52 protein-coding genes, 5 pseudogenes and 1 riboswitch (1 of these 58 only partly in view) are annotated in these 56,040 nt (G+C 68.4%); of the genes and pseudogenes, 24 read left to right on the top strand and 33 right to left on the bottom strand.

All coding sequences use genetic code 11. The annotated features are described in order from the left end of the window. The 3 genes in view from uca to ACFY8U_RS06745 are tightly spaced (each overlapping or abutting the next) and all read right to left on the bottom strand, a layout consistent with a single transcriptional unit that may run on beyond the window. Positions 1-1,128, bottom strand: the beginning of a protein-coding gene (gene uca / locus ACFY8U_RS06755; RefSeq protein ID WP_389566597.1) for an urea carboxylase. The gene continues 2,460 nt to the left of window position 1, outside the view; 1,128 of the gene's 3,588 nt are visible here — the first part of the coding sequence; it begins with the start codon at positions 1,126-1,128; its stop codon lies off the left edge, out of view. Then, positions 1,125-1,793, bottom strand: a complete 669-nt coding sequence (locus ACFY8U_RS06750; protein WP_389566594.1) for an urea amidolyase associated protein UAAP2 — start codon at positions 1,791-1,793, stop codon at positions 1,125-1,127. Before ACFY8U_RS06750 ends, uca begins: the two co-directional genes overlap by 4 nt. Continuing rightward, the gene (locus ACFY8U_RS06745) at positions 1,790-2,638 is read right to left on the bottom strand and encodes an urea amidolyase associated protein UAAP1 (RefSeq protein ID WP_389566591.1); all 849 of its coding nucleotides are present in this window, start codon (positions 2,636-2,638) and stop codon (positions 1,790-1,792) included. The genes ACFY8U_RS06750 and ACFY8U_RS06745 overlap by 4 nt, the downstream gene beginning before the upstream one ends. Positions 2,639-2,797: 159 nt before the next feature. Between ACFY8U_RS06745 and ACFY8U_RS06740 the strand changes: the two genes are divergently transcribed. Next, positions 2,798-3,484, top strand: coding sequence for a TetR/AcrR family transcriptional regulator (locus tag ACFY8U_RS06740; protein WP_389566589.1), 687 nt, complete (start codon positions 2,798-2,800; stop codon positions 3,482-3,484). A gap of 26 nt (positions 3,485-3,510) precedes the next feature. Here ACFY8U_RS06740 and ACFY8U_RS06735 read toward each other — a convergent pair whose 3' ends face one another. The 3 genes from ACFY8U_RS06735 to ACFY8U_RS06725 all read right to left on the bottom strand — a co-directional run bounded on the left by ACFY8U_RS06735 (position 3,511) and on the right by ACFY8U_RS06725 (position 7,338). After that, entirely contained in the window at positions 3,511-5,151 is a 1,641-nt protein-coding gene (locus ACFY8U_RS06735) for an amino acid permease (protein WP_389566587.1), read from the bottom strand. Positions 5,152-5,661: 510 nt separating this feature from the next. Further along, positions 5,662-5,850, bottom strand: a complete 189-nt coding sequence (locus ACFY8U_RS06730; RefSeq protein ID WP_389566584.1) for a hypothetical protein — start codon at positions 5,848-5,850, stop codon at positions 5,662-5,664. A gap of 264 nt (positions 5,851-6,114) precedes the next feature. Beyond that, the gene (locus ACFY8U_RS06725) at positions 6,115-7,338 is read right to left on the bottom strand and encodes a phosphatidylserine/phosphatidylglycerophosphate/cardiolipin synthase family protein (protein WP_389566582.1); all 1,224 of its coding nucleotides are present in this window, start codon (positions 7,336-7,338) and stop codon (positions 6,115-6,117) included. Between the two features lie 168 nt (positions 7,339-7,506). Here ACFY8U_RS06725 and ACFY8U_RS06720 point away from each other — a divergent pair, with 168 nt between their 5' ends. Further along, complete coding sequence (locus ACFY8U_RS06720; RefSeq protein WP_361443796.1) at positions 7,507-7,749, top strand: DUF6411 family protein; 243 nt, start codon at positions 7,507-7,509, stop codon at positions 7,747-7,749. Between the two features lie 87 nt (positions 7,750-7,836). Further along, positions 7,837-8,160: a hypothetical protein gene (locus ACFY8U_RS06715; RefSeq protein WP_389566578.1), complete on the top strand. Its 324-nt coding sequence runs from the start codon at positions 7,837-7,839 to the stop codon at positions 8,158-8,160. A 6-nt stretch (positions 8,161-8,166) separates the two neighbouring features. On the opposite strand, the gene ACFY8U_RS06710 is transcribed toward ACFY8U_RS06715, so the two are convergent. Beyond that, entirely contained in the window at positions 8,167-10,758 is a 2,592-nt protein-coding gene (locus tag ACFY8U_RS06710) for an AMP-binding protein (protein ID WP_389566575.1), read from the bottom strand. Between the two features lie 224 nt (positions 10,759-10,982). On the opposite strand from ACFY8U_RS06710, the gene ACFY8U_RS06705 reads away from it, so the two are divergent. The 5 genes from ACFY8U_RS06705 (at position 10,983) to ACFY8U_RS06685 (ending at position 15,548) form a co-directional block, all read left to right on the top strand. Continuing rightward, on the top strand, positions 10,983-12,002 hold the full coding sequence (locus tag ACFY8U_RS06705; RefSeq protein WP_389566572.1) for an iron ABC transporter substrate-binding protein: 1,020 nt from the start codon (positions 10,983-10,985) through the stop codon (positions 12,000-12,002). Position 12,003: 1 nt separating this feature from the next. Continuing rightward, positions 12,004-13,611, top strand: a complete 1,608-nt coding sequence (locus ACFY8U_RS06700) for an ABC transporter permease (RefSeq protein WP_389566569.1) — start codon at positions 12,004-12,006, stop codon at positions 13,609-13,611. After that, complete coding sequence (locus ACFY8U_RS06695) at positions 13,608-14,654, top strand: ABC transporter ATP-binding protein (protein WP_389566566.1); 1,047 nt, start codon at positions 13,608-13,610, stop codon at positions 14,652-14,654. The genes ACFY8U_RS06700 and ACFY8U_RS06695 overlap by 4 nt, the downstream gene beginning before the upstream one ends. A 97-nt stretch (positions 14,655-14,751) precedes the next feature. Continuing rightward, positions 14,752-14,883, top strand: a complete 132-nt coding sequence (locus tag ACFY8U_RS06690; RefSeq protein WP_389566564.1) for a hypothetical protein — start codon at positions 14,752-14,754, stop codon at positions 14,881-14,883. A gap of 200 nt (positions 14,884-15,083) precedes the next feature. Beyond that, positions 15,084-15,548: a suppressor of fused domain protein gene (locus ACFY8U_RS06685; protein WP_389566562.1), complete on the top strand. Its 465-nt coding sequence runs from the start codon at positions 15,084-15,086 to the stop codon at positions 15,546-15,548. Between the two features lie 234 nt (positions 15,549-15,782). Here the strand turns inward: ACFY8U_RS06685 and ACFY8U_RS06680 are convergent, their stop codons facing one another. From ACFY8U_RS06680 to ACFY8U_RS06670, 3 genes are all read right to left on the bottom strand, one after another. Further along, a complete protein-coding gene (locus tag ACFY8U_RS06680; RefSeq protein WP_389566559.1) occupies positions 15,783-16,313 on the bottom strand; it encodes a barstar family protein in 531 nt (176 codons plus the stop codon). 446 nt (positions 16,314-16,759) lie between these two features. Next, positions 16,760-17,200 (bottom strand): hypothetical protein, encoded by a 441-nt coding sequence (locus ACFY8U_RS06675; protein ID WP_389566556.1) that lies wholly within the window; start codon positions 17,198-17,200, stop codon positions 16,760-16,762. A 180-nt stretch (positions 17,201-17,380) separates the two neighbouring features. Beyond that, positions 17,381-17,752, bottom strand: coding sequence for a DUF6349 family protein (locus ACFY8U_RS06670; protein WP_389566553.1), 372 nt, complete (start codon positions 17,750-17,752; stop codon positions 17,381-17,383). 1,023 nt (positions 17,753-18,775) lie between these two features. Between ACFY8U_RS06670 and ACFY8U_RS06665 the strand changes: the two genes are divergently transcribed. Continuing rightward, positions 18,776-19,630: an alpha/beta fold hydrolase gene (locus tag ACFY8U_RS06665; RefSeq protein WP_389566550.1), complete on the top strand. Its 855-nt coding sequence runs from the start codon at positions 18,776-18,778 to the stop codon at positions 19,628-19,630. A 1,479-nt stretch (positions 19,631-21,109) separates the two neighbouring features. Here the strand turns inward: ACFY8U_RS06665 and ACFY8U_RS06660 are convergent. The 9 genes from ACFY8U_RS06660 to ACFY8U_RS06620 form a co-directional block, all read right to left on the bottom strand. Beyond that, the gene (locus ACFY8U_RS06660; RefSeq protein ID WP_389566547.1) at positions 21,110-21,781 is read right to left on the bottom strand and encodes a hypothetical protein; all 672 of its coding nucleotides are present in this window, start codon (positions 21,779-21,781) and stop codon (positions 21,110-21,112) included. Between the two features lie 11 nt (positions 21,782-21,792). Further along, positions 21,793-22,545: a hypothetical protein gene (locus ACFY8U_RS06655; protein WP_389566545.1), complete on the bottom strand. Its 753-nt coding sequence runs from the start codon at positions 22,543-22,545 to the stop codon at positions 21,793-21,795. A 53-nt stretch (positions 22,546-22,598) separates the two neighbouring features. Further along, complete coding sequence (locus ACFY8U_RS06650) at positions 22,599-23,474, bottom strand: NAD(P)-binding domain-containing protein (RefSeq protein WP_389568230.1); 876 nt, start codon at positions 23,472-23,474, stop codon at positions 22,599-22,601. Continuing rightward, positions 23,467-24,639 carry a MalY/PatB family protein gene (locus tag ACFY8U_RS06645; protein WP_389566543.1) on the bottom strand — a complete coding sequence of 391 codons (1,173 nt, stop codon included), beginning with the start codon at positions 24,637-24,639 and terminating at the stop codon, positions 23,467-23,469. Before ACFY8U_RS06645 ends, ACFY8U_RS06650 begins: the two co-directional genes overlap by 8 nt. A 66-nt stretch (positions 24,640-24,705) precedes the next feature. Next, positions 24,706-25,719, bottom strand: coding sequence for a UDP-glucose 4-epimerase GalE (gene galE / locus ACFY8U_RS06640; RefSeq protein ID WP_389566540.1), 1,014 nt, complete (start codon positions 25,717-25,719; stop codon positions 24,706-24,708). A gap of 87 nt (positions 25,720-25,806) precedes the next feature. Next, positions 25,807-26,412 (bottom strand): hypothetical protein, encoded by a 606-nt coding sequence (locus ACFY8U_RS06635; protein WP_389566538.1) that lies wholly within the window; start codon positions 26,410-26,412, stop codon positions 25,807-25,809. Positions 26,413-26,494: 82 nt separating this feature from the next. Next, positions 26,495-27,325 (bottom strand): hypothetical protein, encoded by an 831-nt coding sequence (locus ACFY8U_RS06630; protein ID WP_389566536.1) that lies wholly within the window; start codon positions 27,323-27,325, stop codon positions 26,495-26,497. Positions 27,326-27,368: 43 nt separating this feature from the next. After that, positions 27,369-29,087 carry a condensation domain-containing protein gene (locus ACFY8U_RS06625; protein ID WP_389566533.1) on the bottom strand — a complete coding sequence of 573 codons (1,719 nt, stop codon included), beginning with the start codon at positions 29,085-29,087 and terminating at the stop codon, positions 27,369-27,371. 8 nt (positions 29,088-29,095) lie between these two features. Continuing rightward, a complete protein-coding gene (locus ACFY8U_RS06620; protein WP_389566531.1) occupies positions 29,096-30,343 on the bottom strand; it encodes an MFS transporter in 1,248 nt (415 codons plus the stop codon). Between the two features lie 411 nt (positions 30,344-30,754). Then, a riboswitch (adenosylcobalamin (AdoCbl) riboswitch) is annotated at positions 30,755-30,904 on the bottom strand. Between the two features lie 712 nt (positions 30,905-31,616). Here ACFY8U_RS06620 and ACFY8U_RS06615 point away from each other — a divergent pair. Continuing rightward, the gene (locus ACFY8U_RS06615) at positions 31,617-34,328 is read left to right on the top strand and encodes an amino acid adenylation domain-containing protein (protein WP_389566528.1); all 2,712 of its coding nucleotides are present in this window, start codon (positions 31,617-31,619) and stop codon (positions 34,326-34,328) included. Positions 34,329-35,736: 1,408 nt separating this feature from the next. On the opposite strand, the gene ACFY8U_RS06610 is transcribed toward ACFY8U_RS06615, so the two are convergent. The 3 genes and pseudogenes from ACFY8U_RS06610 to ACFY8U_RS06600 all read right to left on the bottom strand — a co-directional run bounded on the left by ACFY8U_RS06610 (position 35,737) and on the right by ACFY8U_RS06600 (position 37,350). Beyond that, a complete protein-coding gene (locus tag ACFY8U_RS06610) occupies positions 35,737-36,522 on the bottom strand; it encodes a hypothetical protein (protein WP_389566526.1) in 786 nt (261 codons plus the stop codon). Between the two features lie 257 nt (positions 36,523-36,779). Next, positions 36,780-36,872 (bottom strand): annotated as a pseudogene (locus tag ACFY8U_RS06605) (hydrophobic protein); the annotation flags it as partial. A gap of 124 nt (positions 36,873-36,996) precedes the next feature. Continuing rightward, positions 36,997-37,350, bottom strand: coding sequence for a PRC-barrel domain containing protein (locus tag ACFY8U_RS06600; RefSeq protein ID WP_389566524.1), 354 nt, complete (start codon positions 37,348-37,350; stop codon positions 36,997-36,999). A 77-nt stretch (positions 37,351-37,427) separates the two neighbouring features. Here ACFY8U_RS06600 and ACFY8U_RS06595 point away from each other — a divergent pair. Beyond that, positions 37,428-37,692, top strand: a pseudogene (locus ACFY8U_RS06595) (TetR family transcriptional regulator); the annotation flags it as partial. A 50-nt stretch (positions 37,693-37,742) separates the two neighbouring features. On the opposite strand, the gene ACFY8U_RS06590 reads toward ACFY8U_RS06595, so the two are convergent. Beyond that, on the bottom strand, positions 37,743-38,327 hold the full coding sequence (locus ACFY8U_RS06590; protein WP_389566521.1) for a hypothetical protein: 585 nt from the start codon (positions 38,325-38,327) through the stop codon (positions 37,743-37,745). Between the two features lie 508 nt (positions 38,328-38,835). Continuing rightward, a complete protein-coding gene (locus ACFY8U_RS06585) occupies positions 38,836-39,819 on the bottom strand; it encodes a GlxA family transcriptional regulator (RefSeq protein ID WP_389566518.1) in 984 nt (327 codons plus the stop codon). 129 nt (positions 39,820-39,948) lie between these two features. Between ACFY8U_RS06585 and ACFY8U_RS06580 the strand changes: the two genes are divergently transcribed. The 3 genes and pseudogenes from ACFY8U_RS06580 to ACFY8U_RS06570 all read left to right on the top strand — a co-directional run bounded on the left by ACFY8U_RS06580 (position 39,949) and on the right by ACFY8U_RS06570 (position 40,890). After that, on the top strand, positions 39,949-40,383 hold the full coding sequence (locus ACFY8U_RS06580; RefSeq protein WP_389566516.1) for a hypothetical protein: 435 nt from the start codon (positions 39,949-39,951) through the stop codon (positions 40,381-40,383). Positions 40,384-40,430: 47 nt separating this feature from the next. After that, positions 40,431-40,548: pseudogene (locus ACFY8U_RS06575) on the top strand (HNH endonuclease); the annotation flags it as partial. 210 nt (positions 40,549-40,758) lie between these two features. Next, positions 40,759-40,890: a hypothetical protein gene (locus ACFY8U_RS06570; protein ID WP_389566513.1), complete on the top strand. Its 132-nt coding sequence runs from the start codon at positions 40,759-40,761 to the stop codon at positions 40,888-40,890. Here ACFY8U_RS06570 and ACFY8U_RS06565 read toward each other — a convergent pair. Beyond that, complete coding sequence (locus tag ACFY8U_RS06565) at positions 40,883-41,092, bottom strand: hypothetical protein (RefSeq protein WP_389566511.1); 210 nt, start codon at positions 41,090-41,092, stop codon at positions 40,883-40,885. The two genes, ACFY8U_RS06570 and ACFY8U_RS06565, sit on opposite strands and share 8 nt — an antisense overlap. Before the next feature lie 15 nt (positions 41,093-41,107). Here ACFY8U_RS06565 and ACFY8U_RS06560 point away from each other — a divergent pair, with 15 nt between their 5' ends. Further along, positions 41,108-41,542, top strand: a complete 435-nt coding sequence (locus tag ACFY8U_RS06560; protein WP_389566508.1) for an SRPBCC family protein — start codon at positions 41,108-41,110, stop codon at positions 41,540-41,542. A 291-nt stretch (positions 41,543-41,833) separates the two neighbouring features. Here the strand turns inward: ACFY8U_RS06560 and ACFY8U_RS06555 are convergent, their stop codons facing one another. Continuing rightward, on the bottom strand, positions 41,834-42,358 hold the full coding sequence (locus ACFY8U_RS06555) for a hypothetical protein (protein ID WP_389566506.1): 525 nt from the start codon (positions 42,356-42,358) through the stop codon (positions 41,834-41,836). A 659-nt stretch (positions 42,359-43,017) separates the two neighbouring features. After that, positions 43,018-43,344: a hypothetical protein gene (locus ACFY8U_RS06550; protein WP_389566503.1), complete on the bottom strand. Its 327-nt coding sequence runs from the start codon at positions 43,342-43,344 to the stop codon at positions 43,018-43,020. A 336-nt stretch (positions 43,345-43,680) separates the two neighbouring features. Between ACFY8U_RS06550 and ACFY8U_RS06545 the strand changes: the two genes are divergently transcribed. From ACFY8U_RS06545 to ACFY8U_RS06530, 4 genes are read left to right on the top strand one after another with little or no spacing between them, the layout of a single operon-like run. Next, a complete protein-coding gene (locus ACFY8U_RS06545) occupies positions 43,681-44,181 on the top strand; it encodes a hypothetical protein (protein ID WP_389568227.1) in 501 nt (166 codons plus the stop codon). Next, positions 44,178-44,522, top strand: coding sequence for a transcriptional regulator (locus ACFY8U_RS06540; protein ID WP_389566501.1), 345 nt, complete (start codon positions 44,178-44,180; stop codon positions 44,520-44,522). The genes ACFY8U_RS06545 and ACFY8U_RS06540 overlap by 4 nt, the downstream gene beginning before the upstream one ends. Beyond that, positions 44,519-45,469 carry an ABC transporter ATP-binding protein gene (locus ACFY8U_RS06535; RefSeq protein WP_389566498.1) on the top strand — a complete coding sequence of 317 codons (951 nt, stop codon included), beginning with the start codon at positions 44,519-44,521 and terminating at the stop codon, positions 45,467-45,469. The genes ACFY8U_RS06540 and ACFY8U_RS06535 overlap by 4 nt, the downstream gene beginning before the upstream one ends. Positions 45,470-45,480: 11 nt before the next feature. Then, positions 45,481-46,341: an ABC transporter permease gene (locus ACFY8U_RS06530; protein ID WP_389566495.1), complete on the top strand. Its 861-nt coding sequence runs from the start codon at positions 45,481-45,483 to the stop codon at positions 46,339-46,341. Between the two features lie 489 nt (positions 46,342-46,830). On the opposite strand, the gene ACFY8U_RS06525 is transcribed toward ACFY8U_RS06530, so the two are convergent. Then, complete coding sequence (locus ACFY8U_RS06525; protein WP_389566494.1) at positions 46,831-47,214, bottom strand: hypothetical protein; 384 nt, start codon at positions 47,212-47,214, stop codon at positions 46,831-46,833. A gap of 961 nt (positions 47,215-48,175) precedes the next feature. Between ACFY8U_RS06525 and ACFY8U_RS06520 the strand changes: the two genes are divergently transcribed. Continuing rightward, positions 48,176-49,032, top strand: a protein-coding gene (locus tag ACFY8U_RS06520; protein WP_389566492.1) for an IS5 family transposase whose coding sequence is annotated in 2 segments (ribosomal slippage) — positions 48,176-48,524 and positions 48,524-49,032 — 858 coding nt in all. Because the reading frame shifts where the segments join, the coding sequence is not laid out codon by codon here. A gap of 12 nt (positions 49,033-49,044) precedes the next feature. Here ACFY8U_RS06520 and ACFY8U_RS06515 read toward each other — a convergent pair. Next, positions 49,045-49,350: a hypothetical protein gene (locus tag ACFY8U_RS06515; protein ID WP_389566489.1), complete on the bottom strand. Its 306-nt coding sequence runs from the start codon at positions 49,348-49,350 to the stop codon at positions 49,045-49,047. Between the two features lie 12 nt (positions 49,351-49,362). After that, the gene (locus tag ACFY8U_RS06510) at positions 49,363-49,575 is read right to left on the bottom strand and encodes a hypothetical protein (protein ID WP_389566487.1); all 213 of its coding nucleotides are present in this window, start codon (positions 49,573-49,575) and stop codon (positions 49,363-49,365) included. A gap of 230 nt (positions 49,576-49,805) precedes the next feature. On the opposite strand from ACFY8U_RS06510, the gene ACFY8U_RS06505 reads away from it, so the two are divergent. Next, positions 49,806-50,237, top strand: a complete 432-nt coding sequence (locus ACFY8U_RS06505) for a VOC family protein (RefSeq protein WP_389566484.1) — start codon at positions 49,806-49,808, stop codon at positions 50,235-50,237. Positions 50,238-50,305: 68 nt separating this feature from the next. Here the strand turns inward: ACFY8U_RS06505 and ACFY8U_RS06500 are convergent. Both ACFY8U_RS06500 and ACFY8U_RS06495 read right to left on the bottom strand, forming a co-directional pair. Next, a pseudogene (locus ACFY8U_RS06500) lies at positions 50,306-51,020 on the bottom strand (transposase). A gap of 355 nt (positions 51,021-51,375) precedes the next feature. Next, a complete protein-coding gene (locus ACFY8U_RS06495; protein ID WP_389566481.1) occupies positions 51,376-51,696 on the bottom strand; it encodes a hypothetical protein in 321 nt (106 codons plus the stop codon). 727 nt (positions 51,697-52,423) lie between these two features. Between ACFY8U_RS06495 and ACFY8U_RS06490 the strand changes: the two genes are divergently transcribed. From ACFY8U_RS06490 to ACFY8U_RS06480, 3 genes and pseudogenes are all read left to right on the top strand, one after another. Beyond that, positions 52,424-52,810, top strand: a complete 387-nt coding sequence (locus tag ACFY8U_RS06490; protein WP_389566478.1) for a hypothetical protein — start codon at positions 52,424-52,426, stop codon at positions 52,808-52,810. Between the two features lie 422 nt (positions 52,811-53,232). Further along, positions 53,233-53,898 carry an alpha/beta fold hydrolase gene (locus ACFY8U_RS06485; RefSeq protein WP_389566475.1) on the top strand — a complete coding sequence of 222 codons (666 nt, stop codon included), beginning with the start codon at positions 53,233-53,235 and terminating at the stop codon, positions 53,896-53,898. Between the two features lie 677 nt (positions 53,899-54,575). Next, positions 54,576-54,659 (top strand): annotated as a pseudogene (locus ACFY8U_RS06480) (AAA family ATPase); the annotation flags it as partial. Between the two features lie 676 nt (positions 54,660-55,335). Here the strand turns inward: ACFY8U_RS06480 and ACFY8U_RS06475 are convergent. After that, a complete protein-coding gene (locus ACFY8U_RS06475; RefSeq protein ID WP_389566472.1) occupies positions 55,336-55,725 on the bottom strand; it encodes a hypothetical protein in 390 nt (129 codons plus the stop codon). Between the last annotated feature and the right edge of the window lie 315 nt (positions 55,726-56,040).

Below are 56,040 nucleotides of genomic sequence, written 5' to 3'. Positions count from 1 at the left end.
GACCTCCGTACCGGTCTCGACCCAGGCGTCTACGCGGACGCCCTCGGGAAAGGCGACGCGGGTCAGCAGGCCCGCGCTCGGGCGGTGGTCGCGGGACGGGTCCTCCGCGTAGAGGCGGGCTTCGACGGCGTGGCCCCGTGGAGACGGGGGCTCGGTGACGACCTCGGTGTCGCCCTGGGCGAGCCGCAGCATCCAGGCGACGAGGTCGACGCCGTAGATCGCCTCGGTGACCGGGTGCTCGACCTGGAGGCGGGTGTTGACCTCCAGGAAGTACGCCTCCTCGCGGACGGCGTCGTAGACGAACTCCACCGTGCCGGCGGAGCGGTAGTCCACCGAGGCGCACAAATTCCTTGCTGCTCCGGCGAGTTCATGGCGGACACGGTCAGGCAGGCCGGGTGCCGGGGCCTCCTCCAGGACCTTCTGGTGACGGCGCTGGAGCGAGCAGTCGCGGTCGCCGAACGTGACGACCTTGCCCTGCCCGTCTCCGAAGACCTGCACCTCGACGTGGCGGGCTCGCTCGACCAGCCGCTCCAGGAAGACTCCCGCGGAGGAGAAGGAGGCGGCGGCCACGCGCTGCACGCGGTCCCAGGCGTTGGCGAGTTCGGCGGGGCCGTGACAGGCCCGCATGCCGATGCCTCCGCCGCCGCCGGTCGCCTTGAGCATCACCGGATAGCCGATCCGCTCGGCCGCCGCGAGGGCCGCGTCGACGTCGGGGAGGAGCCCGGTGCCGGGGGCGAGCGGCACGCCCGCCGCCTGCGCGGCGGCGCGCGCGGTGTGCTTGGCCCCGAACAGCTCCAGCTGTTCGGGCGTCGGGCCCACGAAGGCGATGCCGGCGTCGGCGCAGTGCCGGGCGAACCCGGCGTCCTCGGAGAGGAATCCGTACCCGGGGTGGATGGCGCCCGCGCCGGTGTCCTCGGCCGCCTTGAGGACCAGGCCCGCGTCGAGGTAGGACTCCTTGGCGGGCGCCGGGCCCAGCCGGACGGCCTCGTCGGCCAGCCGGACGTGTTCGGCACCGCGGTCGGGGTCGGAGTAGACCGCGACGGTGCGCAGGCCGAGCTTCCGGGCGGTGCGGATGATCCGGGCCGCGATCTCGCCCCGGTTGGCGACCAGCAGGGTGTCGAACGTCATCGGGTTCCGTCCTCGTCGCTGTCGCTGTCGTGGCTCTCGACCGGCTCGGTGATCGTCATGCGCACGGCGGTCGGGTCGAATCCGTTGCAGGGGTTGTTGATCTGCGGGCAGTTGGACAGCAGCGCGAGCACGTCCGTATCGGCGCGGAGCACCACCTTCAGGCCCGGGGCCGAGATGCCGTCGACGATGCCGAGCGTGCCGTCCTTCTCGACCGGCACGTTCATGAACCAGTTGATGTTGGAGACGAGGTCGCGCTTGCCGAGTCCGTGCCGGGCGCCCTCGGCGAGAAAGTTCTCCACGCAGGCATGCTGCGACCAGGTGTGGTGGCCGTAGCGGAGGGTGTTGGACTCCTTGGAGCAGGCGCCGCCGAGAGTGTCGTGCCGTCCGCAGGTGTCCTCGACGACGGTCATCAGGGGAGTGTGCTCGTTCGAGAGCAGCACCGAGCCGGTGGTCAGGAAGACGTTGCCCTGGGCCTGGACGGTGTCGGGGGCGCTGTAGCGGACGGCGGTGTCGTGCGCGTCGTAGAGCAGGAAGTCCGCGGCCTGGTTGCCGTGCAGGTCGGTGACGGTCAGCAGCTGGCCCCTGCGGACGACCGCGGACCAGGCGGCGCGGGCGGGGACGGTGTCGTCGGAGACGGCACGGCCGGGACGGGCGGTGGCGGTCATGCGATCCCCCGGGCGGTGAGGTGGTCGGCGGTGTTCAGGAAGGCGCGGCGGCCCTCCGGGGTGGCGTTCCAGAAGGGAGTGCCGGGGGCGGTCGGCCGTGCCCGGTACGCGAGGACTTCGAGACGCCCACAGGTGTAGGCGGGGCGCGGGTCCAGCGGGTGAGGGACGTTGACGAGGAGGACGGTGACGTCCTGCTCGGCGCGGAGCGTGACGCTCCCGCCGGGACCGGCGGAGCCGGTGAACTCGGCCGTGCCGGCCTCCGCGATCCGTACGCCCTGGAAGAACGAGACGGACGGGGGGAGGTCGCGGGGGGTGAGGCCGTTCTTGAGAGCGGCGAGCTTGAACAGCTCACGCCCCGCCGGCGAGGCGGACTGCGGGGTCCCGTCCCCGTACCGCTCGGTGTTACGTACGAGGGTGGAGGTACCGGTGAGGGCGTCGTGCCGACCAGAGGTGTCCTCGACGACGGAGGCGAGCACCCGGCCCTGGTCGGAAAGGAGGAGGTGGCCCTCGCCGAGGTAGGCGTTCCAGAGCACCTTGACGGTGTCGGCCACGTTCAGCCGCTCCCAGGGGCGGTCGGCGCTGTACAGCAAGAGGTGTGCGCAGGCGTCACCGGTGAGGTCGGTCAGCCGCAGCTCGGTGCCCCGGGCGAGGACCTTGTGGGTGTAGGAGCCGCCCGCCACCGTCTCGGCCCAGACGACGTCCGCGGTGGAGACGCCCTCGGGAGGCGCGGGCCAGCTGCTCGCGGGTAGGACCGGCATGGCGTCGACCGTCGTGCCCTCCTGGGCGCGGGCATGGTCCCGCGCGCTGTACGTCGTCGCTGTGGCGGTGACTGACGGTGTCGCCATGGACCAACCTCCGGTGGGGATCCCTAATTTCTGTCGCCCGACAGAAATTAGGGAGAGGGCGCTTCGCCGCCATTGCCCGCGCGTTTCGGGTCGGTTACCGGAAACTCACCCCGCGGCTCGGCCCCGAGGCGACCCGAGGCCCTGTGCGAGGATCACGGGGTGAGCACGCCCACCAGCAGAAGAGTCGGCCGCCCGCGGGCCCAGGAGCGCCCCGCCGACGGCCTGGAGCCGCGCGACGAGGTCCTGGCCGCGGCGGCCGAGCTGTTCACCACCCGTGGCTACACCGCGACCTCCACCCGTACGATCGCCGAGCGGGCCGGTCTGCGGCAGGCGTCCCTGTACCACTACTTCGACGGCAAGGAAGCGATCCTCGCGGAGCTGCTCGAAGGAACCGTCCGGCCCTCACGCGAGGTGGCACGCGCTCTCGTGTCCCGTACGGAGGCGGCCCCGGAGGCGCGGCTGTGGGCGCTGTGCCACTCCGACGCGGCGCTGTTGTGCGGCGGCCCGCACAACCTCGGGGCGCTCTACCTGCTGCCCGAGGTGCAGACGGGGCGCTTCGCCGCCTTCCATCGGATCCGGTCGGAACTCAAGTCGTGCTACGCGGAGTTGCTCGCGGCCACGGAGCCAGGGGCGGCGCTCGGTGCGGACGACCTGGTGCTGCGCGCGGACCTGCTCTTCGGGCTCACCGAGAGCGTGATCCTCATCCGGCGGGCGGACCCCGCCCGCGAGCCGAGCACGCTCGCGGTGGCGACGGCCGACGCGGCGCTGCGCGTGGCGGGCGTGCCGCAGCGGTCGCTGACACGGCTGCGCCGCGAGGGACAAGGTCTCCTCGCGGCGCAGGCCTGACCGGGCCGGCGAAAGCGCCCGACGCCTCAGGCGCGTACGGCCCCGGCCCCGTGGTCCGTCAGGGCCCGGCGGTCCGCTTCCCCGGCCGCCGGACCGGTGCCCCCGCGACGGCGGTACCAGCGGTACGCCGCACCTGCCGCGACCGTGGCGCCGAGGACCAGGACGGTGAACCACCGGAAGTACCAGTGGCCGCCCTCCGGGTCGTACACCTCCGCGCGCGGCCAGGCGAGGTTGACCGTCATGAAGAGCCCGTATCCGACCGCGAGCGCGTTGACGGGCAGGCCCCAGCGTCCGAGGGAGAACAGGGGCTTGCCGGACTCGTCGCGCACGTCACCGTCGGCCGGCGGCGGCCACTCGCCCCTCAGCCTCCGGACCAGCATCGGGCCGGTGACCATCGCGTACGCCAGGTACACCATGGCGATGCAGGTGGTGCCGATGGCCAGGAACGCCTGCGGGGACGCGAGGTTGAGCAGGAGCAGCAGACCCGCGCCGATGCCGACCACCACGGCGGCCGTGCCGGGCATCCCGGTCCGCCGCGGGACCCGCGCGAGCTGCGCCGATCGCGGGAGGACGCCGTCGCGGGCCATGGAGTAGAGCATGCGGGTCGCCGAGGTCTGGATCGCCAGGGTTGCCGCGCAGACGGCCACGGCGACGTCGGCGAGCAGGACCCTGCCGACGCCGTCGCCGAGGGTGCTGGTGAGCACGTACCCCAGGCCCTCCGTCGCCAGGCGTCCGTCGGTGAGACTGGGCGCGGCGAGCAGCCCGCCGAGCAGTAGCAGCCCACCGCAGACGCCGGAGGTGGTCAGGGCGCTCAGCGTCGTACGGGGCGCGGTGCGGCGGGGGTTGACGGTCTCCTCGCTCATCTCGCTCGCGCTCTCGAAGCCGATGAGGACGTACGCGGCGGTGAACGAGCCCACGAGCAGCGCCGTGATCAGGCCGCCCTCGCCGCCGGTGTGCAGGGTGATGCCGGGGTCCCGCTCCGCGTGGGTGGCGAGGAGGGCGACGATCAGGGCGACGCCGGCGATCTCGGCGGTGACGCCGATCGTGTTGACGGCCGACAGTGCGCGGTTGTCGAGGACGTTGAGCAGCGTGGTGAGCGCGAGCAGGACAAGGCCGAGGAGGGCGGCGTTCGCCGCGCCGCTGGTCGTCGTGGGGGACGGGTCGCCGCCGACGATCTGGAAGCCGGGCCAGACGGCGGGCAGGACGACCTGGAGCGCGAGAGCGGCGGCCGCGACGACCACGATCCGCCCGGTCACCATGATCCATCCCGCGTACCAGCCGAAGGACGGGGAGCCGAGCCTGGTCGCCCACTGGTAGATCGCCCCCGCGATGGGCATCCGGGCGGCGAGTTCGGCGAAGCATGCGGCGACGAGGAGTTGACCGGCCAGGACGGCGGGCCAGGTCCAGAAGAAGAGCGGCCCGCCGAAGGAGTACCCCAGGGAGAAGAACTGGAACACCGTGGTCAGGACGGAGATGAAGGAGAAGCCGGCGGCGAAGGACGCGTAACGCCCCATCCGGCGCCGCAGCTCCTGCGGATAGCCGAACGGGGCGAGCGAGCTGTCGGGCGAGCCGTCGGATGAGCCGTCGGGGGAGCCGTTGGGCGGTTCTTCGCCCGGTGCACCGGGCGGGGGAGGTGCCGGGGGAGTGGGATCGGCGGTCACGGTCATGGCGGTCCCCTGTCGCGGAGGCGAGTTCCTGCAATTCCTGTCGGTTGACAGAAATTAGAGAGGGCCCGTTTCCGCCGCGTGTCACGCCCGTGTCCCGACCGTAAGTGACTCCTCTCCGGACGGCCCGTTCGGAGAGCGGAGGTCACGCTCGCCGGCCGTGCGGGTGCGTTCCGGCGTCGCCCGCGAGTTCCCGGGGCGGCAGCCAGCTCCACGGCACGGGGGGCGGCTTCCACCCTGGCGACAGGATCCCTTGCACCTTCGAACCAGGAGCTGATCGCACGGGCGGACGGGCTGCGCGAGTCGACCGGCCGTGGGCAGACCTGCCGTGAGACTGCCGCCGTCGCGGCATGTGCGAGCTCAGGCCGTGGGCGCGCGAACCCTGGAGCCCACCTGGTCGCACTGGTCCGCGCGGGCGCGACGTTCGAGAACGGTTAACGGTGTCCTGACCGAGCGCGAGCAGGCCACCGCTGCCAGAGAACCCGCATGGCCGGGCTCAAGGCCCGTCAACGGTCAGGATTCCGCGGCCAGGTATTCCAGAGCCGTCGCGATGTTCTGGGACATGTCGATCACGCTGTCCAGCACCAGCCGGTCGTCGGCCCACGGAGCGAACTCTTCCCGCCGCCGCTCCACCGCCTCCCACGTCGGCTCGTGGAAACCCTCGATCTCCCGCGACCGGCCCTCGAGCCGTCGGCGGTGCACCGCCCGATCCGAAAATCGGATCCACCGACGCGACCGGCGCGGCCAACCTCTGTCCCAGCTCCTCGGCGACCGAACGATTCCCCGCACCGGGCAGCCCGGCCATCGCGATCAGCATGAGCCCAGGCTCGCATGCCCGGTCAGCCGCGGACCGCCACCGCTGGCCGACGGGCCAGGAAGCTCGGAACGCTCATCCAGCCACGTCGTCATCCGCAGAATTCGACCATTGCTCTCGGGCGCGGACGGGCCCTCGAACAGCCCGCCCGGTCACAGGAATCGGCGGATCGGCTGGACGGCCACCTCCCGGGCCCGCTGGACGACCGAGCGTCTCTTCCACCGGCCCGCCCGGATCAGTTCGCTGACCGCCACATCCGCCTCGAAGTGCTCGTCCAGCGTCGCGGTGAACCCCTGATCCAGGACGGCGAGCATCACCTCCTCGTCGTGATCGAGGGAACGGCGGTTGAAGTTCGTCGAGCCGATCAAAGCGGCCACGCCGTCGACCGTGATGACCTTCGCGTGCATCATCGTCGGCTGATACTGGTAGATCTTCACCCCGCAGGCGGTGAGGTCCTCGTAGAAGTACTGGCCGGACAGTTGGCATACCCGCTTGTCCGTGTGCGGCCCGGGGAGCACGATCTCCACCTCGACCCCGCGGCGTGCGGTGGCACAGAGAAGCTCGATGAAGTACGCGTCCGGTGAGAAGTAGGCGGTGGCCAGGCGGAAGCGCTCCTCCGCGGACTCCAGCATCACGCGGATCAGAGTCTGCATGTCCTGCCAACCGAAGCTGGCGGAGCCGCGCACCACCTGCACGATGGCATCGCCCTGAGGCCGGTGCCCGATGAACCGGTCTCGCTCGTCGAAGAGTTCGTCGTGGCACTCGGCCCAGTTCTGCGCGAACGCGGCGGCGATACCGTCCACCGCAGGTCCGCGGACCTCGACGTGCGTGTCGCGCCACTCGTTCTCGTTCCGTGCATCACCGCACCACTCCTGAGCGATCCCCACTCCGCCGGTGAACGCGGTCTCCTCGTCGACGACGAGGACCTTGCGATGGCAGCGGTGGTTCTGCTTGAGCGGCGAGAGATACAGCGGCTTACGGAACCAGGCCACCTGCACCCCGGCCTGCTCCATCGCGTCGAGCTGCTCGGTCTCGATCAGACGGCTTCCGAACCCGTCGAGCAACAGCCGCACCCGCACACCGGCGCGGGCCCTCTCGGCCAGGGCCTGGGCGAACTGGCGGGCTATGTCGCCCTTCCAGTACACGAACGTCATCATGTCCACCGTGTGCTCGGCGCGGCGGATCCCGGCCAGCATCGCGGCGAAGATCTCGTCCCCGTTGCGCAGGGGAACGAGCTTGTTGCCCTCGGTCGCCGCGATCCCGATCAGCCGCTCCAGACGCCGGCGTATCCGCGCGACCCGGTCTTCGTCGGACGGCGCGCCCAGGGCCTGGGCGGTCTGCCGGGTGTGCTCGGGCGGCTCTTGCGTACTGGTCATGGCGTCCCCCGGCCGGAGCACGACGAAGACCATTGGGCCGCGGTGCCCGGTCCGGCGCGGGCTGAGCGGCCAGCCGACTGTACCCCCGGGGCAGGTGCGGGACGCACGGCGCATGTGTCGGCGTCGGCGGGGCAGGCGGCAGACACACCTCGACCTAGGGAGTTCTTCATGATGGTTGTCGGCATCGTGGCCGTTTGTATCGTTCTGGCGATCCTCGCCTTCTTCGTCCCTCGTCTGTCCCGTCACCCAGAACGCGGCACCCAGCGCACCCTCGGAGCCGGATCGCGCGCCGGCGGCAAGGCCCCCGGCTTCCTGGGCCGGATCTTCAGCAAGCCCTTCAGGAGCAGCTCCAAGGCCGTGGGCCGCAGCGGCTCCGCCGGTCGCCGCGCGCGAGGCCGCATGCCGTTCTGACGTCCCTGCGGACTGCCCCTTCACGGCGAGCACCACGTCACCGACGCGCTCGCCGCGTCCGCCGTCGCGATCGGGCTCGGCGTCGACGTGGAGAAGACTGCCGACGCCCTCTCCCACGCGGCGCTGGTGGCCTCCGCACGCATGGAGGGCACCGACCGGCCCGACCCCGTACGGGTCATCACCGACGGACCCGGGGCTCAGGCCAAGCGACCGAACGGCTGCGGCATCGGAGAAGTACGTGCAAAGCGCCGAGCGGCCGACGTCGGCAATGTCGGCGCTTCGGACATGGCCACCGACCGTGGTCCGCCCTTGGCCACCAGCCGGACGGGCGCTGACCAGGACGACGTCAGCCTCTTCGAGCGTCGGACAGGCAGTGCCGGCGAGGCCTGGGCCCGGAGGCGCCACCTGTGAAGGATGTCAGGAGGGCATCCGGCGGGAGCCGGGGAATCCCGGGCGCAGCGTGGCGAGACGCGGCAGCTGTGGCAGCTTCCGGGTCAGGTGGCCCGTCGCCTTGGCGTAGCCGATGCCGAAGAGGATGGCGGTCGCGAGCGACAGCGGCTCGGAGACGTCGTCCAGGATCGGATAGATCTGCCAGTGAGTGAGGTAGATGGAGAGTGAACTGGCGGCGAGAAGTCCTGCCGCCTGGTTGATGCGGTGGCGGCTCGGCAGCGTGGGAAACCATACGAGCAGGGCGAAGCCGATGAGGACGAACGCCTCGCGCCGGGGTTCGCCGGGGAAGAAGCCCGGCACCGTGGTGAGTGCGGCGAGGGTGACGAGCAGCCGGTGGGGCGTCGTGCGGGCCTTCGCGGCTGCCCAGCCGAGGGCGAACAGCCAGAAGACGGTGACCGCGTCGGTGATCTGGGAGCGATCGGGGAGGCCGACGAGCTCGTAGCGGGTGAGCAGGCCGAGTGCGACCAGGGCGAGGGGCAGACCGTAGGGGAAGCGCCGCTCCGCCCGGTCGACGGCGGGCACGGCCAGCAGCGCGAGGACGGTCAGCAGGATGTAGACGAGCGCTTCGACGAACCACAGGTGCAGGCCCGGCCCCATGTCCTGGGGGAAGAGCGCGTTGTGCAGCAGGAGGAGGTTGCTCAGGTCGTACTCGGCGCCGATCAGGATCGCGAAGGCCGTCCAGGCGACGCAGGGGAGCGCAATGCGCGCGATGCTCCGCCCCGTACGGCGGACACGTTCGCGACGCTCGGCGGAGGTGAGGAGGAAGCGCGCGAAGTTGAAACCGGCCACCGCGAGCAGCAGATGCGCACCACCCCGGATCTCGAAGAGCCGGACGTGAGAGGCGACGATGCACACGATCGCCACGGCGCGCAGGGCGACGCTGGTCTCCAGGGCCCGGATTCGTGAGGGGGGCTTGCTCGCGGGGATGCGGAGGTCTCGGATCGGTGTGGTGTGCCAGCTCGCCGGCAGACGGCCGAGGCGTTGTTCGAGGTGGAGCGACATCTCGACGTACGAGAGCGAGTCGCCACCGAGCCCGACGAACGTGCTTTCCGGCGTCACGTCCGTACGGTCCAGAATCCTCGCGTAGAGCGCGCACAAATCGTCGTCGTCCGCGTCGTCGACAAGAAGCTGGTCGGCCCGGGCCATCTGGTCCAGCGCACGGACGGCCTGGTAGTCGGGCTTGCCCGAAGCCAGACGCGGAAGGTCGGGCAGCAGGTGGACGGCGACTGCGCGGGTGGGCAGTCCGCACTCGTCCACGACACGTCTTCGAATCCTCCGCTCGTCCCACCCGGGCTTGCTGACAACGGCGAGGACGAGCCGTTCGTCGTCGCCGGCGCAGAACGCACTCAGCCCGTGCCGTTCGAGCATCGCCTCGACCTGCTGGGGGTCGATCCGCATGCCGAGGATCTTCAGGAACCGACTGCGGCGGCCGACGATCTCGAACAGACCCTGCTCGGTGCGCCGAGCCAGGTCGCCGGTGCGCAAGGTGACGACGGTGCGGCCGAGGGCGAGGTCTTCAGGGGTGTCGGCATAACCGAGCATGACGTTCGGCCCGCTGTAGACCAGTTCACCGACGCCATGCCCGGGCGCTTCCTCGACGGGCGCCTCCTCGACGGGTTCGAGAGAGAACGACCCGCCTGGTATCGGCACGCCGATCGATCCTGGGTGTTCGCCGGCGAGCTCCGGCGGCAGGTAGGCCATGCGTGCTGTCGCCTCGGTCTGGCCGTACATGACGAAGAGATCCCAGCCGCGCCGCTGTCCCAGCTCGGCGTAGCGGGCGACCCGTTCGGGGGCGAGGCGGCCGCCGGCCTGGGTGATGTAGCGCAGGTGCGGCAGGTCCATCTCGGCGAAGCCGACGCGGTCGAGCAGGTCGAAGGTGTAAGGGACTCCGGCGAGGGCGGTGCCGCGTGAGATGCGGAAGAGCTCCCAGAAGCAGGCGTCGGCCACCGAGAGTTCGGTGAGGACGAGCCCGGCGCCGCGCAGTAGGTGGCTGTGGACGACGGACAGACCGTAGCAGTAGTGCATCGGCAGGGTCGTCGCGGCTCGGTCGGTGTCGCGGATCTTGAGGTACGTGGCGATCGACTCGGCGTTCGCCTGGAGGTTCTCGTAGGAGAGCCGAACGAGTTTGGGGGAGCCTGTCGAACCGGACGTGCTCAGCAGCAGGGCGAGATCGGGATGGAAGGTGTGGACGGATCCGGGCCGCCGCTCCTCGATGCGCCACTCGCCCGTGCCCGGGTGGACGACGATGTCGGGATCGTAGGCGGCGGTCAGGGACTCCACCGCCTCGGGGTGGTCGCCGGGCACGAGGAGTACCGGGTGGCCCGCCGAGAGCGCGGCCAGGTGAACGACGAGCGCACCGACGGTGTTGGCGCCGGGGAGGAGCACGAGGCGGCGTCCAGTGCCGAGTCGCCGGGCGGTGTCCGCCACCAGCCGGGACAGCTCACTGTAGGAGACCATGCCGTCGGCGGTGACCAGAGCGGGGCGGTCGCCGTACAGCGCGAGGCCATGGGCGAGGGGGAGGGTGTGGCCGCCGGCGGGCGGGGCAGGGAGGAGCGTCACGGGCGCATCGTAGGTAAGGCTTTCCTAATCGAGAAGGGGGGGTGTAGGCACCGGATGCTCATTTGCGACCGGTCCGTTATCAAAACCTCACTTGACCATTAGGTTAGCTTTACCTTATCAATGCCGTATTCACAGGTACTCCCGGTAGTTCTTCGTCGCCGGTCGCACGACCCGTCGCCGAAGGCGCGGGCAGCGATCGGCACGGCAGGAAGGCATCTCCACTCATGCGCCGCCCCATGGCTCGCACGCTCACCGCGCTCACCGCGGCAGCCCTGCTCGTTCCCGCGATCGCGAGCTGCGGCAGCGATGAACCCGCCGGACTCGTCATCTACTCCGGCCGCAACGAGAACCTCGTGAAGCCGCTCATCGAGAAGCTGGAGAAGCATCTCGGCACCAACGTCGAGGTCCGTTACGGCGACAGCGCCGAACTCTCCGCGCAACTCCTCGAAGAGGGAGACAAGACCGAGGCCGGTCTGTTCCTCTCCCAGGACGCCGGCGCACTCGGCGCGCTCTCCAAGGAACAGCGCCTCGCGCCGCTTCCGCAGGTAACCCTCGACAAGGTCGACCCCGCCCACCGCGGCTCCGCCGGCGACTGGACGGGCGTGAGCGGCCGCGTCCGCGTCCTCGCCTACAACCCGGGCCAGGTCACCGCTGTGCCGAACACCGTGCACGAGCTGGTCAAGCCCGAGTGGAAGGGCAAGATCGGCCTCGTCCCGACCAACGCCTCCTTCCAGGCCTTCGTCACCGGCATGCGTGTTCTCGAGGGCGACGAGACCACCCGCACCTGGCTCAAGGGCCTGAAGGCCAACGAGCCCAAGTCGTACGAGAACAACCTCAAAGTCCTGGAGGCCGTCGACAGGGGCGAGGTCTCGCTCGGCCTGATCAACCACTACTACTGGTTCGAGCAGGTTGCCGAGAAGGGCGAGGCCAAGGTCAACGCCAAGGTCCACTTCCTGCCCAAGGGCGACCCCGGCGGCCTCGTCAACGTGGCCGGCGTGGGCATCCTCAAGGGCGCGGACGCGAAGCAGGCCGCCTACGCCCAGAAGGCCGTCGACTTCCTGCTCTCGGCCGAGTCCCAGAGCTACTTCGCCGAGGAGACCAAGGAATACCCGCTGGCCGCCGGAGTGAAGACCGCGGCCGGCGTGCCACCCCTGGAGACCCTGCAGCCGCCGAAGATCGATCTCGGCAAGCTCGACTCGCTCAAGGAAACACTGGCCATGCTCCAGGAAGCCGGACTGGTCTGACGTGACCTCACCGGATTCGCCCATCCGGACGCGTCGCGACGCCCGCCCGGCCAGCGCCCCAGCGCTCGCCGGGCGGGTGGGTGCCGGCGGCCGTACCGACAAAGCAGCCAGACCCTCGTGGGTCCTGATCGTGCCCGCCTGCCTCGCCGCAGCCCTAGCTGTCCTGCCGCTCGGCTACCTCGCCGTACGTGCTCTCGAACACGGCCCGGCCTTCGCCTGGGACGTCATCGCCGGTGACCGCACCGCGCAACTCCTCCTGCGCAGCCTCGGTCTGACGGCCACCGTCGTCGCTGCCTGCCTGTTCCTGGGCATCTCGCTGGCCTGGCTGACGACACGGACCGCGCTTCCCGGCGCCCCCGCCTGGTCCGTCCTCGTCACACTGCCCCTGGCCGTCCCCAGTTACGTCACCGCTTTCGCCTGGCTCTCCGCCGCGCCCTCGCTCGCCGGATTCGCGGGATCCGCCCTCGCGCTGACCCTCGCCAGCTTCCCGTACGTGTACCTGCCGGTCGCCGCCGCCCTGCGCGGCACCGACCCCGGGCACGAGGAGGTCGCGCGCTCACTCGGGCGTGGCCCGCTGCGGACCTTCCTGAGCGTCACGCTGCCCCAGCTCCGACCCGCCGCGGCGGGCGGCGGACTGCTGGTCGCGCTGTACGTGCTCTCCGACTTCGGCGCCGTGTCCCTCATGCGCTACGACACCTTCACCCGAGGCATCTACACCTCCTACCGGGCGAGTTTCGACCGCACTCCGGCGGCCGCGCTCAGCGCCGTGCTCGTCCTCATGACCGTGGCGCTCGTCGCCGCGGAAACCCGCACCCGTGGCCGCGCCGGCTACTCCCGAACCGGATCGGGAATCGCTCGCAGGGCCACCCCCGTCGCGCTCGGCCGGCTGCGGCTGCCCGCCCTCGCCTGGTGCGGGACCGTCGTCGCGGCCGCCGTCGGCTTCCCGCTGGCCACGCTCGGGTACTGGCTAGCCGTCGGCTCCTCCGCGACCTGGGACCCCACCACCCTCACCGGCACGGCGCTCACCACCCTCGGTGTTGCCGCGGCCGGCGCCGCGCTCACCACCCTGCTCGCCCTGCCGGTCGGCGTCATCGCGGCCCGCCATCGGGGGCGGCTCGCTCACTTCCTGGAACAGGCGGCGTACGCGGGCCACGCCGTGCCCGGCATCACCGTCGCACTCGCGCTGGTCTTCTTCGCGGTCCGCTACGCCCGGCCGCTCTACCAGGAAACCCCGCTGCTGATCTGCGCCTACGCCGTGCTCTTCCTGCCCGTGGCGGTAGCCGCCACGCGCGCCGCCGTACTCCAGGCCCCACCCGTCCTGGACGACGTCGCCCGCTCCCTCGGCCGCACCCCCCTCGGCGTACTGCGCGAGGTCACCGTGCCACTCGCCGCACCCGGCGTCGCCGCAGGAGCCGCCCTCACCTTCGTGGTCTGCATGAAGGAACTCCCCGCCACCCTGCTGCTGCGCCCCACCGGCATGGACACCCTGGCCACCCGTCTGTGGACCGAGACCGGCACCGGGTCCTTCGCTGCCGCCGCCCCCTACGCCGCCGCACTGATCCTGCTCGCCGCCGTCCCCTCCTACCTCCTCGGAAGGCACCGCACATGAACGACCTCCAGGTCAGCGGCGTGGCCAAGTCCTACGGCCCCGGCACCGCTGTTCTCGACGGCCTCGACCTCACCGTCCAGGGCGGGCACCTCGCCGCCGTCCTCGGTCCTTCCGGCTGCGGCAAGACCACTCTGCTGCGCGTGATCGCCGGCTTCCTCCGCGCCGACCAGGGCACCGTGACCATCGCCGGTCGCACCCTCGCAGGTCCCGGCGTCCACCTCCCGCCCGAGCGCCGCCGCATCGGCATCGTCCCCCAGGAAGGCGCGCTCTTTCCCCACTTGAGCGTGGCTCGCAACGTCGCTTTCGGCCTGACCCGAACCGAGCGTGGCGCCCGCACGAAGCGCGTCGCCGAGATGCTGGACCTCGTCGGCCTGAGCGGATACGGCAACCGGATGCCCTTCGAACTCTCCGGCGGACAGCAGCAACGCGTCGCACTGGCCCGCGCCCTCGCCCCCGAACCCCATCTCGTCCTCCTGGACGAACCGTTCAGCGCCCTCGACAGCGGTCTGCGCGGAACTGTGCGCGCGGAGGTCCGCGCCGTACTCCAGGCCAGCGGCGCCACCGCCGTCCTCGTCACCCACGACCAGCAGGAGGCCCTGTCCACGGCCGACGCCGTCGCCGTGCTCCGCGACGGCCGCGTAGCCCAGTGCGCTGCCCCGGAAGAGCTCTACCAGCGCCCCGCCGACCCGTGGGTGGCCTCCTTCGTCGGCGACGCCGTCTTCCTCACCGGAACAGCCGAGAAGAACACGGCCACCACGATATTGGGCCGGATCCCTCTCGTAGCAGCGCCAGTCGGTCTGCGCGAAGGCCTTGTCCTTCTGCGCCCCGAACAGCTCCACCTCACGGACCCGACCACGGCAACCGCCGAGGGCACTGTCACCGACGTCTGCTTCTTCGGCCATGACTCCATGGTCACCGTCACCGTCGACGGCCTGGACCAGCCGATCGACATCCGCGCCCCCGGCCCGCTCCAAGTACGCCCGGGCGGCAGGATCGGCATCCGCGTCACGGGCGAAGCCACCTTGCACGCAGTGCCCGCCTGATCAAGACGGTTGTCCAGCGCGAACACCTTCGGCTCGGCGACGAGTATGCCGTTCCTGGCTGATCCTCCTTCAGCCCCAGGACGCGGCTGGATGCCCCATGGACAGCGTTGAAAGCGACACAGCCGCAGGGGCTCTGCGTTCAGCGGCTGGGGTCGCGTGGAGCGCCATGCAGGCCGCCAAGACCTCCGACCGCAACGGCCAGGTCGCCGACCTGGCTTCGTTCAAGTGAAATGGTTCTGGCTCAATTCTGGGGACCTGTTGCGAAGCGCTACTCGTGGCGCCCCCGGCGGCGTGCACGAGTGAGCGATCGTGCAGGCTGGTTGCATGGCCCGTCGCGTAGAGAAGTACCTCGCCCATCTTGATCGGCTTTCCGGAGGAAGGGAGCCCCGGTTCTTCCCCGTCGAGTCGACCAGACAGGGGCTGCGAGGCGTGACGGAGATCGTGTACGACGACCTGCCGGACGGGCTTCTCACGACGCTCACCTACGGCTTGTCGCTGGCCGAGCATCCGGACTGGCAGCACGGGTCGCCGGAACTCTGTCTCAGCGTGAACTCGACCAACGTGATCTGGGCCCACGCGCTGGGCTTCCTCGCCGAGCAGCTTCGTGGCACCCGCCCCTTCAGTTACGGCAGCACCATCGACTTCGGCGAGCGAATCGTGCCCGAGTCGGAGACGACGGCATTCTGCGTGTTCGCGCCGATGGTCCTCGACAGAGACGACTACCTGGGCATCGACGTTGGCGTTTCAGGACACGAGGGTCACGACGTGATCAACATCCAAGGGATGTACCCGATCCACGAGGTGGAGCGGCAGTTCATCAACGAGCGCGGCCTTGAAGCCTTCTGGAAGCGCGATTGGGAGCCCACTGACGTGCTGCGTCGCCCGGCAATCTGATCTGGGAGGGCAGCAGCCTTGATCTGGATGACTCCTTGACGGACAACTTCAGGCGAGCAGCACTCGCTGGCAAAGGAGTGCGAAGCCGGCTCGTCTGTAACGCTTGCCAGACCGCCTAGGAATTCAGATAGCCGAAGGCGCATGGCGGCCATGGTGGCGGTAGGTGCGTGCGGTCGTAACGAGAACGCGGCGGCCCGGTGATTTTCGAGCCGGTTGATCGTCCGCTCGACCTCGTCACGGACGCCAAACCGCGAGGTTCAGGGTCACGGTGAGGAAGCCATCGACAGTTTCGACCACGAGGTCCGGGTCCTCGATCTGTGCGGCGACCTGCTCCACCTCCACCTCGTCCAGCAGGAAAACGAAGTGCTCGATCACCACCGGGCGCTCCCGGGGGCAACCGTCGGGGTCGACGTCCGTGTTGGCGCGGTCCGCCGCCAGGCAGAGCGTGGTCATGAGGACCTTGAGGTCCTCCGCGTCAAGGAGGACGTCGGCGCCGTGCACGACCACGACGATGCCCACGCCGCCGGTCTCGTGCACATGCAAGTCGTCGAGGCAGTCGACCAGTGCGTCCCAGTTGCGGCCGAAGTAGCCGGGGAACCCGAGTGCGGCGGCGAAGGCGTCACAGGTGCTCACCATGTCGGTGAAGTCCCGGGCCTGGAGATGGTAGGACCTGCCCCCGGCGGCCTCCAACGCCGCCACCTGCTCCTCGATCTCGACGGCGCGCTGCGAGCCGAAGACCACCCACGGGGCCTGCGGCCTACTCATGTCGAACACTGACGCAACCTCAACGTGATCCAAACGAACACACCCAAGCAGTAGGCGGCGCATGGTAGTCGAGAGTGTAGTGGGGCGACGGCACCCCTCCGGGAGCGCAGGGCGCCGGACGAGGTTCCTTGGCTAGTTCCCTTGCTGCGGAGCGCTGTTGGGCCGGAACCGGCTGGCATCCGGTTGGCCGTTTCGGGAAAGGTCTTGAGGTTGGCGTGCGTTGCGGGGCCTTGATCGGGCCGGGCTGAGCCGCGTGGCGTCTTGGGGAAGGGAGTAGGGGACGGGGGTTGTTCGGTCGGCGTTCGGCGCAGGACGACGACGAGAGTGCGTGTCGCTACCCCTCCGGAGGACTTCAGCTGCCGAGAGGTATGCTGCGGCGCCACAGAGAATGATCATGACGACGTTCAGCATCTCGTCAGGCCCGAATGCCTGAGAGACGATGTTCATCAGGACTCCCGCGATGATCGCGGTCTCCAGGAGGGCGACGATCGCGAAGAGTGTCCGCTTGACCGGTCGGGCCAGTCGTTCGAACTTCTTGGCACCGCGAGCACCAAGGCGGCGAAGAGCAGTACTCCGAGCACCGCTACCTCGGCGGCGACGTAAAACGCTCCTCCCGCTGCGGGCGGGTCCGTGTGATCGATCTCGGAAGTGTCCACCAGGGAGATGGCGAAGAAGATCTCTGCGATCGCCGCATAGGCGACCTGCAGGAAGAGGACGCCTTCGGCGATCGTGCGGCGGTGTTTCATTTTCACTTGTTGCTCGTCACGAGGGAGCCGCTCTTGAGGATCCAGAGGCTGCCGTTCCTCTGAGCGGCCCGGCAGGCGTCGCGAACCTTGGTATTGGCGCGGCGTGGCCGGCGTGATCGTAGTCGGTTTTGCAAGAGGCATGGACCTCTGGCGTATGTGAAGCCGCCGCATGGCCTGACGCGACGCACGTGAGAGCAGGCGGATCCGGGCCTAGAGCGGTGCAGACACCCCAATGCAGTCCAGGTTCCGCCTCAGCGGAGAGGATCCGCCCCGGTACTGGAGGCCAAGCCTCATGGCCGACTCGTCGGCCCAAGTCTGCCCTCATGCCGTCGGGCCTGGCCTCCTACTCCCTGAGGAGCTGATCGCGATCCGGCTGAGGTCTCCTCGGGCGCGCGTTGTAAAGGATGAGCCTTCCGCCGGGCGCGGCTCCGGGCTCGTGGCGGTCGAACGGCGGGTCGATGTACAGCCGCAGCGGCCCGCTGACTTTGAACCCCCAGCCGGGGGAGACAGCCGTGGCGTGCCTCGCCCAGGTCGCCCGTCCTTTGCCCGTAGTGACCACGCGGAGATCGTCAGGTCGCGCCAGCCGGGGTGGGTGTGGTCGTGGGCGCCCTCGATCGGTTCGTCACGCTGCGGTCGCTCCTCACTTCTCCAGGGGGAGGCGAGGCAGGGCGCCTCGATGTACCCACCGGGCATCGGCTACGGCGCGGGTCAGAGAGGTGGCGGTGTGCCGGGCAGCAGGATCGGGCACGTCGCCGCAGGGCCGAGTGAATCCGGGGTCTGCGCAACTTGATGGCGCTACCCAGGACTCCGCAACGGGCCTGAGGTTTCCGCCGACAAGGGTGCGGGGGCGGAGATCCGGCCGGGTCAGCAGTTAGTGAGCCGGATGGACGTTGCTGTACCGGCCTCGAGGAGCAGTTGAGCGGCTCCTGGTCGCCCGACGCCGCGGCGGTGCTGAGGGCGTCTCACGTCCCGCCGCGCGAGTTCGTCCTCCACCACGACGGTGAAAGATGATGTGTTTGGCTGACGGTCAGTGGATCCATCCGTTGCAGCTCAGTATGTCTGCGCTGAATTCCTGCTACTGCTGGGCAGGACCCATCTACGGCTGGATCAAACCTGGTGACCGGCGATCTCCTGGACCGGCGACCCGCTCGACAGCCCTTCCGCACAGGCCGGCGTCACCTTGTGTGGCCAGCCGGATCGACCCGCCGGCGAGTGCAGTGGCTACTGCGGGAGCGGTACGTGATGCGCGTCGTCCGCGAGGCCGCACTGCTCATGATCGCCCCACTCCATGGCGATCGACGATCGCCCGTGCGTATCGATCGGGCGGTCAGGTTGATGCCGACGCAGAACCCCAGCCCACTGAGGTCAAGGTCTGATTCGAACGGGCCCTGTGACCCTTCCGCGACATGATCGATCCGACGCGTTCCTGTCCTCTGCATTGAATCTTGCTCGTTGCCATCCAACTTGATGATCATTAACTTGGAGTCGTTGAAGTTCGACTTGCACGCGGACGCGCGTGTCGGGGGTGGTGGGGGAGTTCGCGATGGGCACGCGCACCGCGCTGGGGAGCGCACGGCCTCGGCCCCTTGAGGGCAGCGCTCGGACGCGACGCCCGCTCCGGCCCTGCCCGCCCGGGTTCGAGCAGGTGGCTCCGAGCCCGGACCGACGGACGCGCGTGCTGCCGACGTCGCACCACACCAGAAAGTGAGTAGACACATGCAACCGACATTCGTGCTGGTTCACGGAGCCTTCGCGAACTCCTTCTCCTTCGCACCCCTCCAGGCCGAACTCGGCCTCCTCGGGCACCGCTCGGTCGCCGTCGACCTGCCCGGGCACGGTTTCGGGGCGACCTACACGCCCGCATACCAGGCGCCCCAAGACCTCGAAGGGCTCGCCACCTCACCCGGCGCGATCAAGGGCGTCACCCTCGCCGACAACGCCGCGCACCTGATCGGGATCCTGGAACGGGCCAAGCGGAACGGCCCCGTGATCCTCGTCGCCCACAGCCGGGGCGGGATCACGGCCACGGCCGCGGCCAACCTGCGCCCGGACCTGATCGACCACATCGTCTACGTCTCGGCCTGGTGCCCGGTCACTCTCGACGTCGGGGACTACTACGCCGAGCCGGAGATGGCCGGGGTCGACCCCGCCGCCTTCGCCTCGGCGCTGGCCGGGAACCCCGCCGACCTCGGCCTGCTCCGAGTCAACTTCCGCACCGCGAACCCGGACGCGCTCGCCGCGTTCAAGGCGGCCTTCTTCGCCGACGGCACTGATGAGCAGTTCCTCACCTTCCTGAACACCTTCCAGCCCGACGAGAACCTGGATGCCGGCGGCTCCGCCGACAGGGCGCAGGCCGCCACCTGGGGCCGCATCCCGAAGACCTACATCCGCCTGCTCGACGACGCGAGCCTGCCCCTGGCCCTACAGGACCGGCTGATCCGCGAAGGTAACGCGCTGACACCGGACAACCCGTACGACGTTCACACCCTTGAGGGCAGCCACCTGAAGTGGCTGGTCGACCCGGTACCAGCGGCCAGAGTCCTGGGTGAACTCGCCGCACTTGAGCGATAGTGCGGAAGCACGCAGGGCAGGGCCCGGCAGTGGCACCCAGGCCACGGCGACTGATCCCCTGCAGCCGCGGCCGGCGGCACGGACCCCGGTGACACACGCTGAAAAAGCCGTCTGACTTCCTGTCCCTCCGATGATCCGGGCGTGCAGGTGGTGACAACCGTCTGGGGTGATGACGTCTCGCCTCGGCGGCCGGACTGAGATCGGGGCTGCCGTACGCCTGACCTGCTCCAGTAGCAGCGCTCGGGTCCCAACGTGACATGGCGCTGGCTGTGATCCCGGCAGGGGGCGCGATCTCGTTCGTCGCAGACCTGACGCCTTGCCCGCCGGGCGTCCCGTGCCTTCCACGAGGCGCCCCCGGCATTCCCTGTGAGCAGTTGGTAGGACCAGGCCACTCGCACTCCAGGCGGGCAGGAGGACTGCGAGTGCCACGCGGATGAGGCCCACAGCGCCGATCCACCAGCGCGTCGCCCGTACCTGTGCCTCCTCGCTTCGGTCGCCGGCGGACGGGCGAAGGTCGTGGGAGAGGGACGCGGCGGCGGACAGCGTGAGTCTGGAGATGCCGCCGAGAGCGGTGACGAACACCCCCTCGTTGGGGCCGGTGATCGTGTCGAAGAGGGGGAACAGGGCGGGGGCGCCCTGTTCCCCCTCGCGTGGTGATCTCTTTCGCGTAGACCAGGGCAGCGGCGCCGAGACCGAGGATCGTCAGGATGAGGGACAAGGCGGCGAAGGCAATCAGCGTGTGCCGGGCTGAACGGCGGGCGGTCAGGCCGGTGCGGGAGGCGCTGGCCCGCCGGAGCAGGGGTGGCAGGCGGCCGGCGCCGAGACCGAGGGCGAGGGTGAGGCAGACGGAGAGAGGTTCGGCGCCGTCGGTGAGCGTGGAGCCGTAGAGCCGGCCAGGTTCGAACCACTGCTCGCCGCGGCCGCTGCCCGTCGCGTACCGCAGGGTCATCCCCGACCCCGATGCCCGGGCATGGCGACCACGTCCCGCTCGACCGCCAGCGGATCGAGCGCCTCGTCCTGCAAGCGCTGAAGCGGCGGCGGACCGGCGGCCCCCCGCCGCCACCGGCAGAGCTCGACCGCGTGTCCCTCCAGCTCACCGGGCACATCCGCCTTCTTCCCCGCGAGATCGGGACCGTGTGCGTGAGCCTTCCAGGCGAACATGAGGCCGCAGTGCTCGGCCGCATGGCCGGCCAGGAGGCCGCACGCCGACTGGCCGTTCCTCACCGCAACGGCAGGACCCTCGACCACGTCGATACGTGCCTGGCTCGTAGCGGTCCTCTACCGGGCCCTCGACCGCGCAGAGAGCGCCGTACTCAACTGCGCGGCCGCGCCCGTGCCTTGACGCCTCGCGAGCGGCGGTCGCCCCCCGAAGCCGCCCGCGGCCGGGTCCCGCATCCCGTGGTGCAGGACCACTCCCACACGCCTCAACACCCCACGCCTGCAGGGGAAATGCCCAACCGAAGCCTTCTGCAACACGCTTCAGCCCCGCGCGGAACGCTCGAGCGCCTGTGTGCCAGGGATGACGAACTGGTCAGTGACCTCGTACAGCGAAAGCACCGCGGCCCTTGCCCCTCCGACCATCTGCTCCTCGCGGGCATGGTGGAGGAACGTCAGGTCGGTCCGCACGTACTCGTCGACGACGAGTGTGCGCCAGCCATGGGACTTTGCCTCCGCGACGGCGTAGTCGGTCCAGAGCAGGAACGGAAGGCTCTGCTCGGGCGGCAGGTCGTTCTCGTCGCCCGCCGCCGGTCCCAGGTCTCGAAGGTCCAGATCAAGGCCGCCGACCGTCACAGTTGGGAGAGCCTCACCGTGAGCGCCGGCCGCGAAGAGTTTGTGGAAGCCGAGTAGATAGCCGCGGATCAAGGAGTACTCGTGGTCCACGTAGGTGACCACCGGGAAGAGGAAGTCCTGGGAGTCGAGCCGGACAGGGATCTTCACAAGCGTCTCGGCGAAGTCGATGAAGTGCTCCGAGGACACGGAGGAATGTACGCGTGACGTGGTGACCAGGAACCTCGACACGCTTCCGAGCTGTTCAGTAATCTCGCCGGGCAGGCCACGCTGGGCCAGCGGGCGGAGGTCTATCGGCCTGGGGGCGCTCAGCACCGCGGTGCGGGCCGTACAGGCGAATGAGTTGGGCAGGATGACGGACATGTGATCCTCTCTCAATGGGCGGGGCGGGCCGTCATCGCGGACAGCTGGAACGGCAGGCCCTGGTTCTCGAGGAACGCCAGTTCTCGTACGGCGTGGAACGTCTCCTGTGGACTGTGCGAGGTGCCACAGCGTGCGAGGAGTTCTTGCGAGGAGGGCAGCAGCGTGACGTGGTGAGCGTCAGCGGCGTCCCGTACGGCGCGCAGGCACGCATCGGCCATGCCACGCAGAGTGCGGCCTGTCTGCCGCACGCCGTCGAGGGCCTCCGCAGCAGGTAGGTCGATGCCGACCGGCCACCCGGCTTCATCGAGGAGACGGAGGACGGCACGGACCGCCTTCGTCACGTTCTCCTCGGGAGCGGTGGCACCGGCCTTGGCCACGTAGTACGTCACGGGCTGGGCCAGCCATGGGAGTACATCGTCCGGACGGCCCTCCTCGGGCTCGATACACAGCGACTTCTGATTTCGCCATCGCAGGTGCACGCCCAGGGGGTCCCACACGAACGGCTGATCCGCCATGCTGGTGACGTATCCCGCATGGCGCACGCGGATGAAATTCTCTTCCAAGGTGAGAGCCGCGGTGCACGTGATCGAGTAGTAGTCCGCCAGCTCCTGCAGCACTGGCGCCAGCTGCTTGCGCGCCAGGGCGGCGTCCGCGACGGTGGCCACGACGGGAATCAGGTCCAGGTCCGACACGACCAACCCATTGACGATGCGAGCCTCACCGCGGGAGAGGGAACCTGACAGAGCGACGGAAGCGGCGGTCACGCTCCGGCACACCTCCGTCAGCCGCGACCGGAGATGGGGCAGGTCGTCCGTCTTCATATCTGCTCCGAACAGGTGACGGCCGTGTAGTCGGCATCACCGCCGTGCGCCGACAGCGCGTCGACGTACGAGCTGTGGACGAGGTCCAAGAGGTGGTGCGGCGCCGGGATGATCTCGTGTGCGTACGTGAGGTCTTTGACCATGTGGCGGAGAGCGAAGTCCGGGTCGTCGAAGCGTGCCTCCACCATCCGGTCGAGTTTGCTCGCGCAGACCAGGGACATCCATCCGTCGTTCGAGATGATGCGGGCCGCGACGTCGAAGTCGTCTCCGAGCGTCCTACGAAGCGTTGGGACGAACGCCGCCAGGGAATGCAGCAGGGACGCTCCCCAGGCGTTGTAGACGAGTTTGAAACGCGTCGGATGTCCTGCGGCGGCGAAGGTGTAGCGCAGCTGCGTGAACGTCTCCAGAACCCGCTCTGCCCGGGCATCCTGCACGCTCTGGTAGAGGAAGGCAGACAAAGTTCCGCCGGTTGCTCCGTCGCGGCTACCGGTTACAGGGCATTCGACGGACACGCCGCCGGTTTCGCGGACAAGTGCGTGCCAGGCGTCGATCCATGTCGGACTCAGGGTCGACATCTCGATGCAGGCCGCTCCGCTGCGAGCGATGACCGCACCGACCGGGCCGGAGGTCCAGAAATCGCGGCTCGCTGTGTCGTCCTCGAAACAGCCGAGGATGACGTCGGGCCGGTATCCGGGAGCAGCGGCCTGGGCGCTCGGCGTCAGGTCCCCTTCCTGCATCAGCCGGACCTCGGGGTGCGGGGGCTCGGACAGGTGGCGGCTCATCAGTGAGACCGAGAGGTCCTGCGCACGGAGCAGGTGGGGGAGGATCCCGCGAGTCATCACGCCGTACCCCACGACGAGAACATCAAGCATGCTGGGTTGAGCCCCTTTCGTGATGCCGGCCCGCTCGGAGGATCTCCGCTCCGCGGACAAGAGCCGAGAGCGCCTTGGCCAGCAGGTCTTCCGGGAGCGCGAAGTTCAGGCGGAGGTGGCCTGGCGCTGAGAACTCCGTTCCCTCGGTCATGGCGAGTCCGACGTGCTCTCTGAAGAAGGCCGCCGGCTCCTCCAACCCCAGCTCGCGGCAGTCCAGCCAGGCCAGGTAGGTCGCTTCCGCGGGGAAATGAATGACCTCGGGCAGCCGAGCGGCCACGGTTTCGGCGACGAGGGCGTTGTTTCGGGCGAGGCGTGCGCGAACCGTGTCGAGCCAGAGCTGGGACTCCGGGTGGTCGTAGGCAGCGCGGAGCGCGCTCACTCCGAGCCGGGAGACGGATCTGACGAAGAAGCCGGCCGTGTGCTTCCAGCGCGCGGCGTCCTGTGGTGCCGAGAAGATCAACTGGGCGCACTTCAGGCCGGCGATGTTCCAACCCTTGGACGCCGAGGTCGCCGTGATGGTGTGGGCGGCCGATGCGGCGCTCACCTTCGCGTACGGAGTATGAGGGACCGTCGTAAGGGTGAGTGGAGCGTGGATTTCGTCGCTGAACACTCGAGCACTGAAGCGTTCGACCAGGTCTGCCAGCTCGGTAAGTTCCTCGACGGTGAACACTCGGCCCGTGGGGTTGTGCGGATTGCACAGGACCACCAGGCGCGCGCCGTCTTCGAGGGCTCGTTGGATTCCCTCGATGTCCATGCGCTGACGCGGGCCGTCGACGAGCGAGGGGACCCGTACGACGGTGTGGCCGAACATGGCCGGAACATCGAGCAACGGTGCGTATGCCGGTGTCGGGACCACGACGTGCGACCGAGGAGGCAGGAAGTTGTTGAGGACGGCGCCGAAGCCGGTGACGATGTCGCTGACGAACCCGATGGAGTCGGGCTGCACGGACCAGTCGTAGCTGCTCTTCATCCATCGGACGAGCGACTCGCGTGCCAGCTCCAGGCTCACCGGGTCGTTGTAGCCGAGAGTCTCGGCCTGTAGTTCCCGCGCCACCGCCTCGTGAATAGGCCTGGCGACGTCGTACGACATCTCGGCGACCCAGGCGCCGATCGCGTCCGGGTATTTCGCCGCCAGGAGAGGTATTGGTCCGTCGGATGCGGACATGCTGGACGTACCGAGCGGCGGAGCAGCTCCTCCTATGCCCGGTCGTTGGTCTGCGTTCATGTCGCCTTACCCCTGGGTGTCCGGGCCGATGACGGTGTCCCGCGTGGCGAACCAGGTCAGGGAATCGCGAATACCGTCCTCGACCGTGTGGCGCGGGCGCCAGTCGAGGAGTTCCGCGGCTCGGTCGCCGTGGGAGAAGGCGCCGGCGTTGTCGCCGGGCCGACGGTCGGTCTCCTGAATGGCCAGGGGGGCGCCTGTAACCGAGGCGAATGCATCGACGAGCTCACGGACGGTCGTGCCGCGTCCGGTTCCAAGGTTGATGACCTGGTAGGAGGACTGAGGCTCCGTGGGGAAGAGTGTGTCGAAGCGACGCAGTGTCTGGATGTGGGCGTGGGCGAGGTCCCAGACGTGAATGTAGTCGCGGACTCCGGAGCCGTCCCGGGTGGGCCAGTCCACGCCGGTGATCTGGAACGTCTCGCCGAGCTCGCGGGCCTCGATCATCTTTCCCAGGGCGTGGGTGGGTCGGCGCACCTGAAGTCCGGAGCGCATCTTGGGGTCGGCGCCGACGGGGTTGAAGTAGCGCAGGGAGACGACGCCGAGCTCTCCCGTGGAGCTGATGTCCCGCAGCGCGGTCTCGAAAAGCGCCTTGGTGCGGGCGTAGGGGCTCAGCGGATCGAGCGGCGAGTCCTCGTCGACGGCGAAGTCCGAGCCCGTGGCGTAGATGGACGCCGAGGAGCTGAAGATCAGCCGACGGCAGCCGTTCCGGGCGAGGTGGCCGAGGAAGAGAATCCCCTTGGCGACATTCTCGGTGTAGTAACGGAGCGGTTCCGCGACAGATTCGGGGACGACGATCAGTGCGGCACAGTCGACGACCGCATCGATGTCGGGGTGCTGCGCGAAAATCTGATCGATGAGGGGGCCGTCGGCGATATCGCCTTCGTAGAAGGCGCGCCCAGTGGTGAACTCGCGCCGCCCCGTCACCAGATTGTCGAGGATGATCGGCACGATTCCCTCGTCGATACAGGCCGACGCGATGGTGCTTCCGATGAAGCCTGCGCCGCCGGCGATGAGGACCTTCATATGCTCTCCAAGTTCGAGATGCGATGAGTGAACTAGTATGGATTCGCTCGCCAGTTAGTGTGACGATCACTCTAATGTAAGGGGAAGTCAGGCCTTTTCATCAGAATTGGCAAGGTAGCCACACGGCTCGTACAGACACCACACCATTGTCGGTTGCCAGGTGCTGAGGATCCTGAGGTTCGGCATCTCACGCACTACGTCGACCGATCCGATGCAACCGTCCGCATGACCATCGTTCGCCCGCTGAGCTGCTGTGGGCTTTGCGTTGAAGTAGTTCCGCGCAGCTTGCGGAGCGAATCTGCGCGCGAATACTTCGGTCGCGGGATGGAGGGCGATCGTCTCCATGTTCTCCAGGGATCTTCCACGAGCCGCGTTCGATGCGACACACATGGGCTTCGTGGGGCTCTCCCACGTAGCGAGCAGGCGCATGCGGTCGAGATTCCGGAAGTGCATGTCCACCCAGCTGTCCACCAATTTGTCCTCGTCCCGTTCCAGGAACCCCGCAGCCACGAGAACCAGTACTCCTTCCGCGAGCCCCAGATCCATGGCCTCGTTGAAGGAATCGGCCAGTAAGACTTCGCCGAACAAGCGGTCCGCTTCGGCGTGTGCGTCCGTGCCGACGGGACCGAGCGTGGCGACCGTTGCCGTTGCCATGCTGATTTCTTGGGGAATCCCGACGAGCGGACTGGGCATGTCTCCTTCTCCTTGAGTGAGCTGCTGGCTTGCTGACGGTCGGCCACGGCTGACGTTCGGCCTTTCGGTGGGCGGCTGGCACTCATGTCATAGGGTGCTCGGCTCGCAGGAGGCGCAGGGTCAGCGCTCGGGTCTCCTCGGTCCTGGCGAGGTCGTTCCGTCCGGTCTCCACCACATGGCGCGGCATGCCGGTCACGGCAGCCCAGTCTTCGGGCAGCGGATGGCCGGACGACGTCACGTGCACGGCGTGAAGCAAACCGCCCGACCCCCTCGCGGGGGCTTCCGTACTGGTATCGGACGCAGCGACAAGATGGGCGAGCCAGTCCAGATAGGTGCCCATGAGACCGCGGGCGACCTGCGCAACAGTGAGGTCTTCGTCCTTGTCCGTGTACGGGCCGTCGTCCCCCTCCCGAAGTGCGGCACTGATCACGGAGAAGAGGTGGGCATCGATCCGTTCCATGAACGACTCGGGAGCGCCGGCGAGTTCGGCTCCGCTGAGAGACGGAGGCAGCTCCGCTTCCGGGTCGAACGAGCGCAGGACGTTGCGCAGTTCACCTGTGATCGTTTCCTCCGTCGCGCGCTCGGCGTCGAAGAGGAGAAGGTGGCCGGCCGAGGTCACGGACGCCACGCGCTGTGCGAGAGAGGCGCCCATGCAGTACCCGAGTACCGCGTGCACGCCTTCCGGTGCCGTGCCTGATGTGGTCAAGGCCTGGATTGCGTACGCCTCGGCGGTGAGGTCTCTGGGCAGCGGCCGGACCAACAGCTCGCGCACGTCGTATCCGGCCTCCTCCAAGCGCAGTTCGGACAGGCGTGCTTCCGGGCGGTGGCCGGGGAAGTCGAGAACGAGGATGACAGGGCGCACGCCGTCGGCGGCAGCGTGGGCGTTCGTTGGGGACTGGGGATGCTCCGGCATGGACTTTTCATCTCGCAGGTTCGTGGGAGGACGCGGGGCGTGGTTACTGGACGACTTGAGGGCGACGCGTGCGGAGCAGGGTGGCGACATCGATGTCCGAAGGGTTCTCCGCCACCAGAGCGGCCATGTCGAGCAGCGTCTGCATGAATGCCTCGGCCCGCGCGGCGGACCACACCTCTTGCTCGTACTGGAATTGCACGGCAGCATCCAGGTCCTGGCCGGCCTCGCGGCGTATCTCGATGCGAACGGTGAGCCCTGCCCGCAGCGCCAATCGCGCGTCTGCCACCGGCGACTCCACCTCCACGCCGTGCAGAGGCAGGGGGCTTTCCTCTTCGCTGTCGACTGCCAGATAGAGCCAGGGCCGCCAGCGCTGCTCGAGGTCACGGTTGAACTGAAGGTGCTCCAGCAACAGCGGCAGCGGGACGGCATTGGCGATACCTGAAGCGACGGACTGCTTGGCCGAATCGAGGACGTCGCTCACGCTCAACTGCGTGTTGATGCGGAAGCGATGGATGACCGAGGTCGCGAACCAGTCGACCTCGTCCTCCCACCCCGGCGGGCGCCCGGACGTCGGACTGACCAGTCCGGGCACGGTGTGACCGGTGTCGGCCAGCACGGCCATAGCCAGCGCGGCGACGAATCCGCTGAACAGCGTCGAGGACCGCGTAGCGCAGGTCTCCCGCAGTCGTCGAACTACGTAGGCCGGCAGCCGGCCATGCACCTGGGCGGCCGTCGTCGGCCACACGGCTGGGTCACGCATGCCGGTCAACCTGACCTCGGGCAGGGCCTCCAAGGGGTCAAGTCGCGTACGCCAGTGGTCCAGACGCCGCTCCAGTGCGGGCAGATGAAGCGTCCCTTCCTCCTCCGCCCAGCAGCGCGGCGGAAGTGCGGCCAGACCGCCGAAAGGCTGACCGGTCCCGAGGTTGGCCTTGTAGAGGGCCGCCAGCTCTCGAAGAAGGACGGTGAAGGAATCGCCGTCGCAGACGAGGTGCTCTGCCGTGACAACCAAGGTGGCGGCGGTGTCGTCCAAGAGGACCAGGATGCGGATCTTCGCCTCGGTCGACAGGTTGAACAGGGCTACGCGTTCAACCGTCGCCTCTTCCTGTGCCACCGCGGAGGAGGGAAGGCGCCGCACCGTGAAGAGCCTGGACAGGTCCAGGTGGCATGAGTCGACCCGCTGCGCGCTGTGTGCGCCGCGCCGAGAATCCAGGTCGAAGACCGTGCGCAGGGACTCGTGGCGCTCGACGAGCGCGTGAGCGGCGGCCTGCAGAGCCTTCAGGTCGAGCCGGCCATGGACCCGGAACGTCCGGGAGACGTGGTGAGCGATGCGAGATCCGCCGGAGTCGGCGTCCCGCTGGAGCCGGCGGAGCTGGCCGTACGACAGCGGTACCGGCCGACGGCCACCCTGACCGCTCGAGGCCGTCGGTGTCGTCAGCAGATCATCCTCCTGGCTGTGGGCCACCGTGACACCGGGCTCGGCGATCGACTCGCCACCCCCCAGCCTGCTACTGACCTGCCGGGCCAGCTCCCGGAAGTCGCCCGCGGCGAAGACATCCTGCAGGTCGACCTCGGCTTCACGGGGCAACGCCTTCGCCAGGCGCATGACCAAGCGCCCGGCCCGCACCGAGTCGCCCCCCAGGTTGAAGAAGTTCTCCGATGCCTCCACCCTTCGGAGGCCCAGGACATCTGCGGCCTGGAGACGGACGAGCTCCTCGACCGATGCTGCATCGAGGGCGCCAAGGCCCTGTGGTTCGGTGTGCACGTCAATCCTTACGGTTGGTCGGGCCATTCGGCGCGGCGCAGTCGCCGCGAGAGGGTCCCCGCGCAGAGCGGGACGATGAGGAGTAGGCAGAAGAGCCCGATCGACGCCGCGTGTGGGAGGTGACCCAGGAGCAGTCCAGCGACCGCACTGCCGATGGGGCCACCGACGGCCAGAACAGTGAAGCTGCCGGAGATGACCCGCCCACGGATGCTGTCGTCGACCTGCTGGAAGACGATGACGTCGATCAGCACGTAGAGGGCGGGCTTGCCCAGTGAGATGACTAAGAGCAGCAGGAACACCCCAAGCGGGCTGGTGACGAACAGAAGTGCCGCCGTGACCAGCAAGGAGGTCCACACCACGCCCAGGAGCAACAGACCGGGGCGGAAGCGCCGGTGCAGCCTTGTCACCAGCGCTGCACCGGTGAGGTAGCCGATCGCCTCTCCCGACAGGGCAAGGCCGATGGTGCGGGCGTCAATACCTTGTTGCTGAAAGTGGTTGATCAGAATCAAGTTGAGTGCGGCGAAGATCAAGTTCTCGAGCGTCATCAGCCCCGTCACCGCGCGGAGAACGGGATCGTTCCACACGACCTTGGGGCCAACCATGGCCCCCCGGAACAGATTCGATGCCTTCAGCGGACCAGGCTGCTGTCCGGTCGCCGGGAGGCGGGTCAGACAGGCCGAGCAGAACGACGCCACGTAGCAGGCGAGAGCAACGATGAACGGCTGGACCCAGCCGACCGCGAACAGCGAGCCGGCCAACGGGGGGCCGGCGAGCATGGCGATGTTGACCCTGACCTCGTCCTGGCTGAGCGCCTGACGCAGCTGCTCGTCCGGAACGATGGAGCGCAGCGCAAGGCGTCGCACAGGCATTCCGATAGCACCGGACAGCCCAAGCACCACAGCCGCGACGAAGAGCCCGGCGATGTTCACTGCGTCCGTGGCCACCAATGCCAGGACCGCGCCGGTTGCCAGGGTTCTGAGTGCCTCGGAGGACAACAGGAGGTTGCGCCTGCTGAATCGGTCCGCGAGTGCACCGGCGGGGATGCCGAACACGACGGCCGTCGCCGCCTGCGTCGCCGCCAGCAGCCCCGCTAGTAGCGGGGAACCAGTGAGAGACAGAGCCAGCAGGGGATACACCAGCAGCGACATGGTCGTACCAATGGCGCCCACGGTCGTGCCCAGCCAGTAGCTCTGGAACCTCCAGTTCCTGCGGAGGGGGATGGGAGTAGACTCTGGCGAACGGGTTAAATCGGTCATGGTCGATGACCTGCCCTGAGGGGCAAGGGTCGGAGCACGGTGTACAGCCCCTCAAGGAATGAGTTTCCGGCAGCTCAACTCGACCGCCGGGACAGAGACAAATGCTCGTCTTGAGCACGTATGACGAGAGCTCAGAAGGAAGACAGCGCACGGGCATGCGGCACGCGCCCAGCAGGTTCCGGTCCCGGGGCGGCGGGAACGGGGCAGAGCAGCATCGTCTGAGCAGGACGGCGGAGCGTGACAGCCCGACGGTTGGGAACAGGCCTGAGCGCTCCCACAGGTGGGACGTCGGATCAGGTCCGTGGAATGCGTCTACGTGCGACGCAGGACTGCAGCTGCCAGGGCGCCCTGCGCTCTACGACGGCCTTCGACCGCGCTACTGGCTGTTGCTGCTGGAATGTGCCATTCATGATGCCTCCTTCAGGGATCTCCACGTCCCTTAGCAGTGGAATGAAGGCGGCAGGCAAGTTCCTGACTGTCAGGCACTACCTGAATCACAGTGGCGGGACCGCGCCGGAATCGCACCGGCTTCCAAGACCCTGCCGCCTTGTATGAGTTGCTTGCCCCTACCCGCGCAAGCCGACTTCCCCGGGGAAGTCGATGGAAGCAGGGATTCGAACATCGGACGTCCCGAACGCGGATGGCTCAGAGCCGTGTCCTCCGAGGGCGGAGACTGATCCGAACTGAAGGGAGAGCCGAGGGCGACAAGCCCTTGCCTGTGCAAACGTCATCTTCAGTGCGTCTCCCCCGAAACGATGGTGTGCTGTTCTGCGGTGTCTGGCTTGACCTGGCCAACACGACTGCAAGGAAGCCGCTGCACGCAGAGCACCCTGAGATGAACGTTGCACATCGATCACCTCTTTGTAAAGTCGATGTGGCTTGCTTGGCAGCTGAGTTGGCTGCGCGAGCCGCCACACCGAGGTCGCCCCGCATGACGTCTCCGGTTCGAACACTCTGCTAGCCTCGCAGCGAGTGACTGATCATGCTTGTGAGGTCCGGTGTCCCGCGTTCCTTGCGGGCACAAAGTGCCGAGGGCGCGTCGGCGCAACGCAAGTCGGGATCCGCATCCACGGATGAGCGGAGCCGTTGGTCATGTACGGCTGCCTGCCGAGCTCAATGAGACTTCACCTCATGCGAGGCCGGCGCCAACTTCGACGGGATGTCGGCGAACAGGCCCTCATGGTCCATGCCTTCCCGCCATGCAACGGAGACCACGTCTGCATGCCGGCGGCATCCCGACTTGATCCGCCCATTCACCTAAGGGAGTACCGCCGTGTCCAGCTTTGTCGAACGCGACGCTGTGGAAGTGGTCGTGGCAACGCAGTGGTTCCGTGTGCTCGGCTCGACGCCGCAGTCCCTCGACGCCAACTTCTTCGATGCCGGAGGCAACTCGCTCGCCGCCGCCCGCTTGACCACCGCCCTGTGCAAGGCCTTCAAAACGGACCTTCCCGTTCAGGTCGTCTTCGACGCGCAGACTTTCCGCGGAATCAGCAACTGGATCCGGAACGGCGTCCCGGCAGCCGGCAAGAGACTGGTGACCCTGAACGACGAGGGTGCAGGGACACCCCTGCTCCTGCTCCCCTCCGGTGGCGGTGGGGTCATCGGTCTGCAGCGATTCGGTGGGGCGCCCTTCGACCGCCCGGTGTTCGGACTTCAGTCACGTGGTCTCGATCCGAACGATGGCCTGCCGTTCACCGACCTGGAAGAGATGACCGCTGACTTCGTCCGCGTGGTGGAGGACTCCTCGCTGCCGCGCACACTGCACCTGGGTGGCTACTGCACCGGAGGCACCTTCGCCTACGAGCTTGCGCGAGCCCTGCGGGCAGGAGAGTGGAACATCCTTTCCGTCTCGCTGTTCAACACCTCGCTCTATCGCAGGCCCCTCGACCTGGATCGACTGATCCATGAGCGCCTGGCCGGCCTCGCATCCGCTGCAGGCCTGGGCGATCAATTGCCACTGGCAGCTTCCGAGTTGGACGTGGCTCAGGTCTTCGACGCACTCAAGAACAAGGGGGTCGACATCCTTGAGGCAGACCTCGCAGCGTTCGAGGCACGCCTGCGCGTGTACGGATCACTCTGGACCTCGGTCACCGGCTACCGCCCCGAGCTCCAGGACGTCCCCGTGCGTCTGTTCGCAACGGCGGATCGCTACCATCCGGAGGACAAGGCGCTGATGTCCGAGGACGACCGCGACTGGTCGGAACTCGGCTTCCGTGACATCCGTACCGTTCCCGTAGCGGTGAGCCACCGCGAGATGCTGCGCCACGAACCAACGCTGGATGTGATCGAGCGGTCCCTCGCGGAGCTCGACCCTGTCCCGAGCCCGGTCGCGGCACCTCCCATCTCCAGCTCTCCGCCCATGCGGCCTGTGGCGGCGGCCGACGTCGGCACGGACACACTTCTCGCCCTGGGGCACGGTGAGGAGCTGCCGGCAGAGGCGCCAGTGCCCGTCCATGTGAGCGTCGCCGAGTGGGCGCGGACGCATCCGGACCGTGTGGCCGTGAGCAGCGGGACCACGTCGATCACCTACGGAGAGTTGGACGCCTGGGCGGATGCCATCGCAGGTGAACTCGCCTCCGTCGATGTCTCTCGAGGGAGCCGTGTCGGTGTACTCGCCGAGCCTTCCCTCGCCATGGTCGCCGCCGTCCTCGGGACGCTGCGCTGCGGGGCCGCCTATGTGCCTGTGGACACGGCACACCCGGACGACCGCATCTCCGCCGTGCTGGCGGATGCCGAGGTCACGGCCGTGGCGGTGACCGCGGCGACCGCGGGTCGCGAGGTCGCGCCGGGCCTCCCGCGCGTCACGGTTCAGCATACGCAGTCGACGGAGTCACGACGGCCCGCCTCCAACCACGATGCAGAGACGCCTTCACGCACGGACGAGATGGCCCTGCTCAACGACATTGCGTACCTGATCTACACATCCGGCAGCACCGGCGAGCCGAAGGGTGTCCTCGTCGGGCACCGCCAACTCGCGGCCTCCACCGCCGCCCGCCGCGTGGTCTACCCGGGCGCTCCCGTGTTCCTTCTCGTCTCTCCCCTGGCATTCGACTCGTCCGTCGCCGGCGTCTGGGGCACGCTCACGTCGGGCGGGCATCTCGTTGTCGCGGCAAAGGACGAGGTGCGTGACCCGGGGCTGCTGGCCCGGTTGGCCGACACGCACGGCGCCACTCATCTGCTGTGCGTGCCGTCGCTGTATGCGGTCCTGCTCGATGCCGCAGAACACCTGGGGCTTGAATCGCTGCGGTTCCTGGAGACCGTCACCGTCGCCGGCGAGGCGCTGCCCCAGTCTCTACTGGACCGCCACTTCGCTCTGTGGCGCGACAAGGTGGCGCTGGTCAACGAGTACGGACCGACGGAAGCGACCGTCTGGGCGAGCTATGCCCGCTTTGAGGCGCCCGGACCGGTGTCCATCGGCAAGCCCGTTCCGGGTACCAGGCTGTACGTACTGGACGAGGCGCTCCAGCCCCAGCCCATCGGCGTCACAGGTGAGCTGTACATCGGCGGCGCTGGTGTCACCAACGGCTACCACGGCAGGCCGGAGGCTACAGCCCGTGCCTTCCTCACGGACCCGTTCGCCGACGGGGAGGACGCGCGCATGTACCGGACGGGAGACCTTGTCCGGTGGAACGCGGACGGCACTCTCGACTTCGTGGGACGGCGGGACCACCAGGTGAAGGTGCGCGGTCACCGTATCGAACTCGGTGCGATTGAAACCCAGTTGACCGCGCAGGAGGGAGTGCGTGAGGCCGTCGTGGTTCCCAATGAGGTGAGCACGGGGCTCATCGCATTCGTGCTGTCGGACTCCGAGACGACCTCCCACGCCCTGGACGATCGCGCCCTGCGGACGAGGCTCGCCGAATCACTCCCGTCGGTCATGGTGCCCGAACGCATCGTCTCGCTCCCGGCGTTCCCCCGTACCGTCAACGGCAAGGTCGATCGTGCAGTTCTACTGAAGGAGAACCTCCCGCAGACCGCCCGCTGAGCACCGGCACATGATGCGTGACGGCTGGGGACCTCCCACAGGAGACAAGTCCCTCCGGACACATAGATGCATTGCCTCCCTGCACCTGTAGGGGACTCAAGACCTGTGGTCGCGGTCGCCGCGACCACAGGTCACCTTGTGGTGGAGGGCGTACCGATTCGACGAACAGCCAGCGGAGGGAGTCACGCGGGTCCAGGTTCGCAATCGTAGGCCGTCTGACAGCTCCCGCCGGAGTGCATGCTTCCCCTTCCAGCGTTTGTGTCGTACGCGTGTTCTGGGGTGAAAGGCTTCAGGGAGTACAGGTTCACGGGGGTGCACAAGTGCGCAGAAGACGCGTGCGGAAACTACTCCGGTTGATGGCGACCGAGGAGCCGGTCACACTCCACCTCTCCTTGATCACGTTCAAGACTATGAGCCAACTCGCTCTTTTCGCTGCGCAGTTCGGGTACGTGTACATGGATCTGCACATGAGCAGCGAGGGGTACTACTTCACCATGCTGCTCCTGCCGGACCGCAGCGAGCACGCCCGGTCCCACGCAGCGGCGAACTGGGCCCGTTATCCCCACGCGGCCGACGGACGCTCACTGCCAGCTTGGGCCTCTGGTTCGAGTTCGGGTCGGAGAACAGGACCGCCGGCCTCGTCTTCGCGGGTAGCTCTCTCCTCCTCTTCTCGGCTCTCATTGTTTTGGGGGTCGCGTACACCCGACGTGGCTCCACCAAGTACACGAGGCGGCTGGAGGCCGCAGGTTTCACCGTCGTGACCGACCGGAACGGGCGACGGCGCTACTACCCGCCCGGCTGCCACCTCCCGGGCCCGACAGCCTCCTGGTCCCCGCGAACGAGCTACGGGACTAGGGTCTGTGGTGAGAGTGCTGGTCACAGCCACTCGTCGAGGACTACGACCAGCACTGTCACCTCGCAGCGAACAGCGGTCTTGTCGCATCTGGTGGCCACCGCCCGGGGGCGCTTGAGCCGATTGATTCCGCACTCGACCGCATGACGCTGCTCGGAGTCGTTCTTGTCGAACGTCGGCGGCCGACTACCTCTCAAGCCGAGCTTCTGCCGGTTGCGGACCCGGTCCGCGGGCACGCGAAATCGTCGCCCTGATTCGACGCTTGCGCAGGTATGCCCGGTAGCTGGGGGAGTCGTACGCCTCGTCGGCCCGCACTCGTTCCGGGGGGCTTGCGTGGTCTGCCATGCCCCAGCCGAGGCACTCGGATCACCTCCTGGCTCCTTCTTCCTGGTGTCCACCCTGATCACCGGGTCCACGTCCCTGTGAGCACGTTCCTGCTCGTTGAGGTAACGGAAGGGAACCGGGCATCACGGTCGAGGTACTGAGCGACCTCGATGGTCTTGACGTTGGCCTGCAGACTGAAGCCCCTCCTCCCGCAGCAGGCCGGTCGGCGCATCAGTCGCGGTCGAGCCGCGGCAGCGACGCACAGAGTCGCGTGGGCAGTTCCGGCAGGACCTTGTGGATGCCCATGCATCCCGCGTTCCCGTTCGTGGCGACCGGCTTCCAGCCCGAGGTCTCGGCCCGGTAGAACCAGCGCTGGGAGACATGTGAGGAGGAGCAGCCGTCGCCGGTGTCACCGCACACCGGCCCCATCCGGGTCGACAGGTCCAGCACCAGCCACGTGTCGTCGCAGCCACGTTCCTCCCAGCTCGTGTGCTTGGGGATGTCCGTATCGTTGACTGCCTGCCGGTATGAGGACGAGGTACAACGCGGGGGAGTGGGGTCACAGCCGTTCTCACCACACCGCCGCAAGGCGGGCGCGGTGGCACCGGCAGGGGTGTACACGTCCAGGCTGTTCACCATCACCCTGCGGGAGCTCAAAGGCTCGCCCAGCTTCACCGTCGCCGCGACCCGCTGCGTCCCCGTGCAACCGGACTCCCTGTCCAGGGAAGGGGTCTCGAACGTGACCCTCACGTACACCGTTCCGTGCTCCACCGTATCGACCTCACCGCGCAGGCCACGCACGCAGTCACGTGCGCCGTCGGGCACCTCGGCGTCGACCACCAGGGACCGGCCCCCGTCGGCGGTACGGACACCATCGATGCGGATCGGAGCGGCGACCGTCCAGGCTGCCTCCTCGCCGGGCGCCTTCTCAGCTGTCTCGACCGTCTTGGAACCGCAACCGGCGAGGATCACCAGGACAGCGCCGAGCACGGCCATCCGTATGCCCCGCTGCCACATGCCAAGCCCCCATTCGCCGAAAATCAGCAGCGTAGCGTGGCTCCCCGGCGGCGCCACTCGTAGTCTCCTCCCGGACAGCGCGCGGGCAGAAACGGGACGAGCGAGTCGTCCAGGCCTTGGAGATCCTGCACCAGTGAATCCCCGTGACCGCACCCCGAAATTGCGCCCGATCCCAATGGCGGTGGCCCGCCCGTCTTGGTTTGACGGGCGGTCAGGTCATCGCCTCTGCGGCGAGATGAGTGTGTCGGTTCCTTCGGCTACCAGCGGTACCAGCGTTCGCTGCTGCCCTTCGGGCGGGCGACGAAGCCGATCAGCCACAGCAGCAGGACGGCGATGGCGACCCACCACAGGCCGCACCCGTGAAACCGGCGCGCGCGGCGCATGCCGGGCTGATGCCGCTCAACGACCGCCTCCGATCCCCCCGTCCTCTCGGGGCAGATGGGGGAGGCGTTCGCGGCGGAGTGCGCCTACGCCCTACGGGCAGGGACCGCACGTGCGGTAGTACGCCACGACGTCCTCGCGGTACTGGGGGTCAGCGCGGTCCTTGTCGGAGACGAACTGTGGTGCGTCCTCGACCTGTTCCTTGGACATGCCTAGGTGGATCGTCTTCTCCTGCGCGTCGATCCGGGCCACCGCGCCCGCCGGGATCAGCAACTTCCCGAAGATCCAGGTCCCGGCGTCCAGGACCAGGAACGCGTCTCCGGCCTCGTCCGCGTGCTCGTCCACCTCACCGACGTGGTCGTCGCCCGCCTCGACGCGCCAACCGGTCAGGTCGGTGCCCGCCACGTGGCCGCACAGCCTGCCGTAGCTCCACAGGTCGTCCGTCATGCCGCCGCTCCTCTGCTGTTCACGCGCCCGCTAGGTGCCGACATACGGTCCTCGCCTGAGCGCGATGGCCGAAGCACCTTCCGCCCTTGCGCACCGGCGAGGAGCTGGTGGACGCCATGGTAGCGACTCACCGGCGAGGGGCGCCGCCGGTCGCTCGCCCGCCATGCCTGCGCAGTCGCGGGCGTGCGCGACCCAGAACTGCGGGAGATCTTCGTGCTCCGGGTAAACGCCGGCCCTGAGGCCCTCCGGCAATTCCTCGCCACACGAGACGTCACCGACCCTGAGACGCGCACGCACACCCTGCTGATCTGTTTCGACGGACTGGTCTTCGACCGGCTCGTCCGGCTGACCCGCGATGAACTCGCCCTGACGATGCCTGCCATCGACGCCCTTCAGTCCAGAGACTTGAAGACGCTGGACCAGAAGGCGGAGTCGCCCGTGTACGGCTCCCAGTCGATCATGAGCGCGCGCAGATCTGCGAGGGCCGTTCTGCGTACAGCGTCGTCGGTTGATTCCAGGGCATTGCTTGACTCTGCGATCATTCCGAGGAGGAGAGCCAGCGTGGGCAGGTTCTCGGCTGCGGGGCCTTGCCACCCGGCTCCGTGGTCCCAGCCGTTGGGGTCGTAGTGGGTGATGCTGCCGTCCGCCGCGTCGAGCATCAGGTGCTGGTCGCCGCGCATAGCCACGGTGAAGCAGAAGTCGGTGGGCGGGGAGTCGTCGTCGGGATAGCGTCGGCCGTAGATCTCGTCGGCATCGAACGGTTCCATTCCGCCCCTGCCCCGCAGGTGCCTCGTCTCGATCCCCACGATGCCGAGGCGGACGGCGGGAAAGCCGACCGTGAGCAAGAACTTCCTCGACTCGGTATCGGTCAACTCGGCCGGCAGAGCGGCCTCATCGGGCCGCCAGAGCGAGCCCACGCCCAGACGTTCTTCCAGCCACGCCGCGTCCGGTACCAGCGGTATGTCATCGTTCTTCAACTGCTTGGCCCCCTGGCCTTCGCATCGTTCGATCTACTGCGGGCTCCAGTAAATCGCATGCCACGACGGACACGCAGACGTCCTTCGCCTCCCCCCCGCCGTGTATCGAAAGTGAGCTCGCCTCGCTCTTGGACCTCATCCGGATCATGATCGAGGCAGGTGTGGTCGAAGGATCTGGCGGGTAGCCGATGAAGTCGACCGGGGCCGAGTTGCTCCATCGGGAGAGGTAGACGCGAGAGGGTCTGTCGCCGACCGTCTCTTCGCGGTGCGTGACCCCCAGGGCACGGTCGGCTCGGGAAAGCACACGCGTCGCTTCCGCAGGGTGCTGGGTCTGCTGCGTCCGCGTTCCCCCATACGTGGACGAGGCTGGTGAGCCTGAACTGCTGGGCCCGCGAGGCACGATGGTCCGGATCCGAGTGCCTGCCTATGTCGCTACCTCTGTAGCTACCTAGACGACGTGGTGGTCGTCAAGGACGGGCGTGTCCGGTCCCTGCTTGGCCACGATCCTTCAGGGCGACAGCCCCTGATCGGGCCGCCGTACGACCGCCCGGTAGCGCGAGGGTGAGATGCCGTACCGCCCGGAGAACGCCTGCCGCAGTGCCTCCGGGCTGCCGAACCCGCAGCGCGTCGCGACGGCCGTCATGGGCAGCGAAGTCGAGGCGATCAGCTGCGCGGCGGCCTCTGTACGGGCGAGCCGCACGTAGCGGCCGGGTGCCTGCCCCAGGTGGTCGGTGAAGAGCCGGGTGAGGTGTCGCGGCGTCACCCCGGCCCGTGCGGCCAGCGCCCGCGTGCTCAGATCGGCGTCCGGGTGAGCCGCGATGTGTTCGACGATCCCCTTGAGTAGTTCGTCGCGCGGCGCGGGCGCGGCCGTGAAGAGACTCATCTGCGCCTGGTTGCCCGGGCGTTGCAAGTAGACGACGAGATCCCTGGCAACCTGCCTCGCCAGTTCGGGCCCGTGGTCCTCCTCGATGAACGCGAGCGTGAGGTCCAGGGCGCTGGTGACCCCAGCCGCTGTGTAGACGTTCCCGTCCCGGACATAGATGGGCGCGGAGTCGATCGTGACCTCGGGGTGCCGGTCGGCCAGCTGACGTGCGTACCGCCAGTGCGTGGTCGCCCGCCGCCCGTCGAGCAGCCCGGCGGCGGCCAGGACCGCCGCCCCTGTGCACACCGACGCGACCCGGCGACTCTCCTTCGCGAGTCGCCGGACGTGCCCCACGAGCCTCGGATCGGCCGCCGCCCGCTCGAAGCCCACCCCACCCGACACGATCAGGGTGTCCAGAGGTCCGACGAGCCGTTCGAGCGGCTGATCGCTCCCCAGCGTGAGCCCCGTGCCGCAGACCACAGGGCCGCCGCCCGGTCCCACCACCCGCACTCGGTACGGCACCGCCGGCGCGCCGATGCCATTGGCCATGGCCAGGGGCGTGGTAACACACGCGATGTCGAGCAGTTCGGCCGCCTCGTACCCGACCATCACCATCAGCCGTTCCCCCATGCGGCGACCATATGCCGGAAGGACGGGTACCCCAAGGGACCGGACATCGTTCCGGCCGCTTCTTCCCCGACGGTCCGCCTCGCCGGACAGTGGGGCCGTAGCCCGTCCGCAACCCACGGGGAGACCTCGATGACCAACTCCGTACGTGACCCGGTGCCGCCCACCCTGCCTCGGCGGCTGACCCACCGATGGCCCACGCTCGTCGGTGTCGGCGTGGTGGTCGCGACCTTCGTGGACGGCGTCCCGCCCGTGGGCCTCCTCGCGGGTCTCCTTGCCATCATGCCCCTGTGCTACCTGCTCTTCGGCGCGTTCCGTGGCGAACTGCGCGGTTCCCGAGTCGTTGCCGTCCAACTCGCGGGCCTTGTCGGCTTCACCACCATGGCTGCGCTCGCCCTCGCCGTCGACGAGACCCTCGGTCTGCGCGTGGTCGCCGCAGGCTGGCTGGCCCACGGGATCTGGGACATCCTCCACCACCGCTCGGGCCGGATCGTTCCACGGGCCTGGTCGGAGTGGTGCGCGGTCGTCGACGCAGGGGGCGCGTTCTGCATCCTGGCCCTCGCCTGAGACGCGCCGCTTAGCACGGCAGCGCTGAAGGCGCGGCGGATACGACCGTCGCAGAGGCCTGGGACTCCGATGCGAGTGCGTGTACGCCGGCCCGGCGGGAGGCGTACGCCAACGAGCAGGATGGCCGCCACCAGCCTGGTCGCTGTGACTGCCCGGTCGTCGCGGTCTCCAGCGCGAAGCGGAAAGTTCTGGTCGAGGGCCCGAAGGACGTCCAGGTCCGCCTGCTGAGCCCGGATGGATCCTCTGTCGATCTCGGCGGGCGGCCTGGGTGCGGGAGTTCGGGCGACGGCGCGCGAGTGGTCGACGCACGCCACGTTCGCCGCATGCGAGGTCGGGGCCCGGCTGTGTCGGCGCCGAAGGGGAGGAGAGGGCATCGTGCCCGAGTTACTTCAGCAGGAACTGTTGGACGTCGAGGTGGCGTTCCGGGGCTTTGGCTTTCAGGCCGAAGGTCTGACGCCCGCTGCCGGCATCGCTTTGGAGCGCCCGCCGCTTCCTCATATCAGTTGATCTCGGCGATGAAGCCGTCCTCCAGTCGGTCGATGATCCGGTTGGCGTTGTAGCAGCCGCTCAGCAGGTTGCCGGCGGCGCCGTTCTGGGCGCCGGGGCCGCAATTTGAGGCCTCCTGCCGGAGCGTTGGCGCGCGGCTCGAGAACAGGTCGGTGAAATACGGCAACAGGGGTAACCGGAGTTCGGACAGATGCCTGCTCACCGAAGGAGAACCATCATGGCGTCCTCGTTGCTCGAAGCGGTCGACATCAAGGCACCGGTCTCTGTGTGCTGGTCGCTCTGGGCGGATGTCGAGCGCTGGCCGTCGTTCCTCAGCCACGTCAAGCACGTCGACCGGATCGACGCGACGACGTTCGCCTGGCAGGTGTCCCTGCCGGCAGCGGACAAGGCATTCGTGGCCGAGCTGACCGAAGTGATTGTCGAGGACCGCATCGCGTGGCGGACCACCGAGGGAGTCCATCACGCGGGAGTGGTGACCTTCCACCGGCTCAGCGCCGTCGAAAGCAGGGTGACCCTGCAGATCGAGTACGAGCCCAGCGGCTTCGTCGAGCACCTGGGCGCGCTGACGAACCTCGATGCGACGCTGACCAACTACGACCTGGGCGAGTTCCAGACGATGGCCGAGCACGCATTCGCAAACGAGAAGCTCTGATCCCGCTGCAGCTGCTGACGCGGACAGGCGTAACGACAGTGCCGACTGGTTTTCCGGTCGGCACTGTCGTGCATTCCATGTGCGCCGGGGCCACCATCCCGGGAACCAGCATGGTGGCCTCCCCGTTGGCCGATGCCGATCGTATGCGCGGTACACCTTTCCGCAGGCCCGGATAGCACCGCGGAGTACATGTCAGCCCAGGCGAGGCCCGCGGTGAAGCATGCCTGGAACTCCAGGAACGAGTCTCGTACCTGACCCTCACGTACACCGTGCCGTGCCTTCAAATCTTGGTCAGCGGTTCTCGTTCGCTGGCTCCGGCGTCTTGCCGGGCCAGATGGTGGTCGCTATGGGCCAGATGAGGCTGTAGACAAGGACCTTGGTCAGCGGGTTGAGCCAGACGAGAAGCGGAGCGCTTCTGTCGAGGGTGCCGACCAGCGCCACCAGGCCGAAGATCATGCCGACGCTGATCGCATAGGCCAGCAGGAACCTGAGCCAGGACTTCCAGGCATCCGAGACCACCTCGCGGCTGGTGCGCTCAGGAGGTGGTGGAGCCGCGACTCCGCCGAAACGGCGGTTGAACTTCGCGTCGGCCCAGCGGACGGTGCGGTGGCCATAGACTACGGTCACGCCGAGGTAGGCCGCCGACAGACCATGCCAAACCGTTGGCTCAGCGCCGTCCTTGATGCTGAGGACCGTAGCTCCCAGCAGCACGACGTCGATCAGCGGGACGCACAACAGCAGCAGGCCGCCGAGGGTCCGCCAGCCGACGGCGTAACGCGCGGCCAGGCCACCGACCAGGAAGAGCCAAAAGAGCACATCACAAGCAAGAACCAAGTAGAAGATGACGCCCCCCAGTGCGCAATTCGATCAGCATTGTCCCGCGTGGCCCTGAACCAGCATCCGGATCCAGCCAGTTCAACGGGGTCGGTGGCCTCGGCGGCGGTAGTGACTGAGACGGGCGCGGGGTTGATGGCGGCGGCGCCAGTGTGACCAGTGCAGGATGTGACCGACTTGCCGGCGGCGTCGCGCAGCGTGCAGAGGACATCCACTCCTCGCACGCAGTATGGGAAGCGCTCGTGGGCGTAGATGCCGGACGCCGCGAGGCGTACAGCTTTCGGTGCCGGCAGCCAGAGCTTGAGTCGAGGACGAGGCCTGCGTCCATTCGCTTGGCGTGATCTCGCCCTGGCTGTTTTGACGCAATCTGCCGCGATCAGCCGGCTCCTGGCCGTCCGTGGGCCCGGCGGCCGGCGCACTGGTTGAACGGGACGAACCGTCTGCGACACGGCCCACGGAGGTCACCTCGAACGGCTCCCACCACGAGCGGGAAGTGTGCCGTGCCCTGTGGCCACCGTTTCATCGTCGCCACCCAAGTCACGATGACAAAAGTGGCCGAACCCGAACCAGGCCCCATCGCTCGGCCCCTCCACCCGAGTCGGCAAGCCCGAGCCACAATGCGTGTTCCGCTCGAGGGAGGGTCATGGGAGTGCACTCTGACGGTGCATGGGTGGCCGATCGAGTATCTCGATGTACAGGATCCGGCCGTCCACGACGTCCAGAATCAACATGCCTTCCGAGGGCGAGAGCGGCACGCACCGATGCCCCGGGCCGTACGGCTGCCCCTGCGGATGAGCTGCCGTCCGGATGCTCTGGCAGAAGTCGTCGCCGCAGCCGCACTCGTCGACGAGACGCAGATCCCACGCGCAGTCGGCCAGCTCACGTTCTCCTTCATCCTCCAGAAGGACGGTCAGCTCAGCGATCAGATCCGGGAAGACATCGCGAACGAGGGGGTGGTCCTGCTCCATGGCCGGAGGGTAGCGGGGGCGGACGGCTGGGCGCGACGACGGGGTGTTCAGTCCTCAGCCGGCAATGGGCATCCCCTCACGAACCGCCCTCTCGATGCGGCACCTCGCCCCGCTCATGGCCCCGATCGGCCTCCTGGGCGGCGCACCCCTGGGCGCGCCGCCGGTCGCGCGGCCGTCGCGAGCGGCTGGTGACGTGGCCTGACGGTCATGAGCGTGATCACCGTCGCGGCCCCCGCCCCCCGGTACCGGCCGACCTCCGACTTGCCTGCAAGGAAAGTCAAGAGTTACTTTCCTTGTAGGAAAGTAATCGGGAACGGGAGGGCGAGGGCCGTGAGCATGCCGGTGGATGCCGAACAGGCGTGGAAGGATCTCCAGCGCATCCGGGTGCCGCAGGAGCGGGTGTACGACGAGTTCGAGCGCTCCGCGTCCGGCGGACCCGGCATGACCTACGGCCTGGCCGCGCTGATGTGGGTGTTCCTGGCCGGCGTCGGCCTGGACCTGCCCTCGTGGGGGGTCGCCCTGTTCGTGGCCGCCTACGTCGGCCTGTTGAGCGTGGCGATCGTGATGAGCAGCCGCAGGAGCCGGATGCAACTGCACCACACTCGCTGCCCCGGGAGCATGTGGGCCGCGTTCGGTGCGGTGGCGGTGCTGGTCGGTGGGACGGTCGTCCTGTCGGACCACCTGACCGAGTCACTGGAGCCGATCTACGCCGCCCTCATCCAGGCCACGGCCGCGGTGGCCGTCTACTTGCTCTCCCTCGGTCCCGCCAACCGCCTGGTGGCCGACTCGGTACGGAGCGGCGGCGAACCGGCGGCCGACGAGGAGGCGGGCCGATGAGCACCCCCGCCGGCTTCGACGAGCTGATCCACCCCGCCACCCGACTGTCGGTGGTCGCGCTGCTCGCCGCCACCGAGTGGGCGGACTTCGCGTTCGTCCGCGACAGCCTCTCGCTCAGCGACTCCGCGCTCTCCAAGCAGCTGCACACCTTGGAGGCGGCCGGATACCTGGAGACCCAGAAGGAGGGCGGTGGCCGCAAGCGCCGTACGAAGGTACGGCTGACGGACCGCGGCCGCACCGCCTTCGAGGGACATGTGGCGGCACTCCGGGCCATCGTCGACGGCGCAGGACCCGCGACCGGGCCGGCACAGCGGCAGCCGCACGCGGAGGCGGGCCGATGACCACGCTCGGGCGCACCGACGTCCGGCCCGTGATCCAGGTACGCGATCTGACCATGGCGTACGGCGATGTCGACGTCCTGCGCGGCTTTGATCTGGACATCCACCGCGGCGAGGTCTTCGCGCTGCTCGGGCCGAACGGCGCGGGCAAGACCACCACCGTCGAGATCCTGGAAGGCTTCCGGCAGCGTTCCGGCGGGGAGGTGAGCGTCCTCGGTACGGATCCCGAGCGGGGCGGCGACGCGTGGCGAGGCCGGATCGGCCTGGTCCTGCAGTCCTGGCGCGACCACCGCCGCTGGCGGGTCGCCGAGCTGCTGACCCATTTCGCGACCTACTACCCCGACCCGCGCGACCCGGCCGACCTGCTGGCTCTGGTCGGCCTCACCGACCAGGCCGGCCGGCAGGTGGACCGGCTCTCCGGCGGCCAGCGCCGGCGCCTCGACGTCGCGCTCGGCATCGTCGGCCGCCCCGAACTCCTCTTCCTCGACGAGCCGACCACCGGCTTCGACCCTCAGGCGCGGCACGAGTTCCACGTCCTGGTCGAACAGTTGGCCCGCGACGAGGGCGTCACCGTCCTGCTCACCACCCACGACCTGGCGGAGGCCGAGCGGCTCGCCGACCGGATCGCCATGCTGGTCGGCGGCCGGATCCGGGCCTGTGGCACACCCGCGGAACTGGCCCGGCGAGCCGCCGCCCAGGCCGAGGTCCGCTGGACGGCCGACGACGGGGCGCCCCGCCGTGAACGCACAGAGGACCCCTCACGGCTGGTCTGGGAACTCCACCGGCACGCGGACGGCCCGATCGCCGACCTGGAGGTCCGTCGCCCGACGCTGGAGGACACCTACCTGCACATGGTGCACCGGGAGGCCGACGGCACGGACGGGGCCGACGGCACGGACAGGGCCGACGGCACGGACAGCAACACGAACGAGGAGGCACCCGCCGCATGAGGGGGGCACACATGACGAACAGGACGAACAGCTGGCGTGCCGGGCTCCAGCGCGGCGGAATCGAGCTGCGGCACCTCCTGCGCAACGGCAAGGAGATGTCCGGCCATCTGACCAACGTGGCCGTCGCGTTGCTCGTCGCCGCCTACCTCGGCGACGACGTGCCCGGGACCAGCACCCCGATGACCCACCTGGTGCTGGCGGGCTTCGCCGCCTACCTGTTGTTCCAGGTCGGGCTGATCAACCTCCCGCAGATCCTCGTGACCGAGCGGGAGGAGGGCACCCTGCTGCGGCTGCGCGCCACGCCCGGCGGCATACCGGCCTACCTCATCGCCAAGTGCCTGCTGGTGGTCGTCCTGGCAGTCGGCTCCCTGGCGCTGCTCCTGGTGGCCGGGGCGCTGCTGGTCGACGGGCCACTGCCGCACGGGCCCGGCGACTGGCTGACGCTGCTGTGGGTCACCACACTCGGCCTGCTCGCCGTCATACCGCTCGGCGCGGCCATAGGCGCCGTACTGCCCAACCCCCGCGAGGCCCTGGCGCTGATCATGTTGCCGACGATGGGGCTGCTGCTCACCTCGGGGACGGTGTTCCCGAGCACCGCACTGCCCGTGCCGGTCCAGCAGGTGGCCGCGGTCTTTCCGCTCAAGTGGATGGCGCAGGGCCTGCGTTCGGCGCTGCTCCCGGACTCGGCACGGACCGCCGAGGCGGCCGGCTCCTGGGAGCTGCCCATGGTCGCCCTGGTCCTCACGGCCTGGGCGGTCCTGGGGTTCCTCCTCGCGGTACCGCTCCTGCGCCGCGCAGCCCGCCGCGAGTCCGGCTCGCGGCTGACCGCCCGCCATCGCAAGGCGGCACAGAGTGGCGCGCCGGCCGCATAGGCGGCCTCGCGCCCACCGGACCAGGCCGCGCGGCCTGCCCCGAGGACACGGCCCGGCCGGGACCCTGCGGGCCCCGGCCAGTGGTCCTGGGCCGGTGACGCCGGCGTGCGGCCCGACATCGCCTGGAGCTCCCCCGATCCCATGCCCTGCGTAGGGGTCATCAAGGACCGTGTGGCCTTCTACGACGAGTCCGCCGATGTCGTCGTGGACGGAGTGCGGCGGGAGCGGCCGGTCACGTTTTTCAACCGGTCGTCGCGGTGGTCCCTCATCACCGAGCAACGAGAGCAGCTGGCCGTCAGCACCGGCGGATCTACGAGGTCGACGTCTCTATAGGCGACACCAACCACCCGACCGTCGCGGCATGGAGATTGAGCGTCCTGGATGGCCAGTGAGCTGCGTGCTCGGCCGTTTGCGAGGCGGGCACACGGAGCGGGACCCGCGCGCATGCCCGCCTCGCCTGTTGCCGGGCACGCGGCTGAGCCGGCATGGTCAGTAGCCGACCTCTTTGGCCTCGTACCCTTCGAGCCCTGCCGTGACGAGGGCGGGGACGAGGGCGTGCAGGTACCAGGCGAGGTCGGTGAACTCCGGCGCCGACGGGAGAGGCCGACGGTAGATGGTGGGCACGAAGCATATGTCGGTGCGGCCGCTCAGGAACATGAGCATGCCGCCTGTCCCCGCCTCCTGGTGGTAGATGTTGAGGGCCACCGTGTAGGGCAGGTTCTCCGGCGCGTCCAGCAGTGCCAGCGCCTCGCTGATGCCGTCTTGCGCTCTGTCGTGCCACTGGTACATGTCGTCCGCGTCGTTGATCATGTACGAGGCGCCCCCGGGTGGCACAGCTGCGGACCACCCCGCCGCGGTGAGGGCATCGAGCACGGCACGCACGGTGGTCGGGCGTGAACGTGAGATCGATGTCGGCATCTCTGGATCCCACTGGGCCGCCCGTGGAGCCCAGGGCCGTCGATCCGTTTTCCCAGCACGACTGCGAGCAACCGGCCTACTGGAACGCTCAGTCACAGGCATGCACGTTCTTACCGGCGTCGCCGACCCGGCCGCGGCCCAGCCGGCAGATGGAGTGGCTCGCGCCGCGAAGGCTGGACTCCGGACAACCTCGTCAACTGGACCGTCCGCCGCGACTTCGCCCTGTAGCTCCGCCCCGGGACGGGCGTACCTCGGCGTCCAAACCAGCCGCCTGCGCCGGGCCTCGATCGTGCGCGACGAGAGGCCGGAAGACGGCCTTCGACCCGGACTACCCGGTGATCCGCAGGACATGGCTGCGCAAGATCCTGCCCAAGGGCGTCGCGCTCGTCGGTCTGCGCCAAGACCTCACGCTTAATGAGGCATTGCCACCGGCGATCCCCTCGAACTGATACAGCTCTTCGGAGTCACCGCGCAGACCGCCATGCGCTACGTGGCTGCGGCATATCCACAGCGGTAGCGGGCTACCCCGCTGACCGTCCGATCAGTTCCGATCGGGCGGCGGCTCCTCGACCCTGCCCCTGCATGCGGCAGCTGCACGGAGCCCTCTACAGTCCGGTTCAGCTTGGCTCGCCCTCAGACCGCATGAACTCACCACATGAGACGAGCTCTAGGCATGATCCGGAAGAAGCGCTGGTACGCGACAGGGACCGGAGCGGCGGCCGCCTCGTCGAACACGCCGGCGAAGCACGCCACGCCGCCTGCGGACCAGGATCACTCGACCCGCTTGAGAACCACGCATCGGCCTCGGTCGGGCACATCGTGTACGCGGTCGAAGAACCACCTCTCGCCCCGAACGACGAAGACGTCCCCGGGCACCAGGCAGTGTCCCGTGGATCAGGTGGTCGTTTGATCCAACATGGAGTCCAGGGGCGGGTTGAGCGATGAGGGCTGGGAGCGGATCCGGCGACTGCTGCCGCCGGATCCACCGCGTGGTGGTCGATGGCGGGACCATCGGGTGATCATCGACGCGGTGGCATGGAAGTACCGGGGCAACAACGCATGGCGGGACCTGCCTGAGCGGTTCGGTCCCTGGCAGACGGTCTTCAACCGCTTCCGGCGTTGGGCGAAGGACGGCACCTGGCAGCGGATCCTGACCGAACTCCAGGCTCAGGCCGATACAGCCGGAGACATCGACTGGCTGGTGAGTGTGGACTCCACCACCGTGCGCGCTCATCAGCACGCCGCCGGCGCCCGCAAAAAGGGGCTCCAGCGGGAGAACCGAATGATCACGCTCTCGGGCGGTCCCGCGGCGGGCTGACCACCAAAGTCCACCTGGCAGCCGACGGCCGGTGCCGTCCGTTGTCACTGCTGGTCGCGGCCGGGCACCGGCACGACTCTCTCTACTTCGAGGCCGTCATGTCCGGCATCCGCGTGCCCAGGATCGGGAACGGCAGACCCAGGACGAGACCGGACAGTGTGAGCGCGGATCGCGCGTACTCCTCCCGCGCCATCCGCACCTATTTGCGCCGCCGCGGGATCACTGCGGTGATCCCGGAACCCGCTGATCAGATCGCCAACCGCAAGCGGCGTGGCTCGCGCGGCGGCCGCCCGCCCGGCTTCGACCGCCAGGCGTACAAGCACCGCAACACTGTCGAGCGATGCATCAACCGGCTCAAGCAGTGGCGCGGTATCGCCATGCGCACCGACAAGCTCGCCGTGCACTACCTCGCGGCGCTTCAGGTCGCGGCGATCTTCCTCTGGGTGCGAACCTGACGGTAAGGCCGGTCACCTCTGCCAGGAGAGCGCCTCAACCGATGAGATGTCACCCGCCGCCAGCAGTCCGAAGAGCCGGAGAATCTCCTCGCGGGCGACATCGCGCATCTCACCCGGGGCCACCGAGTCCTCGTCCGGGTTCTCCCAGACCAGCAGACCGCCACCGAAGGCGCTGAGGCACCACCCGCTCTCATGGGTGAGCGAGACATCAGGGTGCTCGTCATCGGCCTGCGCCAGACCGTCGAGCACTCGCCTCATCGTCTCCGGATCAGGCTCGTCGACCGTCCCGCCCATGACGTCGTACATGAAGTAGCTCATTGGCCCATTACCTCATGTGGTGATCCACGGGACACTGCCTAGGTCGTAATTCTGTTCCTCATCAGCAACGACGGTGAAGGACGCCAATGGCGGTTGCCCTTCCCGAACTTGAACATGCGCCAGGATGAAATCGATGTCACCGAATGGGGAAGGAACGCCGGTTCGCATCCTGACTTCACCGATCATTGCGTTTTCTCCAAAGCTGCGCAGCGATTCTTGATGCACTTCCCGACCTCGTTCGTCGTGAGCGCCTGAGGGCTGTCCCGTAACTGATCTTTGGCACGAGAGTGGTCGGCTGAGATCGGATCCTGGGCCCCACCGTTTGGAAGAGGCGCCGACGTCGGTTCACCCCTGTGACCGCACAACACAGCACCGGATGGCAGGGGCCGTCCTCCCGGCAACGTGTGGATCCACCCGCCCGGGGAGATGAGCAGGGTCCCTGTTATCGTGCGCCGATGTCAACGATCAAGCAGTTCCAAGTGACCTTCGACTGCGCGGAACCTGCGCGCCTCGCCGCCTTCTGGTGCGAGGTGCTGGGGTACGTCGTACCGGCAGTCCCGGAGGGCTTTGCCACGTGGGAGGAGTACCACCACTCGCTGCCGCCTGAGGACGAGGTCTACTTCGCGTGCGCTGATCCCTCGGGTGTGGGCCCGCGCGTGCTCTTCCAGCGCGTTCCCGAAGGCAAGGTCGTCAAGAACCGGGTGCATCTTGATGTGCGGGTCGGCACAGGGCTCGTGGGTGACGAGCGCCTGGCCACCCTCGAGGCCGAATGCGCACGGCTGATGGCGCTCGGCGCGAAACACGTGCTCACGCAGCGCGCCGATGGCGTCGACGAGTCGTGCATCACGATGCAGGACATCGAGGGCAACGAGTTCTGCCTCGCCTGATTCTCCTCCGAGACTGCGAGGGGGAAGCCGTCTCCCGGGGACCTCTCAGGTCTCGTATGCGGCAGAAGCTATCCCGTGAGAGTGAGGTTGTGCAGTCGGGCGATGCCGAGCATGGCGTGTCGGACCCCGTCGCCCTTGAGACGGCACTCGCGGAGGATCTTCCAGGTCTTCATACGGGCGAAGACGTGCTCGACGATGACCCGGACATGTTTGTGCGAGCGATCGTGCTCGCGCTTCCAGCCCGGCAACTCATCGCCCGGGGTACGGCTGTGGGTCATGAGGAGGCTGGTGCCCGGATAGCCGCCGTCGGCCATCGTGAGGGTCCTGCCCACGGTGGCCTTCGCGCCAGACTCCTCCCATGCCCGGTAGTCGTTGCGATTGCCGGGCAAAGGCTCACCGACCACAACGACCAGGCGGGTATCCGCGTCAATGACGACCTGGTGGTTGGTGGAGTACCGGTAGTTCTCTGATTGTTCAGCGATGCTGTGGTCCCGGGTAGGCGCCAGGGTGCCGTCGACAACCAGCACGGTGTCCTTGGCGAACCGGCGCCGAGGCTGGAATGCGATGAGCGGGCCGAGCTGGTCAAAGAGGCGGTAGGCCGCCGACTTCGAGATGCCAAACAAGGGGGCGAGTTGGCGCATCGTCAGGTTCGTGCGGCCAGTAAGCGACTACCAACAGCACCCGGTCCTCCAGCGGCAGACCCCATGGCCGCCCCTGGCCCGGGGAGCTGCCGCCCTCGCGGCGAAGCGCGGTCACCAACTTGCCCAAGACGCGCGGGCTCAGCTCGGTAAACGGGGTGCCGTGATCACACCTGACACGATCAAGATTATTGCAGGGGCGAGATCACTTACGGGACAACCCTTAGCGAGGCCGGGCGTTGCGGGGATTGCGCAGGCGCATAGACCCGCGGTCGTCCACGTCGGTCAGTTCGTAGGCGTGGCCTCGATAGGCTTCTTCGGAGCTTCCCCTGTCCGGGCCCCAGCCTCACTGTGCCGACCAACACCGGCCCGCCGTCCGACAGCTTCGCTCGGAACGTAACCTGGCGCTGGCCGGTCCGGGCATCCCGACCGTCGGCCTCCACGTCGGCCGACACATAGAACTCGGCTTTCGCCATTGCCTTTTCTCCCCGTTCCGAGGTCTACGCAGAGCTCTGGGCGGTGACGGTCAACCCTGCGCGGACGGCCGCGTCCAAAATGCTCTGACGTATCTCTGCTGCTTCCTCGGCTGGAAGCGGATCCCGCTCGTACGTGAGTGAAATCATCCAGTCGTCATCCGCGTAACGCCACAGCTTCAGTTCCACCTTGCCCTGCTCCTTGGGGCGCAGCTCACGCCTCCCGAACTCCTGATCCCACTCGTCGTCGAGGCGACCGCGCCGCGTCAGCCCCACGTCCTCGCGGAAGACAGAGAGCCGTCCCTTGCCGAACTCCCCCTTCATGCGGACCCACACCTGGTCATTCATCTGCATCTCTTTTCGGGTGGTTGATGATCCAATCACTCCCGCGGAAATGTGTCGAGATTCCCTTGCCCACTTCGGTCCTGTCCGGAGGGCCTTCCGACGTGAACAGAGCCGGGGCCACCTGACGTCCGGTCTCCGGCTCCCACCCGGGCTGTTGCTGCACGCCAGTCCGGGGCGGTCGCGCGGCGGCCGCTGATCATGGACGCGATCCACGATGCTCCTGCTGAGGTGCTTGGGCGCGTCGGGGCGACGGCGTACGGGTTCGAGCAGAGCCGTGAGAAGGGCGACGGTGAGGTCGGCTGGTACCGGTCGGCGACGCCTCCGATGCTGGCTGCGCTGAGAGAGGATGATTCCGCGGCCGCGGCCGCGGCCCGTATCGCTGTGGTGCGTGAGCGGGCCGAGCTCGGGGGGCGCGTCTGGTGTGGGCGCTGTATTCGGTGTGGGAGGAGACCGCCGCTCCGGCTGGAGTAAGGGTGCCGCCGTCCCCGTGGGGCGTGCGGCTGAGGCGGAGTACCGGTCGCGGGCTGACGCGTTCTGGGAGGTCCTGGCATCTGGGGCGTGGGACTCGGCCCCGGCGGATATGGGGCGAGATTGCGCTTGATGTCTACCGAGCTGCTACCGACCCGGCATGGCTTGGTGAAAGGCGGGGAGGCGGTGCGGGAGCCGGCCTAGCCCATCCAAGTGCAACCGGCGCGGATCCGCCGACGGGCCGGGCAGACACCGATGGATCGTGGTCCGAGTCAACGGTTCCGGCAACCGGGCGAGCGTACTGGCGATCTGGGAGAGCAGTTCTGCGCCCGTCACGCCGTACTCCACCGCCTTCCACGAATTCCTCTCGGATTTGGTGTTCGACGAAGGGCATCCTGAAGGCGCGCGCCAGGTCCTTGACGAACCGCGCGATGCCATCGCGAGCTCGGGGCAGATCCTGCCCCTGAAGTGCTGGACGCCCGATGCCCACCGCGGCCGCGAAGATGGTGGCGGCGACGGGGTCCGCCTGGGCGAGAGGCGGACCAGGCGGGCCACACCGCCTCCGGCACCCAGCGCAACGGTCGTGGTCGCCCTGACCTTGGTCTCGGCGCCGCCGAGCTTCCCCAGACCCGCCCGCACGCGTCCCTAGTCCCCGGGCCGGTTTCCTGGCGGATCAAGGCACGGTCGTCGGCGAGCAGCACCGCGCAGCCAGTGAGATCGACCAGCTTCGCCGCCCCGGAATCGCTGGGATCGACCAGGGCGACCCTGTGGGCAGCGGTGTCATCGGCAACGCCCCCGTGGGAACCACGTGAAGAACCGCCATGTGCTCCTGCCGCCACAGCCTCGGCCGCGCGCGGAGGTCGAAGGGCTCGCCCTCGCGGCTCCGGTCAGCGCGGACCCGGGGTACCTCCGCCCACACGTAGTGCGGGATGAACGCGCATAGGGTCCCCTGCCACATCCCTGCGAGGAACGAGGACGGCTCGCGCCGACTCAGGGCCGCGAGGATGTCCATGGCGAGGACTGAGGTGTCGAAGAAGGACGTGGTGGCCTCCTGAGAGGTAACTATGGGGAATGGCAACCTTCGTGCTCATCCATGGCGGCGGGGACAGCGGCTGGGTCTGGCATCTCCTCGAAGCCGAGCTGCGCTCGCGGGGACATGAGACCGTGGCCCCGGACCTTCCGTCGGACCAGCCGTCCGCGGGACTCAGCGATTACGCCGATGCCGTCATCGAGGCTGTTGGCGAGCGGCGAAATCTCGTGGTCGTCGGGCATTCCTACGGCGCGTTCACGGCGCCCCTAGTGGCTGACCGACTCCCGGTCGGTCTACTGGTTCTGCTTGCCGGAATGATCCCTGCCCCGGGCGAGCGGCCGGACGACTGGTGGGAGACGACCGGCTGCAGCCAGGCAAGGGACGATGCGGGCTTGACCGCCATCGAGGACCCCTTCGAAAGCTTCTACCATGACGTTCCGCGCAACCTGGCCGAGGAGTCCATGCGCAGGGAGCGGGAGGAATCCTCCCGGGCCGGCAGCGAACCCTGGCCCCTGCCGGTCTGGCCGGACCTGCCCACGAAGTTCATCGTGTGCAAGCAGGACCGCTTCTTCCCGCCTGAGTTCTTCCGCGACCTAGCGCGAACGCGCCTGGGCATCGTGCCCGACGAGATCGGCGGCGGCCACTGCGTCGCGCTCAGCAGGCCGAAGGAGCTGGCGGACCTGTTGGAGGGGTACCTCCAGAAGTGACGGCAGGGCGGCCTGGACCCCGGCAAACGCTCTGCGGGGGGCCTGATGGACCTGCTGCGCCTCCGACCCCCGGCTGCGCAACTCGACCAGCTGCCCGTCCTCGGGGTCCTCCGCTTCCTGCCCGGTTTGGCCGATGCGGCCGCCGCCTCGGGGCCTGCTCCAGAATGTCGATCCTCGTGAGGAGCACGGTGATCAGGCGGCCCATCTGGTAGATGCCCTGCCGGCCCGACGCAGCGCAGCGTCCAGACCAGGGGAGGGGCGCCCCCTGCTCCTCAACCGTCAGCGCTGCTCATAAAGGCGGCATGCCTTCGCCAGCATGGCCTCGCGACCGCGGTTCCTGAGGCGCGCTGGCGGTCGCCGTCGTGGGCGGCCGCTGGCAAGGCGACGTCGGAGACGATCGCGCCAGCCGCGAGAGCGGTGGTGGCGATCCGGCGGGCGGTCGAAGAAGCTCCCCTCGGGAACAGAGCTCCACCAGCCGATAACTGCTGGTGAGAGCTGTGCGGGTCCCCGTCCCGTGCGGGCCGAGGAGCCAAACACTGAAGGGTCGCCGACCGCGCCGGGATACCAACCGGGGCCCGTTACCGGGTACAACTCCGTCTTCATCGCCTGTATTGATCAATCACCCCCCGGCGGGCGTGGCCCTGAAATTGACTGTCTGCTACACCTACCCGTTGAGGGAATACACCCGGCGGGCGGGCGCAGGGAAGATGGGCTACCTCGACTTCCTCGACCTGGTCCTGTCCGAGGAACTGGCCGTCCGGCTTCGACCATCCGCGCGAGATGGTGCGCAACGGATTCCCCCCACCGTGTACCGCCCCGAACACCGGCACAGGCACGTCGCGCCAGAGGTGCGGAGGCCCCTGCGATCGAGAACCTGCCCGGGGCGAAGCGGCGGAGGATGGCTGTCGGGACAGCAGCACGGAGTGCGAGACCGTCCAGCTGCCCCACCGAAGGCGACGTCACCGCACGCCTCCCTGGTCGCCGTCGCCCCCATCCGCCCGAACTCCGGCGTCTCCTCAGCACGACCACCTGCATACGTTCGCAGCCTCAAGGTGTGCCGGACGGATTCGGGGGCAAAGGGGGGGAGCTGAGCGAGTGCCTTGCTCCAGCCGTCGTCTGCCGGATACGCCCCCACCCGCGCAGGCGACGGCGCTGCTCATGCCTCAGTCGGACTCCCGTCGCGTTGCTTTCTTCCTGGCCGCGGTCTTCTTCTTCGGCTTGGGCATCTTGTGGACGGTGGCGTGCGCGCCCACGCCGCGGGACACCGTTGCCCTGGCCCTCCGACTCCTCAAGCGCGGCCATGCGGTCGTCGAACTGCCCGGTCGGCGTGCCCTCCGCGCCTTCGGGTAGCCGGTGGGCGGTGCCCGATGCTGAGTGTCCCTGAGCGCGAGCGCACCCTAGAACTTCTGCTTGGTGGGCGCGGGGCGAACGTAGGCGTCATTGCAATTGGTGAGGTGCTGTCGGATGAACGGTGCCGTTCCGAGGACGAGGACGGCGAAAGACGGTCAGACGTTGAAGGCCAGGCTGAGCGGCGAGGCTGCTGTGCTGGATGCCGTAGACCGCGTACCAGTTGGCGGCGAGATCGGTAGCCAGGATGACGCAGGCGAGGTCGGTTCCTTGGCGTTTACCCCTGACCAGGAACAGGGCGGCGAGCGCGTCGAACAGCGCCAGCGGCGACCAGTAGGGGTTGAGCCGGCCTGGACCCCAGTCGTATGGATGCAGGCTGTGGCCGAGGAGGTCCGTGACGTGCGCAAAAGCGCCGACGAAGAGCAGGATGGCCGCCATGCCGTAGACCAACAGGACCGCCCAGCGCGGGGCGTGGTGCATGCATCCGATCACACTGTGGATCGTCCCACCTGAGGACATGCCCATCAGGTCGCCAGCTGCGGCGGGGACGTGAGCGTGTCCGGGGTCGATGTCGGCTGGTCGGACATGGAGTCTGGCGAGGACGGCCGTCGCACCGGCCGAACTCTCTCAGGTCTTGAGGAAGACCTATTGATGATGGAACTGAGTGGGCGTGATGGTGCGGATATGCGGCGTTAGGTCACTGGGCAAGGCTGGGTGATACGCGCGTGCGGATCCTCATCGACGGCGACGGCGGCGGCCACGGCCGGAGGTGAAGGCGCCGGAGAGGGCGGCTGC

The sequence above is a fragment of the Streptomyces sp. NPDC012508 genome, assembly GCF_042902595.1.
GTDB lineage: Bacteria > Actinomycetota > Actinomycetes > Streptomycetales > Streptomycetaceae > Streptomyces.
This window is presented reverse-complemented; position numbering and strand designations above follow the sequence as displayed.

Bases quoted from the DNA above. Each gene is read 5' to 3' on its own strand.
- ACFY8U_RS06750 (WP_389566594.1), bottom strand. From the start codon at position 1,793: ATGACCGCCACCGCCCGTCCCGGCCGTGCCGTCTCCGACGACACCGTC.
- ACFY8U_RS06745 (WP_389566591.1), bottom strand. From the start codon at position 2,638: ATGGCGACACCGTCAGTCACCGCCACAGCGACGACGTACAGCGCGCGG.
- ACFY8U_RS06735 (WP_389566587.1), bottom strand. From the start codon at position 5,151: ATGACCGTGACCGCCGATCCCACTCCCCCGGCACCTCCCCCGCCCGGT.
- ACFY8U_RS06725 (WP_389566582.1), bottom strand. From the start codon at position 7,338: ATGACCAGTACGCAAGAGCCGCCCGAGCACACCCGGCAGACCGCCCAG.
- ACFY8U_RS06720 (WP_361443796.1), top strand. From the start codon at position 7,507: ATGATGGTTGTCGGCATCGTGGCCGTTTGTATCGTTCTGGCGATCCTC.
- ACFY8U_RS06705 (WP_389566572.1), top strand. From the start codon at position 10,983: ATGCGCCGCCCCATGGCTCGCACGCTCACCGCGCTCACCGCGGCAGCC.
- ACFY8U_RS06695 (WP_389566566.1), top strand. From the start codon at position 13,608: ATGAACGACCTCCAGGTCAGCGGCGTGGCCAAGTCCTACGGCCCCGGC.
- ACFY8U_RS06690 (WP_389566564.1), top strand. From the start codon at position 14,752: ATGGACAGCGTTGAAAGCGACACAGCCGCAGGGGCTCTGCGTTCAGCG.
- ACFY8U_RS06680 (WP_389566559.1), bottom strand. From the start codon at position 16,313: ATGAGTAGGCCGCAGGCCCCGTGGGTGGTCTTCGGCTCGCAGCGCGCC.
- ACFY8U_RS06675 (WP_389566556.1), bottom strand. From the start codon at position 17,200: ATGCCTCTTGCAAAACCGACTACGATCACGCCGGCCACGCCGCGCCAA.
- ACFY8U_RS06670 (WP_389566553.1), bottom strand. From the start codon at position 17,752: ATGCCCGGTGGGTACATCGAGGCGCCCTGCCTCGCCTCCCCCTGGAGA.
- ACFY8U_RS06665 (WP_389566550.1), top strand. From the start codon at position 18,776: ATGCAACCGACATTCGTGCTGGTTCACGGAGCCTTCGCGAACTCCTTC.
- ACFY8U_RS06660 (WP_389566547.1), bottom strand. From the start codon at position 21,781: ATGTCCGTCATCCTGCCCAACTCATTCGCCTGTACGGCCCGCACCGCG.
- ACFY8U_RS06650 (WP_389568230.1), bottom strand. From the start codon at position 23,474: ATGCTTGATGTTCTCGTCGTGGGGTACGGCGTGATGACTCGCGGGATC.
- ACFY8U_RS06645 (WP_389566543.1), bottom strand. From the start codon at position 24,639: ATGTCCGCATCCGACGGACCAATACCTCTCCTGGCGGCGAAATACCCG.
- galE (WP_389566540.1), bottom strand. From the start codon at position 25,719: ATGAAGGTCCTCATCGCCGGCGGCGCAGGCTTCATCGGAAGCACCATC.
- ACFY8U_RS06635 (WP_389566538.1), bottom strand. From the start codon at position 26,412: ATGCCCAGTCCGCTCGTCGGGATTCCCCAAGAAATCAGCATGGCAACG.
- ACFY8U_RS06630 (WP_389566536.1), bottom strand. From the start codon at position 27,325: ATGCCGGAGCATCCCCAGTCCCCAACGAACGCCCACGCTGCCGCCGAC.
- ACFY8U_RS06620 (WP_389566531.1), bottom strand. From the start codon at position 30,343: ATGACCGATTTAACCCGTTCGCCAGAGTCTACTCCCATCCCCCTCCGC.
- ACFY8U_RS06610 (WP_389566526.1), bottom strand. From the start codon at position 36,522: ATGTGGCAGCGGGGCATACGGATGGCCGTGCTCGGCGCTGTCCTGGTG.
- ACFY8U_RS06600 (WP_389566524.1), bottom strand. From the start codon at position 37,350: ATGACGGACGACCTGTGGAGCTACGGCAGGCTGTGCGGCCACGTGGCG.
- ACFY8U_RS06585 (WP_389566518.1), bottom strand. From the start codon at position 39,819: ATGGGGGAACGGCTGATGGTGATGGTCGGGTACGAGGCGGCCGAACTG.
- ACFY8U_RS06580 (WP_389566516.1), top strand. From the start codon at position 39,949: ATGACCAACTCCGTACGTGACCCGGTGCCGCCCACCCTGCCTCGGCGG.
- ACFY8U_RS06560 (WP_389566508.1), top strand. From the start codon at position 41,108: ATGGCGTCCTCGTTGCTCGAAGCGGTCGACATCAAGGCACCGGTCTCT.
- ACFY8U_RS06550 (WP_389566503.1), bottom strand. From the start codon at position 43,344: ATGGAGCAGGACCACCCCCTCGTTCGCGATGTCTTCCCGGATCTGATC.
- ACFY8U_RS06545 (WP_389568227.1), top strand. From the start codon at position 43,681: ATGCCGGTGGATGCCGAACAGGCGTGGAAGGATCTCCAGCGCATCCGG.
- ACFY8U_RS06540 (WP_389566501.1), top strand. From the start codon at position 44,178: ATGAGCACCCCCGCCGGCTTCGACGAGCTGATCCACCCCGCCACCCGA.
- ACFY8U_RS06535 (WP_389566498.1), top strand. From the start codon at position 44,519: ATGACCACGCTCGGGCGCACCGACGTCCGGCCCGTGATCCAGGTACGC.
- ACFY8U_RS06530 (WP_389566495.1), top strand. From the start codon at position 45,481: ATGACGAACAGGACGAACAGCTGGCGTGCCGGGCTCCAGCGCGGCGGA.
- ACFY8U_RS06515 (WP_389566489.1), bottom strand. From the start codon at position 49,350: ATGAGCTACTTCATGTACGACGTCATGGGCGGGACGGTCGACGAGCCT.
- ACFY8U_RS06505 (WP_389566484.1), top strand. From the start codon at position 49,806: ATGTCAACGATCAAGCAGTTCCAAGTGACCTTCGACTGCGCGGAACCT.
- ACFY8U_RS06495 (WP_389566481.1), bottom strand. From the start codon at position 51,696: ATGAATGACCAGGTGTGGGTCCGCATGAAGGGGGAGTTCGGCAAGGGA.
- ACFY8U_RS06485 (WP_389566475.1), top strand. From the start codon at position 53,233: ATGGCAACCTTCGTGCTCATCCATGGCGGCGGGGACAGCGGCTGGGTC.
- ACFY8U_RS06475 (WP_389566472.1), bottom strand. From the start codon at position 55,725: ATGCACCACGCCCCGCGCTGGGCGGTCCTGTTGGTCTACGGCATGGCG.